Raw genomic sequence first — 55,881 nt, 5'->3', positions numbered from 1 at the left:
GCGATGATCGTGAAATTCACCTTCCAGAACCAAAGTCAATTCCAGACCCCGATGACCATGACGGGGAAGTGCCCGGCCCGGCCGCACCCACAACAGGCTCGCCTCGACCTCCCTGGACCTTTCTATGACATGCCGGCGAAATCCGGGCAGTCTGGTTTTCCATGGAATACCGGAGAGGTCGATCCCGGCATAGGCCAGCAGCGACGCGGGAAATGATGCCCCGTGGGAGGGCTTTGGTTCAAGCTCGGGCGGCAGCGGAGCGGAGGCGAAAATCTCCCGCAGCCGACGGTCGCGCGACGCCACCGCAAGCGGCTCGCTCTCGCGCAGGGTCGTGCCGGCCAGCTCCTCCAGAGTCTGGGCGAACCGCGCGGCCGGCGCCTGCATTTCCAGATATGATCCCACAAGGACATGCACCGGCTCCGGAAAGGAACCGGCAACGTAATGCGCGATCAGAAGATCCAACCTATGAAGGTTCTGCAGCATGTCCGTTGGCCAGTTTCGCGCGCGGTATTTAAACACCGCACGATAAAATCACGAATGGCACGGATCAATATTCGCTTCAACAGCATTCGGGACAGGCGTAACAGGAAGTTGATATTACTATTTCCAAGATAATAACGAGCGAGATCTCAGCGCCTGCGCCTCATTACAAAAGCTAAACCTAAAATACCTTTCCCGTTCCTACATCGTTTCGGCGAACTGCCGGTGGAAAGATGGATTTTGTCGAAGCAGGCTCCTTCCGGGAACAGAATTTCTTGCCCTGCGGTGCTTGTGCGCCGAAAAGACCGGGCTTAAATCTCTAAGGAACGACAAGGTATCGCGATGACCTATCATCCCTCCGTCCTCAGCGTGATCGGCAACACCCCCCTTATCCGGCTCAACGGTGCTTCGGAAGCGACCGACTGTGAAATCCTCGGCAAGGCGGAGTTCCTGAATCCCGGACAGTCGGTCAAGGACAGGGCCGCGCTCTACATCATTCGCGATGCGGAGAAGAAGGGCCAGCTCAGGCCTGGCGGCGTCATCGTCGAGGGCACGGCCGGCAATACCGGCATCGGGCTGACGCTGGTCGCCAAGGCGCTCGGCTACCGCACCGTCATCGTCATTCCCGAGACCCAGAGCCAGGAGAAGAAGGACGCCTTGAAACTGCTCGGCGCCGAACTGGTCGAGGTCCCGGCCGTTCCTTACAGGAACCCGAACAATTACGTCAAAGTCTCCGGCCGGCTTGCGGAAGAACTTGCCAGGACCGAGCCAGCGGGCGCGATCTGGGCGAACCAGTTCGACAATGTCGCCAACCGCGATGCCCATGCCGAGACGACCGCCCCGGAAATCTGGAACCAGACCGAAGGCAAGGTCGACGGCTTCATCTGCGCAGTCGGTTCCGGCGGGACGCTTGCAGGCGTCGCGATGGGACTGAGGGCGAAGAACCCGAACGTCAAGATCGGCCTCGCCGATCCGGACGGTGCCGCCCTCTACGAATACTACGCCCATGGCGAACTGAAATCGGAAGGCTCCTCGATCACCGAAGGCATCGGCCAGGGCCGCATCACCGCCAATCTTGAAGGCTTCACGCCGGACTTTGCCTACCGCATTCCGGATTCGGAAGCACTTCCGATCATCTTCGACCTCGTCGAGAAGGAGGGCCTCTGCCTCGGTGGCTCGACCGGCATCAACATTGCCGGGGCGATCCGGCTCGCCAGGGATCTCGGCCCCGGCCATACGATCGTGACGGTCCTTTGCGACTACGGCAACCGCTACCAGTCCAAGCTCTTCAATCCCGACTTCCTGAAATCCAAGGGCCTGCCGATTCCCGCCTGGCTGACCGGCAAGCGTCACATTCCCGTTCCCTTCGAAACACCCTGACCCCTAAACCAAGAGACTGACATGCCCGTTGATGCTCTCTACCGCGACGACTTTTATCTTTCGACAGCCGAAGCGGAGGTGACCACCATCCACGAAGACGGCGGCATCGAGCTCAATCGCACCTGCTTTTACGCCACATCCGGCGGACAGCCGGGCGACACCGGTTTCCTGGAGCGGGCCGACGGCACGAAGATCGCGCTCACCCAGACGAAGCATGGCGCCACCAAGGACATCATCATCCACGTGCCGCTCGAAGGCGAACCCCAGCCGCTCGTCGGCGAGAAGCTGACGCTGCATGTCGACTGGGCGCGCCGTTACCGGCTCATGCGCATGCATACCGCCTGTCATTTGCTGTCCGTCGTCTGCCCCTATCCGATCACCGGGGCGGCTGTCGGGGAAGAGGAGTCGCGGGTCGATTTCGATATGAGCGAGACGATCGACAGGCATGAGGTCACGGCGAAGCTCATGGAACTCGTCGGGCAGAACCATCCGGTTTACGTGCAGTGGATCACCGACGAGGAGTTGAGCGCCAATCCGGGCATCGTCAAATCCAAGAACGTCCGCCCGCCGATCGGTCTCGGACGCGTCAGCCTTGTCTGCATCGGCGCGGATTCCAGCGTTGACAGCCAGCCCTGCGGGGGCACACATGTCTCCGAAACGCAGGAGGTCGGCGCGATTCACATCGCCAAGATCGAGAAGAAGGGCAAGGAGAACCGGCGTTTCCGCATAAGGTTCGGTGCACCGGGCGCTGAAGCCTGATTCTTTCGATTCAAATGGAGGTATCCCATGAGCGAAACCAGCCGTTTCGTCGTTTCGTCCGAGTGGCTTCAGAATGCGCTCGGCAGTCCGGACCTGAGGGTCGTCGACGCCTCCTTCTATCTGCCCGCTCAGAATCGGGACGCGGATGCCGAATATGCCGCCGGCCATATCCCCGGCGCCGTCCGCTTCGATCATGACAAGGTCGCCGACCACTCGACGGATTTGCCGCATATGGTGCCCTCGCCCGAGGTCTTCGCGGAAGCGGTCGGGAGAATGGGCATTCGGGAGACCGACCGCATCGTCATCTACGATGGCCCCGGCATCTTCTCCGCGCCGCGCGGCTGGTGGCTGTTCCGCATCATGGGCGCAAGGAACGTCTATGTGCTCGACGGCGGCCTGGATGGCTGGAAGGCAGAAGGCCGGCCGCTTGAAACCGCTGTCCCCTCGCCTGCGCCCGTTGCCTTCATGCCGGAGTTCCGGGTCGATAAGGTGATCGATTTCCAGACCATGCTCGAGATAGTCGGCGACAGCTCGCGGCAGATCGCCGATGCGCGTTCTGCCGGCCGCTTTTCCGGCGCCGAACCCGAACCCCGCGCAGGCATGCGCTCCGGCCACATGCCCGGCGCCCGCAGCCTTCCCTCCGGCACGTTCTCGGTGAACGGCAAGCTCAGGTCGCTGCCGGAATTGAGGCAGGCCATCGAAGACGCAGGCATCGATTTCGGGCAGCCGGTGGTGACGAGCTGCGGCTCCGGCATCACCGCCGCAATCATCACGCTGGCGCTCGAATCCCTCGGCCATGAAGACAATGCGCTCTACGACGGTTCCTGGACCGAGTGGGGCAGCCGCCAGGATACGCCGGTCGTCACGGGCCCACCGTCACCCAAAGCTGCCTGATTGCCATGGCGAAGAAGTCAGCATCGCTCAAAGCTCCTCTCAAGGCCCATGTCACGCAACTGGAAATGACCGCACCGCCCAAGACCAGCCTGCCGGTGCCGGTCAACATCCAGACGGCGATCATCCGCGCACCGAATATTCCACTCCACTACTACCGCTATCTCTATCGGCAGGTGGGTAAGCGCTGGCACTGGTACAAGCGGCTCCGGATGACCGACGAGGAGCTTGCCGCAGCGATCCATGATCCGCACGTTTCGGTTACTGTGCTCTACGTCGATGGCGCGCCGGCGGGCTTCTTCGAACTGCGGCAGGAGAACGAGGAGATCGTCGAACTCTCCTATTTCGGGCTGTTCGAGCGGGCGATCGGGCTTGGCATCGGCAAGTGGTTCCTGCTGCAGGCGCTCTACGCCGCCTGGCAGGACAATCCGAGGAAGGTCACTGTCACCACCAACACGCTCGACCATCCGCGCGCCCTGCAACTCTACCAGATGATGGGCTTCTCGCCCGTCTCGACCTACGAGGCGCTGGTCCAGCCGATGACCGACGCGGAATTGCTCAAAGCACTGGACGCCTGATACCCCGGCAAGAAACGGGTGGTTTTGCGCTCCGCTTGGCGGCATCTCTTGGTAACACCGAGAGAGGAGTTTTGCCATGACGATCGCCTTCGTAGCCATGCCGACCAAAGATGCAGCTCATCTGTGGAACGGCGGACCCGACGCCTACGGTCACCGTCCGGAGACAAAGGTTTCGGATGGCCCTGGATATCCCTGCCGCCATTGCCTGAAAAACATCGATGCCGGCGAGGAACTGCTGGTCCTCGCCTATCGTCCGTTTCCCGAACTGCAGCCCTATGCCGAAACAGGACCGATCTTCCTGCACAAGCAGCCATGCGAGCGCTATGCGGCGGAAGAGGTCTTGCCGCCTATGCTGTCGAGTTCGGACTACATCGTGCGCGGATACGGCCATGACGACCGCATCGTCTACGGCAGCGGTGCGGTGACGTCGACGGATAAGATCGCCTCCCGTGCGGAGGAATTGCTCGCCCGCGAGGACATCGCCTATGTGCATGTCCGCTCGGCGCGCAACAATTGCTATCAGTGCCGGATCGATAAGGTCGAAGCGCCGGCATTTGCGGATACAGGAATTGCCATCTGAGCGGGAGCGGAACCATGACCAGTCTCGATGCCCGCGCCATCGTCGACCGGATGTTTGCAGTCGAAATGGCCTTCCTGACATCGAATGAAAAAGACATCCGGCAATTGGCGAAAGCTTTCGCGGATGATGTCGTTGTCCGTGAACCCGCATCGCTGCCCTACGGCGGCGACTGGCGCGGCCTCGATGGAATTGCCAGACTTTTCGACAGGATGAACGATGTCTGGAGCAATATGGACTTGAAGGAGCTTCATGTCACGGGAGCGCCGGACCGCATTCACCTCTCCTGCACGCTGACAATGGTGGCCCGTTCCACAGGCAAGAGTATTACACAGCCATTTTGCGAATTCCTCCGCTTCCAGGACGGCCGTCTTGCCGAGGGAATTCCGTTTTACTACGACACCAAGGAACTGCTCGACATCATCGCATGAAAAGAGCCGCCCGAGCGCGGCTGCTCGGGCGGCCTGTCTTCGTGCTGTATTGCCGGTATGGGAAAGCGCTCCGACGGGAGGATCACGCGTCGTTTTGGTTCCGGTCTTCAGGACCGTGCAGGTCTTCCGCGATATCAAGCAGCAGCTTGACGATCTCTCCGGCCTTCTTCTCGTCCGTTTCGAGCTTGCGGGCGATCACCTCGCGCAGGTTCAGCATGGCGGCGTCGATGCTGCGGGGCAGAACAGGGCCGCCGTCGCCGCCACGGCGCTGCGACCGCTCCTGCTTTTCACGGATACGTTCGGCGAGCTGCGACAAACGATCGAGGATGGTCGAGGCAAAGCTGCGGTTCTCGTCGAGATATTTGCGTCCCTCGTCGGTGATCGCATAACGCTTCTTGTTGCCGTCGGCTTCGGCGGTCACGTAGCCCGCCTCCTCGAGATAGGTGAGCGTCGGATAGATGACGCCCGGGCTCGGCGCGTAGAAACCGTAAGTCAGGTCCTCGATGTGCTTGATGATCTCGTAGCCGTGGCGCGGTTCCTTCTCGATCAGGGCCAGCACAACGAGACGCAGATCCCCCTGCATCAGGAAACGGCCGATGCGGCCGTCGCCCTCGTCACCAAAACCGCGACCGCCGCCCGGCCCTCCACGACCGCCAAATCCGCGACCGAACCCGCCACCGCGCATGGCGAACATTTCCTCGAAGCCTCTTCGGTCGCCGCGTTCACCGCAGCCGTTCCGTCCATCAAATTTGTGTCCAAACATCGTTTTCTCCTTCAGACTATCTTTCGATATATCTAAAGATAGTCTATTGGTCGATTTCGTCAACAACTTCGATATATCGAAATTATATCTTGCTGATTTTAAAAGCAGAAAAAGCGCCAACAGAAGCCTGCCGGCGCTTTTTTTACGGGTCAGCGATCAATCAGCTCGGTGATTTACAATGTCTTAGATATATCGAAATCTACCGCTCACGCCACATTCAGCAGGCTTTCCGGCGCAAAGGCCTCGTAGCCCAGCGCTTCGGCAACCGCCCGGTTGGTTATCCTGCCCTTATGGACGTTGAGGCCGTTGCGCAGGTGCTTGTCCTCGGCAATCGCACGCAGGCCACGGTCGGCAAGTGCCAGGCCATGCTGCAGCGTCGCGTTGTTCAACGCATGGGCAGAGGTGACCGGCACGGCGCCCGGCATGTTCGCCACGCAATAGTGCACGATGCCGTCGACCTCGTAGGTCGGCTCGGAATGGGTCGTCGCATGCGAGGTCTCGAAGCAACCGCCCTGGTCGATCGCGACGTCGACCATGACCGCGCCCTGCTTCATGCCGGAGAGCATCTCGCGGCTGACAAGTTTCGGTGCGGCGGCGCCTGGAATGAGAACTGCGCCGATGACGAGATCGGCCGAGAAGACTTCCTCTTCCACCGCGTCGATGGTCGAATAGCGGGTATGGACGCGGCCGTTGAAGATATCGTCGAGTTGGCGAAGCCGCGGCAGCGAACGATCGATGATGGTGACATCGGCGCCAAGTCCGGCCGCCATCTTGGCCGCATGCAGGCCTACGACGCCGCCGCCGATCACCGCGACCTTCGCCGGCAGAACGCCCGGCACGCCGCCGAGCAGGATGCCGCGGCCGCCATTGGCTTTCTGCAGCGCGGTTGCACCCGCCTGGATCGCCAGGCGCCCGGCGACTTCCGACATCGGCGCAAGCAGCGGCAGGCCGCCGCGCTCGTCGGTCACCGTCTCGTAGGCGACGGCGGTCACGCCGGATGTGATGAGGCCCTTGGTCTGTTCCGGATCGGGAGCGAGATGGAGATAGGTGTAGAGGATCTGGCCTTCACGGAGTTGCACCCATTCCGTCGGCTGGGGCTCCTTGACCTTTACGATCATGTCGGATTTTTCGAAGATTTCTTTCGCCGTGCCGACAATCCTGGCGCCGGCGGCGATATAGGCGGTATCGTCCGCGCCAATTCCGGCGCCCGCCTTGGTTTCGATCAGGACCTCGTGGCCATGGGCCACATATTCACGCACCGCGCCGGGCGTCAGGCCCACACGGTATTCATGGTTTTTGATTTCCTTCGGGCACCCGACACGCATACAGCGTTCCTCTCAGTTTGGTGGCTTTCGCCGGTTTACGTTCCCAAATCCAGAAAACCAGAGAATCGGTGAAATGTCCTTGCGAAGAGGAATTGCGGAAATACCATTTTTCGCGGATTATTGCGTCTTGAAAGAGATTTTCGAAGAATATTCGAATGGGAAACCTGGATACCATCGATCTTGCGATCATGCGAACGCTTCAGGACAATGGCCGCATCTCCAATGCGGACCTGGCCCAGCGTGTCGGCCTGTCGCCTTCCGCCTGCTCGCGACGGCTCGATATCCTTGAAAAGAACGGCACGATCAGCGGCTATCACGCACGCCTTTCCAACAAGGCGCTCGACTACAAGATGATGGTGATCGTGCATATTTCGCTGTCGGGCCAGTTCGCCAAGACGCTCGCCGAATTCGAGGCGGCGGTGAAGCTCTGCCCCAACGTGCTCGTCTGCTACCTGATGTCGGGCGAATACGACTATATCCTGCGCGTCGCGGCCAAGGATCTTGAGGATTACGAGCGTATCCACCGCGACTGGCTATCGGCCCTGCCCCACGTGGTGAAGATCAATTCGAGCTTCGCGCTGCGCGAGGTCATCGACCGTCCCAATGTGGGACTGTGACCGGAATCGCTCGACTTTTACGGATCACTCTAAACGCGCCTCAACCTGTCCCTGATATGGAGTTTGCCTGAGAACGGCAATTGAGGGATGTCATGCTCAGCAAGACCATCGGGATGAAGACCCGCAGCGCAGCCCGCCAGAAGACGCGCATCTATGGCACGGTCAAATATTATCATCAGCAGGCAAAGGGGCGCGTCGTCGATCTTTCCGCCACCGGCATGGCGCTCGACCTCGGCGGACCGTTTCACGCTGCCAACGGTAGCCCGGTCAAGATCGAAAGCGAAGAACTCGGCATTCTGGAAGGCACGGTGAAATGGTGCCACCGCGGCCGTCTCGGCATCCAGTTCCGGCCGAACTCGAATGCAGCGGCCCAGGTCTCCTCCTATTTCCGCTTCTTCCACAAGGAAATCAGACCAGTCATCGCCCGGTGACATCGCATGGTCGGCGCGTTCGCCGACCATCGGCGAACCATGCGATTTCCCCTGTCATTTTACTGATGCAAGCGCGTGCGATTGCGCTAAGCTGATCTCGCAAAAGACCCCAGAGGGAGATATCCATGTCGTTTCTAGCCGGCTTTCAACCCATGACCCGCCGCTCGCTTCTCGGCGGCATCGCTGCGTCTTCGGCGCTCGTGATGCTGCATCCGTTCGCCGCCCGCGCAGCCGCCAACCAGGCGCATCTGCGCATCATGGAAACGACCGATATCCACGTTCACGTCTTCCCCTACGATTATTATGCCGACAAGCCGAACGATACGCTTGGCCTTGCCCGCACCGCCTCGATCATCGACGCGATCCGCGCCGAAGCAGGCAATTCCATGCTGATCGACAATGGCGACTTCCTGCAGGGTAATCCGATGGGCGACTACATCGCCTATGAGCGCGGCATGAAGGATGGCGACGTGCATCCGGTCGTCAAGGCGATGAACGTGCTCGGTTACGATGCCGGCACGCTCGGCAACCACGAATTCAACTATGGCCTCGACTTCATGTTCAAGGTGCTCGCCGGCTCCGGCTTCCCTTGCGTCTGCGCCAACCTGACCAAGGGCCAGCTCGCCTCAGACCCGAAGCAGGACGAGCTCTTCCTGAAGCCCTACGTGATCGTCGAGAAGCAGATCCGTGACGGCTCCGGCGCGACAAGCCCGGTCAAGGTCGGCTTCATCGGCTTCGTACCGCCGCAGATCATGGTCTGGGACGCCAAGAACCTCGAGGGCAAGGCTCAGACCCGCGATATCGTCGACGCCGCCAAGGCCTGGGTGCCGGTCATGAAGGAGGAAGGCGCCGATATCGTCATTGCGCTTTCCCACTCCGGCATCGACGGCAGCGGCTTGAGCGACCGAATGGAAAACGCCTCGCTTTATCTGGCGGGCGTCGATGGCATCGATGCGGTCTTTACCGGCCACCAGCACCTCGTATTCCCCGGCCCGAAGGATTTTGAAGGCATTACCGGCGCAGACATCAAGAAGGGCACGCTGATGGGCAAGCCGGCCGTCATGGGCGGCTTCTGGGGCTCGCATATGGGCCTCATCGACCTGCTGCTGGAAAAGGACGGCAAGAGCTGGAAGATCGTCGACTTCACCACGGAAGCCCGGCCGATCTATCATCGCGACGAGAATCGCAAGATCGTCGCGGACGTGAAGGACAAGGCGGAAGTCACCGCTGCCGTCAAGGACGAGCACGAGGCGACGCTCGCCTATGTCCGCCGCCCGGTCGGCAAGACATCCGCGCCGCTCTATTCCTATTTCGCGCTGGTCGCCGACGATCCGTCGGTGCAGATCGTCTCGAACGCCCAGACCTGGTACATCAAGGACATGCTGAAGGAAGGCCCGTACAAGGACTATCCCGTCCTCTCCGCGGCGGCTCCCTTCAAGGCCGGCGGCCGTGGCGGCGCGGAATATTTCACCGACGTACCGGCAGGCGATATCGCCATCAAGAACGTCGCCGACCTCTATCTTTATCCGAACACAGTGCAGGCCGTGCTGATCACCGGCGAGCAGGTGAAGAACTGGCTGGAAATGTCGGCCGGCATGTTCAACCAGGTCGAGGCCGGCGCCAAGGACGCGGCGCTGCTCAACAGCAACTTCCCGTCCTACAACTATGACGTCATCGACGGCGTCACCTACCAGATCGACCTGTCGCAGCCGGCCCGCTTCGACAAGGACGGCAAGCTGATCAATCCGGATGCCCACCGCATCGTCGATTTGCAGTTCGACGGCAAGCCAATCGATCCGGCTCAGAAGTTCGTGGTCGCCACCAACAACTACCGCGCCGGCGGCGGCGGCAAGTTCCCGGAAATCGCCGGCGACAAGGTGATTTTCGTGGCGCCTGACACCAACCGCGACGTTGTCGTCCGCTATATCGTCGAACAGGGCACGATCAACCCCTCGGCAGACGCCAACTGGTCGTTCAAGCCGCTGCCGGGAACGACGGCGATCTTCGAGACCGGCCCCAAGGCCCGTCAGTTCGCCGGCGAGATCAAGGGCGCCAAGATCGAGGATGCCGGCGACGGCGAGAACGGTTTTGCGAAGTTCCGGCTGGTGCTGTAACGCCGATCGAAGATGTTGGAATGCCACGGCAGCCCTCGAGCTGCCGTCCTCCTTTGAAGGAAATCCGATTCCATAGGTCCAGATGGCGATGCCCACGTTTCCCTTCCTGCAGGTCGACGTATTTTCCAGCGAGCCGATGCGAGGCAATCCGCTCGCAGTGGTCGTCGGCGCGGATGTGCTGACGGACGAGCAGATGCAGGCTTTCGCCAACTGGACCAACCTCAGCGAGACCACCTTCCTGCTGAAACCGACCGATCCCAGGGCGCATTACCGCGCACGGATATTCACTCCGAAGCAGGAGCTGCCTTTTGCCGGTCATCCGACGCTCGGCAGTTGCCATGTTTGGTTGTCTCAGACCGGCCAGCCTCCGGATGGCGACATCATCCAGGAATGCGGCGCCGGACTGGTGCATATCCGTCGCAACGGCAGACAGCTTGCTTTCGCCGCACCTCCCCTGCAGCGCAGCGGCCCGGTCGATCCGGCGCTGGTCGATCGCATCGCTCGCGGCCTCGGCATGCCGATAGCGGGGATAAAGGATGCCAACTGGCTGGATAACGGGCCGGACTGGATCGGCATTCTCCTGTCGTCCCGCGCGGACGTGCTTGCCATCCGGCCAGATTATAGCGCGCTCGCCGGATTTCGCGTCGGCGTGATCGGTCGCTTCGATCCCGGGACGGACGGAGACGATGCGGAATTCGAAGTACGTGCGTTCAGCAATCGGGGCACTGAGGATCCGGTTACCGGCAGCTTGAACGCCGGCTTCGCCCAATGGCTGATCGGCAGCGGCATCGCCCCTGAAAGCTATGTCGCCGCCCAGGGAACGGCTCTCGGCCGGGCGGGTCGGGTCCAAGTACAACGGGATGGTGATGACATCTGGATCGGTGGAGATGTCGTCACCTGCATCCGGGGTACGGTCGACCTCTAAAGGCGCTTATCAGGCCGCTTCCGCCTTTCCGCTGTCGACCCGTTGCAGGAGCAGTTTCAGCTCCGGTACCGGCTTCTTTTCGATGCGGCGATAATCGCTGCCGTCCCGCTTGCGCGTCACGAGGCCGAGGTCGAAAAGGTCGCGGCGCAGAAGTGCCGCGTCACCGAAGAGGTGCAGCGTGTTCAAGAACTCGCTAATCTCGCGCTCCGTAAACGTGCGGCCACGCGGGATTTTCGACCACAGGAACCAGAGGCACAACTCCTGCTGCGAGCGCTTGCCCGGCCAGCGGACGATCCGACCCTGCGCGTCGAAAACGCGGATGGTTTTCAAGACGCGCGCCTCGTCGGGCCCCGGTTCCGGCGCCGCGGCAATATTCCAGCTGTCAAGCACGTCCGAGGTCTTCGAGACGGCGCGGAAATGCTGGTAGTTGCGGAAGCCCGCGCCACGGCTCAGGAGATTGAGCGTTTCCACATGGCTCGGCTTGTGGTCGAGCCTGTCGATCTGTTCACGGACGGACTTGGCGAAGGCCGAAAGGTCGGCGATCTCCATGGGAAAGATGGATCTGGACATAACCTATCCTCAAATGCGCCGTTCCATCTGGATTGTCGTTGGTCGCCGTCTTGTCGACTTCGGCACGGGATAAGTGCTGATCATCTTGACTGTAGCAGGTTTAGCTTCCCTCTCGGGACGGCGACGCCTCGGTGAACTGCAGACCGTGGCGCCGTTATAGCAGAGGCCGGGATACGGTCAACTCGGTCGTGTGCAGTCATTCGGCGGCAGCCGGCATGCCGTGCGGAGCTTCGAGTCCCAACATCTCCTGGAACTCCCCATGGCTCGGACAAGCGGAGAGCCGTCGCTGGAACGCCTCGATCAGCCATTGACCGGCCGGCCCCGGCGGATTGGATGTCCTTCGTATGGCATAAAGCGGATATTCACCCTGCTCGTATGCATCGAGCTTCAGCGCGACCAGCTTGCGCTCCATGACATCGCGGCCGGCGACGGAAGCCGGCAAACCGCCCCAGCCCAGCCCGCCCCTGATAAGCTGGTACTTGGTGGCGATGTCGCTCACCCGCCAGGTCTTGTAGGAGAGCACGTTGAAGTCGCGCCCCTTGGTGATGCCGGATTGATCGGTCACGACCATCTGGACCTCTTCCCGCACATCGGCAAGGGTCAGCGGCCGATCAAGCCTGGCGAGGGGATGATCGGGCGCGGCGACGGGGATCATGAAGGAATAGCCGATCTTTTCGGCAATGAGGGTATCATCCTGCTTCAAGAGCGCGCCCCCCAAGCCGATATCGGCGCGACCGTTGATCACCATATCCATCACCATGCCGAGTTCGCCGACATTCAGGTTCAGCGCCACACTCGGAAAATTTTCGCGAAATTTCCGCAGTTCCGTCACAAGAGCCTCGGTGGGCACCATGACGCTGATTGCCAGTGAAATCTCGGCTTCGAGCCCTTGCTTGATGCTTTTCGCGCGGGCGCGCATCACCTGCAGGTCGGCGACGATCCGGCGCGCATCGGTGAGCATCGCCTTGCCTGCCTCCGTCAGCTTCGGCTGGCGCGCGCCGCTGCGCTCGAACAACGTCATCTCGAGCTGGGCTTCGAGATTGCCGATCGTATAGCTCACCACCGACTGCGCCCGATTCAGAGCCCGCGAGGCGGCCGAGAAACTGCCCGTTTCGGCGACCGCCAAAAACACCTGCAACTGGTCTAGGGTTGGATTTGCATCCATAGGTCGTCATCCATTTTATAGATAGATAGCTTCGATATTATCTCAGTTTAACCGATGGCAGTCCATCCCTATCTTCCAGCACGAAGCAGACGGGACCTCCCACTCGTCGCGAACTAATCTCCAGATAAGGAAGAAACACATGTCCTCCATTCTTCTTGTCACGTCGAGCCCGCGTGGCGATGAATCGCTGTCCAGCAAGGTCGCCCAGGATCTCGCAAACGAGCTGAGCGCACGCGACAACGGGACCTCGATCGTCCATCGCGATCTCGGCGTCAACCCGATCCCGCATCTCGACAGCGTGACGACGTCCGCCATCCGCAAGGCTCCCGCCGACCGCACGCCGGAAGAAGCCGCAGCCGCCGACTATTCCGACAAGCTGGTTGCGGAACTCATGGCCGCGGATACGGTGGTCATCGGAACGGGTCTCATCAACTTCAACATCTACTCCACGCTGAAGAGCTGGATCGACAACGTGGCCCGTGCCGGCCAGACTTTCCGTTACACGGAAAACGGCCCGATCGGCCTTGCCACCGGCAAGAAGGTCTATGTCGTGCTGGCATCCGGCGGCGTCTATTCCGAAGGTCCCGCAAGCGGCATGAACCATGCCGTGCCCTATCTCACCACGGTGCTCGGCTTCATGGGCATGACGGATGTGGAAGTCATCTATGTCGAAGGCCTTGCCTTCGGCCCGGAAGCCGCCGAGAAGGCCATCGCCGCTGCCCAGCAGCGCAACCGGCAGCTTGCTCTCGCGGCCTAAGCCCCCGCCCCTGCCTCTGACGAAGCAAGCCTGCCAAAACGGCCGTGGACATTGTCCCGGCCGTCTTTCTTTGCCCGATAGAGGCGTTCATCCGCGCATCCGAGGAGCGCATCCTGTAGGTGGCCATCTTCCGGCGCGGTGGCGACGCCGATCGAGACAGTCACACACTGGCCGTCGGGCCGCATGACGGAGCGGCAGATCTCGATCCGCAGACGGTCAGCAAATGCCAGTGCGTCTTCGTGATCCATACCAGGCAGGATCAGCACGAATTCCTCGCCGCCGAATCGGGAAAGATGGTCGCTGGGTCTCGAATTTATCCGGAGCCGGGCGACGACGTCTTTCAGGATCTCGTCGCCCTTCAGATGGCCGAAGCGGTCGTTGACTTCCTTGAAGCGATCGACGTCGATCATCACAAGGCTCAGCTCTCCTCCCCGATCAAGACAGCTCCGGATCATTTCCGGCACTTCCGCATCCAAGCGGCTGCGGTTGAAAACTCCGGTCAATCCATCGACGCCGCTTTGGGCAAGAAGGGCCTGATAGCGTTCGCGAAAGGTGAGAGCGTGGAAGATGTCGGTGATCTCGCGGGCCGATCTTGCAAACCGCGGGATCTGTTCGATCTTCAGATAGGCCGCAAAGAGCAGCGAATAGAGCGCGACCGCCAGGAGCTTCGCCCACCAGCCGCCCAGGAATACCGAAAACGGCGCGTCGAAGAGAAAATTGAGCGCCGCATAGAAGCCGACCTGGTCGAAGGTCAACAGAGCGGCGCCGCTTAACGCGAACCGCAGCACCACGTGATTGCGGAAGAATCGCCCGAGCCGCTCGTAAAGCAGAATGATGCCGATCGCGTCGATATAGAGCAGCGCGGTTCCCCAGACCATCAGCCAACCCATCTCGTCCAGGAAGCTCATGTCCGCGCTACGGCCGCCCGGCAGCGCAACGACCTCGTGAAACTGCAGGAGCTGGGCGATGCCGACCGTCAGCAGATTACCGAGGAAAAGCCCGTAGATCGGCTGGCGGACGGTCGCCGCATCCTCCTTCAGGTAAAGCAGCAGGATCATCATCAGCTTGCCGGCGAAGAAGACCGAAGAGCCGGGAGAGACGGTGCCGAGGGGAAGCTCGATGTAGAAGACCGCAGCGAGATAGGTCTCCATGAAATGCATGACGCCCAGTGCTGCCAGAAAGACTCCAAGGCCGAGCTGCCGCCGGAAATGCAGGAAGGCCGTCATGACGGTAAAATAGATGACGGCTTCCAGCAGAAACAGTCCGAGGTTGAACCATTGCATCGATCTGCTTTCAGCTTTGCAGAGGGCCCAAGCCTCTGTAACAGCTTCCTTTTTGGAAGCTCGAATCTATGGAATTATGGCGTTTATACGCCATGTTGCAATAACGGCCGAACCGGTTCAGCCTCGAAAGCGGGATTATCTTTGATCTACGGTCATTTCTTCGGGATGTTGCGGAGCTGGATGGCGATCGCCCGACCGATATCGCGCGCATGGAAAGGGCATATCAACAGATTGTCCAAACTATCGCCGATTTTGAGTGATTGCCGCAATTGCCTGAGATGCCGGGTCAGGCGGAGCGCGACTTTTCTCCGTCGGCAAACAGCGATGAACCGTTCTGATCGATGATCTGCTGCGCCTTCTTGATCGTGTATTCCACGGCATCGTCCATCGAGGTGAAGACGTCGGCACGGACGAACTCCCGCACCAGCACATCGCCGTTCACTTCCTTCTCGATACGGCCTGCCAACCGGAACTGCGAGCCCTCTCGAAGAGGTGCCGGATAGATCAGACAGCCGCCATGCTCGACCGGCTCCACGGAATTGCCGGCCGGATCGGCGGATTTGCTGCCGCCGGAGAAGATCGAAAGGATACTGGACAGAAACGAAGCCATGGCGGCTGCCTAGCATATTCCGCAACCGCCCGGAAGCGGTTATCTCGGAAAAGTCGCAATCGAGCCGGACCAAGATTCCTGTCCCAAATCCGATTCGGAGTGAGCCCCGCATGAGATGGAAAATAGCCGCCACGGTGCCGATCGCGATCGCCGCTGCGCTCTGGCTCGGCAATACGTCGCTGTTTTCGCAATTTCCCGAAGGCAAGCCGCTCCGGATCATCGCCCATCGCGGCCAGCACCAGCTCTTCGATGCGACCAATGTCGGCAACGACACGTGTACGGCAAGCCTCATGCCGCCGCCGACACATGACTTTCTGGAAAATACCGTCGCCGGCATGAAGGCCGCCTTCGACGCCGGTGCCGACGTGGTGGAACTCGACGTGCACCTCACGCCCGACAAGCAGTTCGCGGTCTTCCACGACTGGACGCTCGACTGCCGCACCGACGGCAAGGGCGTCACCGAACAGACACCGATGGCCGTCCTGAAGACGCTCGACATCGGCTACGGATATACCTCCGATGGCGGCAGGACCTTTCCCTTCCGCGGCAAGGGGGTCGGCCTGATGCCCGCATTGCCGGAGGTTTTCGAGGCGCTGCCGGAGGGCCGTTTCCTCATCAACTTCAAGAGCCGCCGCAAGGAGGAAGGTGAAGCACTCGCCGCCCTCCTCGATACGGAGCCCGCCTTCCGGCAGGCGACTTTCGGGGTCTATGGCGGCAACGAGCCGACCGAGACCAGCATGGCGCTCGTGACCGGTCTGCACGGCTATTCCGGCCGCTCGGCAAAATCCTGCCTCCTCAATTACCTGGCACTCGGCTGGAGCGGCCACGTGCCGGAAGCCTGCCGCAATGGCCTGGTGCCGGTGCCGGTCAATCTCGCCTTCCTGATGTGGGGCTGGCCGGAGCGTTTCTACAACCGCATGCAGGCCGCCGGCTCGGATGTCATCCTGATCGGACCGTTCGAGGCCTGCGATTCCGGCAGTTCCGGCATCGACGACCGGGAGGCCTGGAACGGGGTGCCGGACGGCTTTCCCGGCCTCGTCTGGACGAACGTCATCGAGAAGACGCGCCCCGAGGTCGATCGGCGCGGCTTCTGCGCCCTGCCCGCCAAACCGGTCATCTGCGCGAAATAGACTTTTCGCCGTCATGGAGCCTGCCTATCATCCCTCCTGTTCGGAGGGAGTGCCGGATGCGGAAAAGTTTTCTGTCATGGCGGGCGATCATCATGGTCACGATGGTCCTCATCACCGCCTTCGGAGTAATGCTGATGGCCGGACCACGCCTGCCTGCCGGCGGTTTTCCCGCTTTCGACAAAGCCCGCCTCGGCACCGACATGGATGCCTATCTCGCGACAACCGAAGGCCGCTTTTCCGACATTCGGCCGGGTGCTGCCAGACATATAGTCTGGGCTGATCCGGCGACGAAGGCCAGGACGCCCTTCGCGATCATCTATATCCATGGCTTTTCGGCATCGGCCGAAGAGGTGCGGCCCCTGCCCGACCGCGTCGCGTCCGCTCTCGGTGCCAATCTCTATTTCGCAAGGCTTGCCGGTCATGGACGCACCGCCCAGGCCATGGGCGAAGCGACGCTGGAAGACTGGATGGCCGACTTTTCCGAAGCGCTCGCGATCGGCGAGGCGCTGGGCGACAGGGTGATCGTCATGGCCACCTCGACCGGCGCCTCGCTTGCGACGCTCGCGCTTGCCGATCCGCAGATCGCGTCCCGCGTCTCCGCCACCGTGTTTCTTTCGCCCAACTACGGCATCAACAGTTTTGGCGCCTTCCTGCTGACGACGCCGGTCGCGCCGCAGCTCTCCCGGCTGCTGCTCGGCTCCACCCGCAGCTTCACACCCTATAACGAACGCCACGCGGCAAACTGGACCACGGAATATCCGACGGTGGCGCTCCTGCCCATGGCGGCGCTGGTGAAGCTCTCCCTGGAAAGCCCGATCGAGCGGACCGGGACGCCGGCCCTTTTCCTCTATTCGGCGCGCGATCAGATCGTCCGGCCGGACAAGGTGCGCGCGATCGCCGGCCGCTGGGGCGGGCCGCATGAGATCGTCGATGTCGGCACGACCGGCGATCCGATGAATCACGTCATCGCCGGCGACATCATTTCACCGGCAACGACCGGGCCGCTCGCCGACAAAATCACCGCCTGGCTGAAGAAGACGCTCGGCGTCAGATGATCAGGCTCGCGAGGATGTCGTTCTCGGTAATGTCCTGGTAGCCCATGCCGGCGGCCTCGAATCGCTCGATCAGCGCGGCGAAATTCTCCGGCCGCGTCGTCTCGATGCCGATCAGGATGGAGCCGAAATTGCGGGCGGATTTCTTGAGGTATTCGAAGCGGGCGATATCGTCTTCGGGGCCGAGCAGGTTCAGGAAGTCGCGCAGCGCGCCGGGGCGCTGGGCGAGCCGCAGGATGAAGTATTTCTTGACGCCGGAATGGCGCATCGCGCGCTCCTTGACGTCCGGCAGGCGCTCGAAATCGAAATTGCCGCCCGAGACGACGCAGACGACCGTCTTGCCGGCCAGCCTTTCGGGTCCAAGCGCCTGAAGCGCTGTGATAGACAGGGCGCCGGCCGGCTCCAGCACGACGCCCTCGACATTCAGCATATCGATGATCGTCACGCAGATGGCATTCTCGGCCAAAAGCAGGACCTGGTCCGGCGAAAAGCGCTTCAGCGCCTCGAAATTCAGGTCGCCGATACGCGCAACCGCCGCGCCGTCGACGAAATTGTCCAGCTTTGCCAAGGTGATTGGCTCACCGGCTTCCAGACTTTTCTTCAGGCTGGGCGCGCCTGCGGGTTCGGTGAAGACGAAGTTCTCCCGCGCCACCACACCGTCGAGGTAACCGGTCATGCCTGAAGAGAGCCCGCCACCGCCAACGGGCATGATGACGAGATCAGGCCGGACACCCGCGGGCAGTTGCCCGACGATTTCGGCCGCCACCGTCGCCTGGCCCTCGATGATGTCGGGATCGTCGAAGGGCGGCACCATGACGCCGCCGATCTCCTCCACATGAGCGCGGGCGGCCGCATAGCACTGATCGAAGATGTCGCCGATCAGCCTTATGGTGATGAACTCGCCGCCGAACATGCGCGTCTTGTCGATCTTCTGCTGCGGCGTCGTCACCGGCATGAAGACCACGCCCGGCACCTCGAAATGGCGGCAGACGAAAGCAAAACCCTGGGCATGGTTGCCGGCCGAAGCGCAGACGAATGTCTTGCCTTGCGCGCCGGCGGCGATCGCCTTGCGGAAAAAATTGAATGCGCCGCGAATTTTGTAGGAGCGGACGGGAGACAGATCCTCACGTTTCAGCCAGATCTCGGCGCCATAACGCCGGCTCAAATGCTCATTCAACTGCAGCGGCGTTTCGGGAAAAATCGCCCGCATTGCAGTTCTCGCGTCGTCCACACCTGCCTTCGTCACGATAAACCGTCCATTGAAATCTGAAATCGGTCCCGCTATGCCATAAGCACTCGGTCCAGACAAAGCTTCTTTCTGTTGCCGCCAACCTGGGACAACCTATTCTTGAACGCCAGTCTTCTCCGGTCCACTATCTATATCTCGGCGCTCTGCGGCCTCTATCTTTCCGTCGCGATGTTCCTGCCGGCGATTGTCGACCTTTACAACGGCCACGACGACTGGCAGGTCTTTGCCATGTCCGGTGTCATGGTGGGCGGCTTTTGCGCGGCGGCGGCACTGGCGACGCGCGGCCCTCCGCCGGTCTTCAACAAGCGCTTCGGCTTTCTCCTGGTCAACGTCCTGTGGCTGGTCTTCTCGATTGTCGGCGCGATCCCGCTTTTTCTCGCCGAATACAACCTCTCCTTCGCGCAGGCGCTGTTCGAATCGATATCGGGAATCACCACCACGGGCTCGACGGTGATCGTGGGGCTCGACGACCTGCCGCCGGGCATCCTGCTCTGGCGCTCCCTGCTCTGCTGGCTCGGCGGCATCGGCATCGTCGCGCTCGGCCTTTTCGTGCTGCCCTTCCTGAAAGTCGGCGGCATGTCGATCTTCAAGCTCGAATCGTCGGAAACCGACAAGCCTTTCGCGCGCCTGGCGAGTTTCACCCGCGCCTTCCTTGCCGTTTATGTGGCTCTCACCATCGCCTGCGCGATCGCCTACGACCTTGCCGGAATGAGCCATTTCGACGCGGTCAACCACGCGATGACCACGATCGCGACGGCCGGCTTTTCAACGCATGACGCCTCGTTCGCCTTTTTCGACAGCAACGCGATCCTGGTGATCGGCACGATCTTCCTTGCGATTTGCAGCCTGCCTTTTTCGGTGCTCATCCTGCTTGCGGTCAGGAACCGGCTTGATGCCGCGCGCGATCCGCAGATCCTCGTCTTCCTGGGCTATCTTTGCGGCATCTCGATCGCTCTTGCCGTCTATCAGCACCTGAGGAACGGCGTGGAGATGAGCAATGCACTCATTCACGCATTCTTCAACATGACGTCGATCGTTTCGACAGGCGGCTTTGCGAGCGACGATTACACGCAATGGGGACCGTTCGCCGTGCTGCTCGCCTTCTTCGCGACCTTCGCCGGCGGCTGCTCCGGTTCGACGGCCGGCGGCATAAAGGCCTATCGTTTCGTGGTAATATTCAATGTCGTCCGCGCCGGGCTCAGCCGTCTCGTCTATCCGAATGCGATGTACACCGTGCGCTATGGCCGCGTCACGGTGGATGCCGAGACCCAGCGCGGCGTCTTCCTGTTCGTCAGCCTCTACATCTTCCTGTGGGTGGTCGGCAGCATCGGCATGACGCTGTTCGGCTACGATATCCTGACAGCCACCTCGTCGGTCATTACCGCGCTCTCGAATGTCGGCCCCGGCATCGGCCCGATCATCGGCCCGGCCGGCAATTTTTCCACGATCAGCGATCCTGCCCTCTGCCTCCTTTCCCTGATGATGCTGCTCGGGCGTCTCGAAGTCCTGACCGTGCTCGTGCTGCTGACGCCGGTCTTCTGGCGGCATTAGGCCGGAACGCGCAGGAAACGGACCGGGCCGCCGGGCCGGTCGTCATCGAAGACCGCACAGGAAAGCGCGCCGCCGAAGACGCAACCGCTGTCGATATTGGTGCGGTTGCCGACCGTCCTCGGATTGCCGGAAAAGGGCGTATGGCCGTGGCAGACATGCCTTCCCCAGAAATCCGCCGTATAGTCCTCGGGAAACCGTTTCCAGAGCAGATCATGCTCCCGCTGCCGGTCAAGCGGCAGGGTTTCATCGACGCCCGCATGCACGAAAATGCGGTGATCATCGACATGGATCGCCGGCAGGGCCGCGCACCATTTGACCACGCCATCCGGCACGGTGCCGCCAAAGGAGGCCAGCGTTTGATACCCCCCGTTTTCAACCCAGATTGCCATCTGCCGACCGCCATACCGGCAGGCGCGGACCATCATGTCCTCATGATTGCCCTTGAGGGTCGTCCAGCGCCAGCCTTCCTTGCGGGGGCCTGCCATGAGGAGATCGAGCACGCCCCGGCTGTGCGGACCACGGTCGATGTAGTCGCCGACAAACACAACGTGGCCCGAAGCCTCCTGCTCCTCCACGTGGCCGAGCATGTCCACAAGCTCCCGCAGGCAGCCGTGGATATCGCCGATGGCAAAGGTAAAACCCAAGGCATTTTTCCCTGACGAGGTTCATCAAAAGGAATTCTAGCAGAAACCGCGATGGACGTGGTGCGGACGACGGGGATCGAACCCGTATGACCGAAGTCGAGGGATTTTAAGTCCCTTGCGTCTACCAGTTTCGCCACGTCCGCGCCGCCGCTTTTTCAACGTCTTAGGCGAAAAAAGCAAGAGCATGTTTTGCAGTTGATCCCTCGCGTTTTGCAAATGCCTGTTCTCTCGGCGTTCTCGCCCTATCATCTATCGGATGATAGAGATCCCTCCCCCAGCCGTTTCTCCGGGAAACGAAAACCGCCACCTATTCTGCCAGATGGCGGTCGAACTGCCATTGCAGGATCTCATAGAAAGCGCGGTCAAGGTGGGCTGGGATGATAAGGAAGTGCTGGCGTCCGTCATCGAGGTCGCGGACAATCTCATGCTGGCGGCCGGCGCCAATGCGGAGGTGGAAGCGCTGTTGCAAGGACTGAAGCGGAAGCTGGAATAGTGGTGAAAAGGAGAGATCCTTTCGGCCCGTCTATTTACATAACATCCACAGGTCGCCTGCCTATATGGGACACGCCTTGACTATTCCGGCGACGATGGCAGGTTGCACGTATGACCCCTGCCCGCTTTTCAGAGTGCCTGCTGCACATTCGCTGGACGCCGATCAACATAGCGTCGGCGCGGCAATGTGAGCTGTCATGGATCGAGGCAATGGAGGCTGGCAACGAGGAAGTGCCGGCTGGCCTTGCTGCGTGGCTTGAGACACTGGCATAAGCGCACGAGGCTCTGCCACCACCGACGACATACCGTGCCAGACCGGAACATAGCCCCTCTTCTGCAGTTCGACATTCAGGATACGCGCGTGGCGAAGTGATCTCTCCGCAGATCCCCGTTGATGAACCGCAGCGATCCGGAAGCCCGCTTGAGCTCCACTCGGCGGGGCTTCAGCTCCGCCGCAGATCAAGCTCGGTGGTGACAATCGACCTCCCCGATGACAGGTCCTTATCGATCGTCCGGATGCGAAGCCTGTCGGCGCCGACTTTCTCGATCGTCATCCTTGCGGCCCGGTCACCGTAGATCTCGTTCGCCCATGTCACATCAAGATCGATCGTATCGCCGGCCCGGCTCCCCGCCAGGGAAGACGGCTTACCCGAGACGCCGACATACGTTCCTGAATACGATCCACCGCCCGCCTTCACCTTCGCCCTGAACGTGCGTGTCACAACGACCATGGCTCGGCAACTGCCGTCCATGGAAAAGCTCTCCGCTTCCGCTGCGGACTGCATGCGGCAGGAGACGTTGACGTTGTCCCCGCCGAGCTTCGTCAGGACCTTTCCGCCACCGGTCCACTGTCCCTCGATCGACTTGAGAAAATCCTCTTCGGACGCGAACGCTCCGGAGGAAAGCAATGATGCCGCTATCAGAGCAGCAAAAGGCAAAACGCGCATCGGTCTCATCCTTTTTGTTGTTGAAGCAGAACCGATGTCTTCGATGCTTTGTTCCGACTGACATCCCCACCCTTCCAATTACGCGCCCCTCCGGTCGCTTCGGCGAGCTTTTCTTTTCCAGCATTGCGATTGACCCGCGAAAACCATACCTAGAGGTCATGGCGGCGCCCTATGGAAAAACAGCGGAATTGCTATGGCTTGGATAATTGGCGCTGTGGCCGTCATCACGACGTTCTGGTTTTCCCGCAAGGCCGGGGCCGTCGTACTCGGCATACTCGCAGCCATTTATGTCGGGCTGTTTTTCACCGCTGAGCGGGGAGACCATCAGGTACAATCGAACCGACCCGTCTCAATCGTGGCCGGCCCCGACCCACAGCTATGCCCGGACCCAAGCACTCCGGTCGCCGTCACGTTCACAAACAATACAGATAGAGCTTTGCAGGAGATATCCTTCAGCCTCATTGCCAGGCAGAGCGGACATAGCTCGACAATCTACAGGGCTTATCATCGGAGCGATAAGATCGTTGCGCCTGGCGAAAGCTTCTCGACCTGCTACGGGCTAAATCCTCTCTCTTTTTCCAATCGTACGATCCAATACAATGCTCGCGAACTGGATTGGTTCGCGGAAATCTCCCTTACGCGATTTGTGAGCCAGTGATCGCGGAAATCCCGTGTCACTCCCCCTCCAATTACTCCCCTCGGAAGCCAACAGGGTGCATCTCCCGCCTAACTGGTTGATATTCGCTATAGTAGTGGTCGCATGGGCCGCCGCGGCACGCGTCCTATTCAACCCGCTGACCAGCGCTATGAAAGTGGGTATCTGTTCGGCGCCATCTGTCTCGCGCGGGGAACGGGAGCGGCACTGGCGATGCCCTTCGCCGACATCCTCGATGCAAAATCCAAGGACAACAGCCTCGAGAACTGCGCCGCAGTTTGCATCAAGTGCCACAAGATCAAGACTGCCAAGCACGACATCCCGACCGCCGCGAAGACGGTTCGCCAGCAGGACAAGGCGGGTAACATCAAGACTTCTCACGCCAACCCAATCCGCGGCGCCGGCTTCCCCAAATCAGAAAAAGCAGCCTATCGGCGGCCGAAACTGTCCCTTCCATACAGGCCGCTCTATCGCGAGGACCAGCAATGATTCCCTTTTTCCATAGTCTGGACATTTCCTCCGGGCGGGGCCTTACCCAGCCGAGACTTCAATCAGCGTTTCGCTGGTTTCCCCTCTTGGGGCTCAGTCGATGCATCAACGGCCGCGTCGTCACCTGGGTGGTTCTTGTCCTTGCCGGGATTTTGATACGGCTGTTGCTCAGGCTTCGGTTTCGTCTTTTCGTCATCTTTTGCAGTGTTCGGCATTTGCGCGCTCCTTGTCGCGGATCGCGACGATCACTCAATCCCCCAGTCTATAGTTCGTTCCTTATGCTTGCTATCACGGAGGGATCGGCAGAATGAGTGACCTCCTCATGAAACGCCGCGTCGTCTTCTCGGAATGCGGCCTTTACCGATACCTGCTTGAGCACGATTTCGGCGGCACCGGTCCGGTGATCTCACTTGGGATGGTCAATCCGTCCAAGGCTGACGGCGAGAAAAACGATCCGACCATGACCAAGGTCGACGGCTTCACGATGCGCATGGGCGCCAGCAAGGTTCTGGTTTGGAACCTATGCGCTCTCATCAACAAGGACGTGAAGGCGCTAGCTATCGCTGCTGACCCAATCGGGCCGGAGAACGACGCATACATCGCGAAGGCAATCAAGGGCGCCGACATCCACATTGTAGCGTGGGGGCCTTTATCAAAGCTTCCGACGCCATTGCGCACAAGGTGGCATGCGGTGGTGGACGTTTTGAACGAGGCTGGCGCCAAGCCGATGTGCTGGGGAATCGCGCCTGATGGGCAGCCGCGTCATCCGCTAATGCTTGCCTATGCCACTCCTCTCGTACCTTGGGATGCGCCATTTCCCATGCGTCGCCTTGCAGAGCAGGAGGGGACGTGAATGGCTAGATGGACCGGGCCGGAAAGCAAATGGTCTGGCGGTCTCGCTCATTGGGTTGCGGGCGATCGGGCTTTTAAGTCCCTTGCGTCTACCAGTTTCGCCACGTCCGCAGCGGGGAATTTCAATATCTTCGGATGGCGGCAAATGGAAGGGATGCATTATGGGAAAATGTCGTGCAACCGGTTCGCCGGCAGAAGCTTGGTTCTGTCGACTTTGGAGTAGCCCTGCCTACGTCTTTTTGGTTAAGCAGGGTCAATTGCCGCGCAACATCAGAGACCCCTAAAATGCCAGTTCGATGAGTGGGGTTATGTGGGGGTTGATTTTGACTGAGATTATTCCGGTAGCCTTCTCGGCTCGCTGGAGCATGCCTGTGTGCTTCGTTCAAAAGCAGCAAGTGAAGCGGATATCAGGCCCCGCGGATGCCATCCGGCATATGCGGGACTGCTTCATGGACAAATCCGGGCCGTCTTACTCGCGAGCGATTGATATATGTCTGGCCGCCCTTCGCCGGGAAACGGACCCCGATATAGCAAGGGTCTTCTTCCTCGCAGCCTATGAGGACCAACTGGCCAGGGCTCAAAAAGGTCACTAGGACATTCCTCTTGTAGCCGCGTGGACGTCATGGATCGGTAGCAGGCGAACTCGTCCTCGAACGCGCTTCATCACCGGTTCGGCGTTAATGATCGGCGACGTCTATCTCACCTGGCATGAAAAGCGCGACGATCGCTCTTCGCGCTTTTCTTCAAGGTACTATGACGGTTCAGGCCGCAAGCTTGGCGGCCAGCCTGGCGACATGCGCGCCCTGATATTTCGCGCCTTCCAGCTCGATTTCCGAAGGCTGGCGGGAGCCGTCCCCGTTGGTGATGGTCGAGGCACCGTAGGGAGAGCCGCCCTTCACCTCTTCGGTGCCCATCTGGCCGGCAAAGGCGTAAGGCAGGCCGGCGACCACCATGCCCTGATGGAGGAACGTCGGGATGAAGCCGAGGATGGTCGATTCCTGGCCGCCATGCTGGGTGGCGGACGAGGTGAAGACCGAGCCGAGCTTGCCGACCAGCTTGCCCTGCGCCCACAGGCCGCCGGTCTGGTCCCAGAAATTGCGCATCTGCGAGGCGACGGTGCCGAAGCGCGTACCGGCGCCGACGATGATCGCGTCATAGTCTGCAAGCTCATCGACGGTGGCGATCGGGGCTCCCTGATCAAGCTTGTAGTATGAGGCCTTTGCGACCTCTTCCGGAACCAGTTCGGGAACGCGCTTGACCGTCACGTCGGCGCCTGCCGACTTCGCGCCTTCCGCGACTGCATAGGCCATCTTCTCGATATGGCCATAGGCGGAATAATAAAGGACGAGAACCTTCGCCATGATCTTCTCCAATTTGTCTTTCGGTCTGAACAGGGCCGTATCTCGGCCGTAACCGGACCGACATGTAACGCGTTCCCTCGGCCGGGACAGCCCCTGCCCGGTCAACGCACCGTTCAGCATCCGGAGACGACTTTTCGCTTGCCGATCACAAATCCGTAACGAACGTCGTTTCTGCATCCGTCACAACGAAAATCGCTTCTGCCTCGAAAAAATTGGGCTTAGGAGTGTTCGCCCCATGGAGGAATATTCATGCCTGAAGCGTCGCAATCCCCTTCGATCATCACCGCCGCCATGCTTGCCATCGGCGACGAACTCCTGTCCGGCCGCACCAAGGACAAGAATATCGGCCATCTCGCCGATCTGCTGACGCTCTCCGGCATCGATCTCAAGGAAGTGCGCATCGTTGCCGACGAGGAGGATGCCATCGTCGAGGCGTTGAACGCCCTGCGCTTGCGCTACGACTACGTCTTCACCTCCGGCGGCATCGGCCCGACCCATGACGACATCACCGCGGATGCGGTCTCGAAAGCTTTCGGTGTGCCCTGCATCTACGATCCCGATGCGATGAAACTGCTTGCCGACATGTACAAGCGCCGCGAGATGGAATTCACCGATGCCCGGCAGCGCATGGCCCGCATGCCGGAGGGTGCCAGGCACATCCCGAACCCGGTTTCGACGGCGCCCGGTTTCATCATCGGCAATGTCCATGTGATGGCCGGCGTGCCGCAGGTTTTCCAGGCCATGGTCGACAATGTCCTGCCGACCCTCCGCTTAGGCGCGAAGATGCTGTCGCGGGCGCTCCCCTGCCCCTATGGCGAGGGCGATATCGGCACGCTGCTTGCCGAGGTCCAGAAGGCGCATCCGCAGACCAGCATCGGCTCCTATCCGAAATATGACGGGCAGCGGTTTTCGACCGAGATCGTCGTGCGCGCCCGCGACCCGCAGATCCTGGATGCAGCAGCTGAGGCTGTTGCGGAAATGATCGCCGGCATCGACCGGGCGAAGACCCCGACCAATCCCACCGCGGACGCGTGAGCCCGTTTGTCGCGCTATGGTTCTTCTTGACCAGTGTCAAAGTGCGACCCACGTTATTGTCTGAGACTGGCAGTCAGTTTCAGCGCCGTCAGGAGACATCGCCATGGCCTACAAAACCATTCTTGCCGTTCTCGATACCCCGCAAAATGCCACTCAGATCACCGATTTCGGTATCGCGCTTGCCGAACAGTTCTCCGCCCATCTGGTCGGCGTCCATGCCGAAACACTGGCCGCGGTGCCGCTGATCGCGCCGATGGAAATTCCCGATCCCGCCGCCGTGCAGGTGCTGCAGGAAGTGGCGCAGAAGGAAACCGCCGAGGTCGAACGCATCTTCAGGGAGCGGACCGCCAAAGAAGGGCTGTCGACGGAATGCCGCAGCTTCATCTCCTCGGCCGGCTACGGCTCCGTCTCGGTCATGGAAACCGTGCGCAGTTCCGACCTGATCGTCGCCAGCCAGAGCGACCCCGCGCACGCCGACCACCGCGCCGACCTCGAGACCTTTCTCTTCGAAAGCGGACGACCGATGCTGCTCGTCCCCTATACGATGAAGACGCCGCAGCCGATCAGGCGCGTGCTGGTCGCCTGGAACGGATCGCGCGAGGCGACGCGCGCCACCTTCGATTCGCTGCCCTTCCTGAAGGCTGCGGAAGCGGTCGAAATCCTTCTGATCGACCCGCCGGAACGCAATGACCAGACGCCGGAACTGGCCGGAACGGAAATTGCCGCGACGCTTGCCCGGCATGGCGTCAAGGTGACGCTGACGACGCAGGAGACCAGCGGCGGGCTTCCCGCGGCGGCGGCGATCGAAAACCGGCTTGCCGACAACAGCATCGATCTCCTCGTCATGGGCGGCTACGGTCACTCGCGCTGGTGGGAGATGCTGTTCGGCGGCGTCACCCGCAGCCTGCTTGATTCGATGACGGCGCTGACGCTGCTTTCGCGCTGACCCATCGCGCAGCCAGCCGGCCTCTGGACCACGGGGCCGGCGTCCGCATACATACATTGCGAAAATGCACAGCAAATGTCAGCAGGCCTGGCCCGCGATGGCAGGTTTGCGGCCATGCACGAACCCGCTTTACGGGAGTGTCGCCTGGTGCTGAGGTGGCGTCGTATTCATAGCCTTTGAGCAAGCCGAGGCTGCAATCCGACCATGGAGTTCCCTTCAACGAGAGGAACTTGTCATCGCTCCCCCCTCGATTGAGGTCGCTCGACCGGACCATCCGCTTGAGTTCCTAAAAGCCATCAGTCTGCTATGCCAGAGGCCACATCCGGAATGCGCCAAACAGCAGCCGTTGGGCGCACGGCGCACTTTCACGTGGGGGCCGCTAATGGCCCCGAAAGTCATGATTGCTCTCGGGATTTCAGAATAAGCTAGCTCCGCCAATGGGAAAGAGGGCGTGCAAAATTCAGCAGTTGCACGAAATAAAACTGCGAGGCCTTTTGGGGAAAACTGGTACAGGTCGAGGCTATTCCTTTCAGTGTACACGGCCTATGACATTCTCTATCAGTTTTCGCGAACGCATCGCCCTCTATGCCCTTCTGACCGCCCTGACCTCCGTCAGCATCGACGCGCTCTTGCCCGGGTTACGCCAGATCGGCGAAGAGCTTGGTGTCGCACCTCCGCTATCCACGCAGCACGTCATATCGCTCTTCATATTCGGTATGGCGTTCGGTGAACTGCTGTTGGGGCCATTGTCCGATGCGATGGGGCGCAAGAAAGCGCTCGTGCTCGGCCTCGGAGTTTATGCGGTCGGAACTATGACTGCCATGCTGGCGGGATCGCTCGAAATGGTGATCTTGGGCCGGTTCCTTCAAGGTGTGGGCGTGTCCGGCCCGAAGATCGCAACGCGCGCCATGATCCGCGATCAGTTCGAGGGCGATGCGATGGCTCGCGTCATGTCCTTGATGTTCACGCTCTTCATTCTCGTGCCGATGCTGGCCCCCGCCTTGGCACAGGGTGTAATCTCTCTCGCTGGGTGGCGCAGCGTCTTCGGCATCTATCTCGTGATAGCGGGGCTGCTCGGCCTCTGGCTGGTGATGCGACAACCGGAAACATTGCCCGCCGAAAAACGGATAGCTTTCCGTCCGAAATTGCTGCTCCGGAACGGCCGACGCATCCTATCGAAGCGCCGTGTGGCCTTGCTGATCATTGCGACCGGCATCGTGTTCGGGGCGCAACTCCTCTATCTCAGCACGGCGGCCGATTTGTTTTTTGACGCCTATGGAATCAAGGAAACCTTCCCCTTCTATTTTGCAGTATTGGCCACAGGAATAGGACTTGCTTCATTTCTCAATGCAAGGCTCGTGCAGCGTTTCGGGATGGATGCCATGGCGCGTGCCGCCTTCATGGGACTGGCATCGGTCGGTTTTCTGATGCTGCTGGCATCTATGCTTTGGGACGGTCGCCTGCCTCTTGTCGCTCTGATGGGGTTCGCGTTCTCGGCCTTCTTTGCCATCGGGATCCTGTTCGGCAATCTCAATGCCATGGCAATGCGCTCCCTCGGCCAGGTTGCGGGCTTGGGCGCATCGCTGATCGCGTCGGGATCGAGCTTAATCGCCACCGTTTATGCCGTCGGCATAGGAAACTTCTACGACGGCACGACCGTAAATTTGGCGGCAGGCTTCTTTATCTCGGGCGTCAGTTCGCTCATTCTGGCGGAACTGGCGATACGGAGTGACACCTCGCCAGTCGAAGCGGTTCGATAAGCAGAAGCAAAACACGACGGAGCGCACCACGCCGAATGACGATCTAGTCGGGGCTGTCGTTCGATCTCGTTTGATGCTCGCGGCGTCTGTCCAGTTCGCTCGCCTGTTCGCGGGTTATCCCGAGGTCGTCAAGCAGACGGTCGTCGAGTCTCGATAGCGGCCGATTTCCTTGCGCGCTGCGCCGCCCGCAAAGCTTGCGCCTGAGCGCCGCCAAAGCGGTTCTGAACAGGCCACCGTTCACGGAAGCAGCGCCCAAATTCCGTCGAAAGCATATCCGATCGCCAGCGAGCCGATCGCAGCAAGCGTCACGAACCGGCAGAGCGACATCCTGCCGATGGCGCGTTTGCGGCTTCGGGGACCGTGTGGTGCGTGAGACGAATTCCTCCTTGCAGCAACCGCACAATATCTCAGGAGGCTGGCCAAAGTCAGGCCACCACATGGGGTCATTGCCCCATGAGAGCAGAACAAATCGATACCTCGCGCTGGGGCGCCGGGCGGAGTGGCGTACCTACTCGGCCCAATTGATAGAAACGAGCGGACGTACAGCCAATTCTAGGATTTTTTTCAACGGTATCCGCCAATAGCGGTTAATCGCAAACACTTCGATCATGACCGAAGCTTGACCCCCTGGAAGCTGCAATAAGGGCCAATCACCATTGGAGCCCACGTCATGACATCTCTACCTACATCCAACACCGCACCATTTTTCGGCTGGTACGTGGTCGCTGCGACCTTCGTTCTGGCAATATTCGGCTGGGGCGTCGGTTTTTATGGACCACCTATTTATCTGCAGATGGTGGTCCAGCGAACGGGATGGTCCGTCGCACTCGTCTCCACCGCCGTAACGCTGCATTTTCTTGTCGGCGCGGCAGTCGTTGCAAACCTTCCTCGACTTTATCGGTTTACGGGCGTTCCGGTTCTAACCGTCACTGGAGCGGTCCTTCTCGCCCTCGGTGTCGTCGGTTGGTCTGTCGCCGATCAGCCGTGGCACCTATTTGCAGCCGCTCTCCTGAGCGGAACGGGCTGGGTTGCGATGGGCGCTGCGGCGGTGAATGCCATTATCGCTCCCTGGTTTATCCGGAGCCGTCCGGCAGCACTATCCATGGCATATAATGGAGCGAGTGTGGGTGGCATAATTTTCTCACCCTTGTGGGTCATGCTCATTGCTTCGAGCGGGTTTGCACAGGCAGCCATCATCGTTGGTATCTCTATGGTCACCGTCGTGGCCGCCTTGTCTATTCTGGCGTTTTCCAAATCTCCTGATGTCCTGGGTCAATCTCCGGACGGAGCACAGTCAGATCAAGTGGTGCCAAGGACGGCTCCGTCGCTCGCTACGCCCGTGCCAGGCGGTTCGCTGTGGCGCGACCGCCGCTTCATAACGCTGGCAGCGGGTATGGCTGCCGGGCTGTTTGCGCAGATCGGCCTGCTGGCTCATCTGTTTTCGATCATGGTTCCGGTCTTCGGATCACAGGCAGCGGGCCTGCTGATGGGAGGTGCTACCGTTTCGGCAATCGTCGGGCGCACCGGCATCGGTTGGCTGATGCCGCCTTCGGCGGACCGCCGTCTGATCGCGTCCGCAAGCTATGGCGTTCAGATCATCGGCTCCCTAATGCTTTTGGCGACGGATGCAGAGAACGCCGCTACGATGGTTGTCGGTGTCCTGCTTTTCGGCCTCGGCATTGGCAACGCGACGTCGCTCCCGCCTCTGATCGCACAGATGGAATTCGACAAAGCCGACGTCTTCCGCGTGGTGCCGCTGATCGTGGCTCTGAGCCAAGCGACGTATGCCCTCGCACCCGCGCTGTTCGGCATCGCCAGGACCGTCTCTGACCCCGCCGTGTTTATACTGGCGGTGGCGATCCAGTTTCTTGCGGTGATAGCGTTCCTGTGCGGACGGCATAAATGACTGGTTTGGGCCGACTGCCGTCCTGGCAGGATCGCGCCAGGAGCCGTCATTGCGGCAGTGACAGAACGCTGTGTTTTGCGAACTCACGAAATTGGCTGCAATCCGAGGACGGCCCTTGAGACTACGACGGGACAAGATCATGCTCGACTTCGATCCGCTGTATTCCACGTCGAAGATCGCGTCGATCGACGCGTTTATCAACGAGCATTATTCCCTCGGAGGACCGGTTTCTGCAGATTACTTCAACACGGGTTGAACGATGTTTATCTCTCTACCGTAAGCGGTCGCGAGCGTTATGTTTTCCGACTTTCACACCACCGCGCGCGGGCCAGCGGACGTCAAAAGTGAGACGGCATTCCTCAACCATCTTTCGGAGACCGGGGTTCCGGTCGCTGCGCCTCTGCCCACCCGCGACGGCACTTTCTTCCTGCAGGGGTGCGTGCCGGAGCTCGATTGCGAGCTTTCTGTACTGACGGCGACGCGGCGAAGGTCGTCGCGGGCATCGAAGCGGGCTTCGCAATCGGCATTGTCGCCTCGCTGCTCGGCGTGGCGGGAGGCGAGTTGCTCATCCCGACCCTCATGCTGCTGTTCAGCGCTGATATCAAACTGGCGAGTCTTTCACTGGCGGTGAGCCTGCCCACCATGCTGATAGGGCTCGCGCGATATAGCCAGCACCAGAGTTTTTTTCGACCATCCGCCGCAATGGCAGGTTTGTACTGTTCATGACGGAAGGCTCGACTGTCGGCGCGTTCCTCGGTGGCCAGCTCCTCAGGATGGTTCCGAGCTTTGTGCCCCTGCTGCTCTCGGCGGTCAATGTCTGGCGGCGTCAAGAAACGAGACGCTACGCTCTCTGTGTGGAGCTTATGTGCCGGACTTGCGGCCGGTGGCCGCTGACCATCAAGCCCGAGCCAATTAGTGGGTACCGGCTGGTTTCGTTGAAGATCAAGAGGGCGGTCGCGTGGTATGATAAATTCTAGCCGACAATAGGTTCTAAGCCCCCCCGTCGGTCCCGCTGCCCGCGTCGATTGCCGCTAGGATTGCTGTCTGCACGGCCTTGTCCTGCGCCGCCACGGCGGCCGTCAATTTCAACAGGCGATGTCGGGTCTGGTAGAGCTGATCGACCAGAGACAGCAAAACCGGCAGTGCCTCCGCGCCGATCTCCAGTTCATAATGCAAAGTACAGATCAGGCGGATACGTGCGCATTCCATCTCCGAAAAGACCGGAGTACCATCCTCATCCTGTGGCGAGATCAGCGCGTCGCGGATCCAGGCGTCGAGATCGCTTCGCTGAAGCGCATCTATCTGCTCGACAATTTCGTCTACGCGGATCATTTCAGCATCTCCTTGCGCGGCTCGTCCGCGGTCTTCGGCTGCCAGGTCTCTAGGAACGCAGCCAATTCTGGCTCTTCGTCGGCGGGCAGAACGACTTTCAAGGTGATCAACTGGTGCCCGCGCTTGCCGGTCTTGCGGTCGAAGATTCCCTTGTCGCGCAGTCGCAGCGTCTGGCCGGTGTTTGCGCCTTTCGGAATCGTCATTGCGACCGGGCCACTGATCGTCGGCACGTTGATGCGCGCGCCCAGTACGGCTTCCTTCAGCGTGATTGGTACCTCCACATGGATATTGTCGTCCTTGCGGTGGAAAAATGCATGCGGCTCGACATGCAGCTCGACAAAAGCGTCACCTGCCGGCCCGCCGCCGAAGCCGGGCATGCCCTGGCCTTTCAACCGCAACATCTGCCGGTCGTCCGCCCCCTCCGGAATCGACACATTCAGCGTCTTGCCCTCGGGCAATGTAATGGTGCGAATGGCCCCATTGGCGGCATCCATGAAGCTGACAGGCAGTACATAGCTCACATCCTGCCCCCGCGCCCGGAACGGGCCTTGCGACCGTCGCGTCCCGGCCCCGGCACCAAACGCGCGAGCCAGGAAATCCTCCAGATCCTCGTTGCTGGCGAAGCCATCCTGTGCAGCGTGCGAGGCGTAAGCAGGTCCATCGGCAAAATCTCGGTAGTACCGCTGCTGGGGCTTCTCCGCGCCGCTGGCGTCGATCTCGCCCGCATCGAACCGCCGACGCTTTTCCTTGTCTTTCAACAGGTCGTTTGCCGCCGAGATGGCCTTGAACCGCGCCTCGGCCGTCCTGTCATCCGGATTCAGGTCAGGGTGATATTTGCGCGCCAGCTTCTTGAACGCGTCCTTTATCTCCTTGTCGGTCGCGGTGCGGGCCACGCCGAGGATCTCATAAGGGTCGGTCATGCTTTGATCCCATCTCATGCGCATCTTGATCGGCGAAAGGACCTATCAGGGGCCGAATTGCCCGATTGGCTCGCCTGAATCCTGTCTTTCGAAACCTATTCAGAGCGGCGGCGAGACGCAATGGACACGGCAATTATCTGCGCTTCACCTCGCCAGGCGAGGCCGGCTGCGCCCTATCGCTCGATCATCGTTTTGCCGCCCTGGAAATGCAAATAGAAGAGCGCCTTCACAAAGCCGGCTGGTCTGAGGAAGGGAAAATCCCATCTTCTGCGGCAACAGGAATGATTTCATCGGTGGCGCGGTGGCCGACGCTCAAGGCCCGCTCTGGCCGATCTGCCCGTGAGCTTGAGCCCATTGCGCAGGCCGCAACCATTGCCGCGGCGGTTCTCAACTCCGTATCAAGAGGGTTTTCCACACACCGCATTGCAGCTTGAGAATATCCGAAGCACATCCAGTAGGGACGTATCGATCTGCGTCTGCGCGAGGATGGTCCCAGTTCCGAAACGTCTTGCCGCTGCGGATTTCCACGGGGAAGCGGCAAAAAGCGGCGAATCCGCCGGGTCACGGCAGCGACAAAACGAACATCAGTGGTCAGCTCCCACTGGAGCGCGCGAAAGCTCGTCGGTTTCCAGGCGACCGTCGCGCAGCCGGTAAATATGGTCGAAGCGGTCGAGGATCATCTCGTCGTGCGTGACGACGATAATAGCCGCGCTCTGGTCGATCGCGATCCGCCGTAACAAATCCATCACGATGCGGGCGCGGGCGGAATCAAGCGGCGCGGTCGGTTCGTCGGCGAGGATGATGCGCGGCCGATTGGCGAGCGCGCGAGCAATGGCCACCCGTTGGGCTTCACCGCCGGACAGTTGCGCGGGCATTGCGTGCTTGCGATGGCCGACCTCAAGATAATCAAGCAATTCAACAGCATGCTTATGGGCTGCCGCGGCGCCTAGTCCCGCAAGGTGAAGCACCACGGCGACATTGTCGGTGGCGTCGAGGAACGGCAGCAGATTGGGATACTGGAAAATGAAGCCGATCTTGTCGAGCCGCAGCCGGCGCAGGTCTGCCTTGAGCCAATGGTCATCATAGACGGCTTCGCCGTCGAGCGTGAGCTGGCCGCCGCTTGGCTCCAGAATGCAGGCCATGCAGTTGAGCAGCGTGGTCTTGCCCGAACCGCTCGGCCCCATGAGACCGACAACCTGGCCGGAAGGGACCTCGATGTTGATATCGATCAGCGCGTCGACCCGCGCACTCCCTGCGCCGAAATGCTTGGAGAGATGTTCGACCCTTACGACCGCTTGTCTGCCTGGTTCGGTCATGATCTTACCCTGCCGCCGAGAGTGCTTCCGCCGGGTCCACCTTGAGCGCGAGCCGGATGCCCAGGGTGCTCGCGGCAAGGCAGACCACGATCGTGATCGCGAACACGGCCATAACGCTCTCTGGATCGAATACCAGCCGCCGCGGAAAAAAGGGCCTGAAAATAAAGACAAGCGCGAGCCCGGCGACGTAGCCGGTGATTCCCAACGAAAGGGATTGCTGAACGATAAGGCCGACGATGGTGCGATCAGGCGCTCCGACAAATTTGAGTGTGGCGATCGAGCGCACCTTGTCCATAGTCATCGTATAAATGATCAGCGCGATGATGACGGCCGACACGATGATCAGCAGAACCATGATCAGAAGCTGCTGCTTACGCGCCTTTTCGATCACGAACTTGCTCAGCAAAGTCTCCTGCTGGACCTGCGTGAGAGCCGTCAGGTGCTTCCACCGCGAGAGCGCCGCCGCTGTCTCGGCGACCGGAACATAGGGTGACACCTTGGCTATGACAGCGTTGATCTGGTCGTTGGTCTCCATGGATCCCCCGCGCGCCTGCTCGCGCCGCGAAGCCGGAGGTGCCAATTCGAACTGGAGCGCTTGTGCGTCACGCAGAGTAACGTAGGCGACGGGATCGCCGGAAGAAGTGACTTCGTTGCGCATCAGTCCGACAACGGAGAATTTGTGATCACGGGTCCCCAGCATGACTTCTTGGCCCAGCTCAAGACCGGCGGAACGGTCGACGATCATTTCATAGTGGCCGCGCAAGATGTCGCGGCCAGCCGAGAGCTGGCGCGGTCCGCCGGGCCTGCCTGGCTCGAAGCCGATGAGAAACAGGCGGTGCGGTGCACCGTTCAGCTCAGTCTGGACCGATTGATATGTGACAGACCCGGCGCGCTGCACACCGTAGACCCGGCTCACCAGTTCCCTGGTGTCGCCCGGAATGCGCGACGATTCAGCGAACGGCCCATTGGTCCCGGCCTCGACCACCCAGAGATCCGCATTGGCCGCGCGGGCCTGACGCAATGCGTCATCGATCAGGCCGCCATAAACGCCGGTCATCATGATGACGATACCCAATAGCAGGCTCAATCCGAAGTTGGTCAGGACGAAACGCAGGAGATTGTGTTTAATGTCCCGGTAGGCCAAGTTCATCGACTTGCCCCTTCGGCGACCTTTGCTGCACGGCCGACGCGCAGCCCGCTGCGCAACATCTTGAGAACGAGGGCGTGCTCCGGGACACCACCGGTGACCTCAAAACGCCCGTCGAGCAGCCGGTGCCCGAGTGTCACGTTGCGCTGCTCCAGGTATCCGTCCTCGATGGTCCATACGGTCCCGTGATTGCCGCCGAGCCCGGCGATGGCCGTTTCCGGGACCAATAGCGCCTGCGGAAGGCGGACGGTCGTGATGTGAGCCTCAGCCTGTTCACCGAGATACAACTCGTCGGGCTGCGTATCGAACGTGATCTCGACCCGCCGCTCCTCGTTGACCCGGTCGCTTTCCGGCTGGATACGCGCGACGTGGCCGGCGATACGCCTGCCAGGCTGAGATCGCAGCACGATCTCAGCGGGCTCGCCGACGGTGATCTCGCCGGCCTTGCTCTCGTCGACGTAAGCGAGCGCCCACACGGTCTCTGGGTCGATCAGCGTGAACACCGACTCACCCGCGCCGAGCGCGGAGCCGAGTTCCTTGAGGCGCGTGGTCACCATGGCATCGTAGGGCGCCGTGAGGGCGTAAAAGTCCAGTATGGTTGATTGCAGTTGCTGTTGCGCCTTGGCGTCGCCAATATTGGCCTTGGCCACCAGGAGATCGCTTTGCGCCAGATTCACATCGGCCAAGGCTGCGTCCTGTGCCGCTTGTGCTGTCTGCGCCGCTTCAAGCGAGGTGGTATTGCCCTTTAGCAGCGATTGCCGGCGCTCGTTGATGCTCTTGGCATTCGCGTGGTTCACACGAGCCTTTTCGAGACTTGCCGTTGCCCTTTGAAGGTTGGCATCAGCCTGTGCGACGAGCGCGGCCGCGCGGGCAACCTGTGCATTCTGCTCGCGGTCGTCAAGGCGGGCGAGAACCGCGCCCTTGGCAACGCGATCTCCGACATCGGCGCGCAAGTCGATCACTACGCCAGACACCTTGAAGCCAATCCTTGAAGTCACCCGCGCCTCGACCGTCCCGAGACCGAAGACCTGCACGGGCACGTCTTGCTCGGTGCTCGCAACCTGAACCTCGATCGGGCGCAGGAGCATCGCCCATGCGCCGAAACCTGCGCCAATGGCTACGGCCAGCACGACAACGAACGCGTAAACACGAGCCGATCGTCGCCGTGTCCTTCCGATGGCTTGGTCCTGTGCCTTTTCGATGACTGAAGGGTTCTCCTTCATGATCGGCTTTGGAACTTCAAGCATATACGTTCCCTGCGGTGGGGGTGGAGACAGCTCATGCTATCTTTGCTGCGCCCTGGCCGCGGCATTCGCAATGATCTCGATCAAACTGCGGCTTCTGTTTGATTGGCAAGTGTGCGGAGGGGCGCATATGCCGTCGGCCTCCTGTTCAACATGCCGTTTCACTGCGACACACAAGCAACCCGTATGATGAAGGACGTGAAGGTGCTCGGGTCCGGTTGCTAGTGCTGCGAGGCCACGGAGGCGATGATGAAGGACACCGCAGTCAAATTCGGCGTCAACGTTAAGGTCGAGAAGGCGATTGACCATGCCGAGATCGCGAAGTTCGGCATCGCCTCGGAGCCTGGCATCGTCACAGACGGCAAGATTGTCCATACGGACCGCAGAAGGAAGACGCCCTCAAGACGTGGCTGAGGGCATGATGCTGGAATGTTCTATAGAAGCACGCCGCATCGACGCAAACCGAAGCCTCACCACCACGAAACAAGCGGAAATTACGCTCGACACCGACGTGAGCGGCCGCTTGGACGCCTTCAACCCGGCCGAACTCTTCCTCGCAGCCTGCATGATCAAGGGCGTTGAACGGGTGACGCCGATGCTGAAGTTCGATTTGCGTGGCGTCGAAGTCAAGCTCCACGGCGTCCGACAGGACGGCCCGCCGAAGATGATCTCCATCGACTATGAAATCATCGTCGATACCGACGAGGAGGATCGTCGCCTCGATCTGCTGTACACCAATGTTCGCAAGTTCGGTAAGCGATCTCTTGAAACTTACGTGAGAATCCAGGTTCCCCAAGCAAGCCATTTTGGACCTGTTTCCTCTGTTTGATAGCTACCATTCCCCACCAGAAAAGTGACGTCTTCGCAGATGCTTGGCGCGATTTCGCGTTTAAAAATCATGTGACGTCCTCCAAAGCCCGGCGATGCCTGGAGCTCTATAAAAAGACGGCTGGGGACCCACTCCCAAAAGAAAATTCTTGTTGTCAATGACTCGAACGAGCTGAAAGCGGAGCCGCTTCCGGGGTGCCAAAGCACCAATCAGCACGCAGCTCCCATCATGCCAAGGTGGCAATGTCATGCAGCCGAACGGATGTCCGTCTCGGTGAAGTCGTTGCCCTTAAATAGCAACGGCTCATCGAAATCCCTGGCGAGAGCATAGGCAAAGCAGTCGCCCAAATTCAATCCAGATTTATGTCTGCCCTTCCGGCGGCGCGCAGACCTTTTCAGCTCGCCACAAGATTGGCTGGGGCCACAGAGGCGTCAGCAACTTCTTCGGTTTGCGCCGCCTTCGAACACGATACTGCAACCTCGTTCTGCCGAAATTTTTCAGTCTGGGTAGCGACCTCCCGCCGCCTGCCAAGACGTTGTTCCGCTTCGATCAATCCGTCGTGTCCGCCGACCTCACATGGGCAAGAAGCCCGTGTCCTCCACGGACGATGTCCTCTTTAATCGCGTCCTGTGCCGCTGCTGCATCCCCTGCCCTCAAAGCTGCTATGATTTTCTTGTGCGGATGTGGTTCCCAATCAGGCAATCCGCCGTCATAAAGGTGTGACAAGATCGGGCCGCAGCGCATCCACAAACCTTCCACAATATCGTAGGTAATCGGCATTCTTCCTGAGCGGCAGAGGCCGAGATGGAACTCGGTATTAAGAACGATCGCCCGCTCGAACTGCTGGAGGCGATGACACTCCGATATTTCGGCGTGGATTGCCTCCAAAGCATCGATCTCTTCTTTCGTCGCGGATTCCGCTGCCGCGGCGGCCGCCCTTCCCTCCAGATCGACACGGATACTGCGGATTTCCACAAGTTCATCAAGGCTCAGGGTCGGAACGACGACGGTGCCTCGTGCGTCCAAGGTTAGCGTCTTTTCGCTCACAAGGCGCAGCAGGGCTTCGCGCATCGGTGTGGCGCTTATCCCGAAGCGGGCAGACATCGGCCGCAATCTCAAACGTTCCCCTGGCTTCAGCTTGCCGTGCATGAGCGCATTCTTAAGGTCGGAGTAGGCCCGCTCGCTGAGGTTTTCTTTAACGATCGGACGCGCCCAATCCTCACCATCGCCGCCCTGCTCATAATTTTGCACCAGCCTTCTTGACACCCGAGATCCTTTGCGAAAAAGTGTTATAACAAATTACATATAGCACCCACTGACGGTTAGGCGAAGCCAAATTTGCTGATGAACCTGGACGAGGAGGTCCAAAGCGGGTGCAATGGGAGGAGTGACATTTGCTTGCCTTTCGTAAGACGGCGCCGGCTTTCGGTGCCGATATCGTTACAGTTCCTGAGCCGACTTTGCCAGCAGCCGGCATGGCGACCATCGAAGTCGCGGCAGCCGGCATCTGTGGCAGCGACATTCATGCCTATGAGTGGACATCCGGCTACGAGTTCATGCAGAGATTTTTGCCCCTAACACTGGGCCACGAGTTCTCTGGTATCGTGGAGGCTGTCGGAGAGGGCGTGCAAGACATCCAGGTAGGCGACCGAGTTGTCTGCTGGCCAACGATCGCCTGTGAAAAGTGCCATGCCTGCTCAGCCGGGCGCCCTCAGGATTGCAGCGATCGCCGTATCATCGGCTTTCATGTCAACGGCGGCTTTGCTGGTCGCGTGACAGTTCCCGCAATCAACTGTCGGGTGGTGCCGACCGATCTTCCATTGGACGTAGCTGCATTGGCCGAACCGCTCGCCGTTGCCGTACATGCGGTCAACACCGCCGACATCTCGGCCGGTGACCAGGTTGTCGTCCTGGGCCCGGGCCCCATCGGGCTGGGTATGGCTTTCGTTGCATCGAAACGAGGCGCCGAAGTCCTAGTCGCTGGTTTCAACGACGATGTGCGCTTGAAACATGCGCGGGACCTTGGTGTCGCGGCAACGGTAGACCTTGCACGGGAAACGCTGCGTGAAGCTGTCGAGCAACATTTCGGTCGGCCTGTGGATCGAGTTCTGGAGGCAACCGGCATCTCCACCTCTGTCGCAGAGGGGCTCGCCGTCCTTCGCTCGAGCGGCATCTTCGTCGTAGCGGGCATCCATTCTCGGCCGCTGGAACTCGATCTGACACGCTTCGTACGCGAGAAGAAGCAGCTCCGCGCGGCCCATGACACGACAAATGAGGCATTGTCGGAGGCAATCTCCCTCCTGGCTGATCATGCACAGGTTCTATCGGCCATGGCGACGCATCGGTGCCCGCTTTCAAAGGCGGCCGAAGGGTTCGAGCTCGCTCGCAGCCGGGAGGCCGTCAAGGTCCTCCTAATCCCTGACGGAGAACAGGAATGACCTCCACTATGCAAGCTGTGATTGCCAAACAGCCGGGCGGACCGGAAGTGCTGGAACTGATCAATCGCCCCTGCCCCGTTCCGGGCGACGGAGAAATGCTGGTGCGGGTTCGTGCGGCCGGCATCAATAGGCCCGACGTCATGCAGCGGCAGGGCAACTATCCTCCGCCTCCGGGAGCATCCGACGTTCTGGGACTCGAGCTTGCCGGAACGGTGGAAGCCGTCGGCCCGAATGTCCAGCGGTTCAAGCAAGGAGACCGGGTGATGGCGCTCGTTCACAGCGGCGCCTATGCCGACTGGGCCATCGTTCAGGAGGGCGCCACACTCCCGATCCCCGACTGCCTCGAGTTTATAGAGGCCGCCGCCTTTCCCGAAACGTTCTTTACGGTTTGGAGCAATGTCTTCGAACGGGCCCGGCTGGCTCCGGGTGAGACCATCCTGATCCATGGCGGCACCTCGGGGATCGGGACAACGGCGATTTCACTCGCCAAGGCTCTCGGGTCACGCGTGATCGCTACGGCGGGTTCGCACGAGAAATGCAAGGCGTGCCTCGATCTCGGCGCTGACGCCGCCATCAACTATCGCGGCGAGGACTTCGTGACGGAATGCAAAGCGCTCACCGATGGGCGTGGCCCCGACGTGATCCTCGACATGGTCGGCGGCGACTACATCGCCCGAAATCTGGAAGCAATCGCCGTCGACGGCCGGATCGCGCAAATCGCTTTCCTGGGTGGAGCAAAGGCTGAGGTCGACTTCACGCCCCTGCTGATGAAGCGCGTCACCCTCACCGGATCCACCCTTCGCGCTCGGCCGATCGAGATGAAAGCAAAGCTCGCGGACACACTGCGCGAAAGGGTCCTGCCGCTCATCGAGGCAGGCAAGGTGAAGCCGCTGATCGATTCCGTCTTCCCCCTCGAAGACGTGCAGGAAGCACATGGCCGCATGGATGCGGGCACTCACATCGGGAAGATCGTTCTTTCCATGCAGAACGGCGAAGGCAAGGCACACAAGGGAGCAAGGGCATGAACATGGTCGCCAATCATCCGGTCCAGTCTACGGGCAGCAACATGACAGGGGCCCATCTTCTGGCGGCTGCCCTGAAACGTCATGGCGTAAAGGAGATCTTCGGGCAGAGCATTCCCTCCGCATTGTTTCTTGCGGCTCCGGACTATGGCATCCGCCAGATTGGCTATCGTACCGAGAACGCCGGCGCCGCCATGGCAGACGCTTATGCGCGGACATCCGGGAAAGTTGCAGTTGTCACCGCCCAGAACGGCCCTGCGGCCACGCTACTCGTTCCTGGCCTCGCTGAAGCCTTGAAGGCATCGATTCCCATGGTGGCGATCGTCCAGGATGTTTCGCGGCGCTTCACCGACAAGAACGCGTTTCAGGAGCTCGACCATTTTGCCTTGTTCAGCGGCGTCGCCAAATGGGTTCGTCGCGTCGCCGATCCACAGCGGATCGACGATTATGTTGACATGGCGTTCACAGCGGCCGCAAGCGGTCGCGCCGGTCCTGCGGTCCTGCTGGTGCCGCTCGATGTGCTGGACGAGCGGCCTGATCTCGTCCCTGCGACGCCGCAACGTTCCGCCTCGCTTGGCACATTCCCACTCGACCGAACGGTTGCTGATCCGGAGAGGGTCTCGGCTGCAGCCGACATGATCGCCGCCGCCAAAACGCCGATCGTCATTGCTGGTGGCGGAGTTCATTCCTCCCAGGCGTGGGCGCAATTGGAAGCCGTGCAAGCGCTCGGTCTTCCAGTTGCTACCACGGTCATGGGGAAAGGCTCGGTGGCGGAATCTCATCCGCTTTCCGTCGGTGTCGTGGGCTATTTCATGGCCCCTCGGAGCCGTTCGTCACACCTGCGCTCGCTGGTCACAGAAGCCGATCTAGTGATCCTTGTCGGCAACCGGACGAACCAGAATGGGACCGACAGCTGGTCCCTTTATCCAAAGAACGCCACCTACATCCATATCGACATCGAAAGCAGCGAGGTTGGCCGAAATTACGAGGCCTTCAGGCTGGTCGGTGACGCCAAGCTCACTCTTTCAGCCCTGGAAGCCGAATTGAAGAAGCGGGATCTCTCGGCGATCACATCTAGACGCCCGACACTCGAAGCGACAATCGCCAGTGGTCGGGCAGCCCACAAGGATGACATGAAACGCCTGGTCAACATGGACGCCTCCCCGCTGAGGCCGGAACGCATCCTTGCAGACATCGACACCGTCCTAACACCCGAGACTATCACCGTAGCCGACGCGAGCTATTCGTCCATCTGGATCGCGAACTTCCTGACTGCACAAAAATCAGGTCAACGCTTCCTCACGCCGCGCGGCATCGCCGGCCTTGGTTGGGGATTGCCCTACGCTATCGGCGCGAAGACGGCGCGTCCGGATGCGCACGTCATCTGCCTCACGGGCGATGGAGGCTTCGGGCATGTCTGGTCAGAGCTGGAAACCGCGCGACGCATGAAGCTGCCCATCGTTGTGGTCGTGCTCAACAACCAGATTCTCGGCTACCAAAAACACGCAGAGCTCAGCCTCTTCGGCGGCTTCACCGATGTGTGTGACTTCGAAGCCGTCGATCACGCTGCGATCGCACGCGCAGTCGGCTGCGACGGCGTCCGTATCGAAAGCCCAGCAGACTTCCTGCCTGCGCTGAAGGACGCACTGGCGAGCGGCCGGACGACGGTGCTGGACGTCATCACCGATCAGCGGGCCTATCCGCCTATCACCAGCTTCGAAGGCAAGGACGCCCTGAATTACTGACACATCAGCCCCATCAGCAACGACGTTTTCACGGGAGGAAACAATGAAACTGTCGTACCTACTGAAGACCACAGCTATCTCTCTGGCTTTTACTGCCTCCGCGGCAAATGCCGAGGTCAAGTTTGGCGCGCTTTATCCTTTCAGCGGGCAGCTTGCCCTGCTGGGTGAAGAGAGCGCTCGCGGCCTTGAGCTGGCTGTAGAGGAGATCAACGCCGCGGGAGGCATCCAGGGCGAGCAGATCACGTTGGTGCGGGGCGATGCGGTAGATAACAATCAGGCCATTGGTGAAGCACGACGCCTTACTTCACTGGAGGGCGTAAAGGCAATCTTCGGCACCTATTCCTCGGCTCGCTCGATCGCTGCCAGCCAGGTGACGGAACTGGCAGGCATTCCATATTTTGAGCTCGGCGCCGTGGCCGAAGAAGTCACCGGCCGCGGTCTCAAGTACCTCTATCGCACCAACCCGACCGCCGACGACATGGCCAAGATGATCATCCAGATGGTCGTTGAAAAAGTCGGCCCCGGTATCGGCAAAGGGCCGGCTGACCTGAAGATCGGAATTATCCACGAGGATTCCAGCTACGGAACATCCGTTGCTGAACGGCAGAACGCTTATGCCAAGGAAGCCGGCCTCAACATCGTCAACACGCAGGCATACCCAGCCGCCACGGTTGACATGTCGTCGCTTGTTCTCGATCTGAAGAACCGTGAGGTCGATATCGTCCTACAGACCTCGTATCAGAATGACTCGGTGCTTTTCCTGCAGCAGGCAAACGAGGCGGGTTATAAGCCATCCGCCATCATCGGCGGCGGCGGCGGTTATTCCATGCAGCCCACTGCGGACGCGGTCGGGCATGAGGTAATCGAAGGCGTATTGGACGTCGACTTCACCCAATACAGCGTCAACACTAGTTATACTCCGGGCCTAGAAGAGTTTGTCGAAGCTTATCAGAAGAAATATGGCTCGGCGCCTCGTTCCGGGCACTCGCTGAACAACTATGTCGGTGCCAAGGTCGTCCTGGAAGCTCTCGGCAAAGCGTCCGACTTCGAGCCGGACACGATCGTAGAGGCCGTCAAGTCCATCGACATCAAAGCCGGCGTCACAGCAACCGGTTATGGCTTCAAGTTCGGTGAAGACAACCAAAACGAACGCGCCGAGATGATGGGAATGCAGTGGCAGGATGGCAAACTTGTCACCGTCTTCCCGGACTCAGCCGCCATCACGCCTATGAAACTAGGCGAGTGAGCCTTCTGACCGTGCCGGGCGGCCACCGCCCGGCACCCTTCTGTCCTGGGGAGGCCCGATGAACACGTTTTTGCAAGTTCTCACCAACGGGATCATGCTCGGTAGCCTGTTTGCGATCGTCGCTGTGGGGCTGACCTTGATCTTCGGCATCGTCAAAGTCGTCAATTTCGCTCATGGGGAATTTCTCATGGTGGGCATGTATCTGACATACGTGCTGACGACCTGGATGGGGATTCATCCCTTTGCTACCGTCATCCTCGTCGCGCCAGCCCTCTTCGTCCTGGGTGCCCTGACGCAGCGGTTTTTGATTCAGCCGCTCATGTCTGCGGATGACGATCACATTCAGATCTTCGCGACCGTCGGCCTTTCCACAGCGCTAATCAACATGGCCCTACTGATCTTCGGTGCCGACATTGCCAGCACGCCCGCAAGTGGGCTCCGCACGCCCTTGCAGCTTGGACCCGTACGCCTGCTGTCAGGGCAACTCGCAATCCTGATTGCTTCCGTTGCAATCGTCTTGGCTCTCCAGCTCTTCCTTTCCCGCACACAAACGGGCCGCGCCATCCGCGCCGTGGCTCAGAACCGCGCTGCCGCCCAATTGATGGGCATCAACGTCAACTGGATCTATATCCTGACGTTCGGCGTCGGCGCCGCCTGTGTCGGGGTCGCCTCGGTCCTCATCGCTCCTCTTTATCCCACGTCGTCGGGCATCGGCACATACTTCGTCTTGACCGCGTTTGTCGTCGTGGTGCTTGGGGGGCTTGGCTCGATCGGCGGGGCCTTCGCAGGTTCGATGATCATCGGCCTGATCGACAGCTTCGCCGGCTTTTATATCGGCTCCGACCTTCGTGAGGTCGCCGTCTTCAGCGTATTCCTCCTGATCCTCATCCTGAAGCCGTCGGGCCTGTTCAGCTCGCGTCTCAACCTTTCGCACGTGTCGCCATGACAGATATCTCCGCCACTTCCGCTCAGTCTCAGGCACTCTCGAATGGCCGGATGCTGAAAGCGCTTCCTCTCGCGGCGATCCTGGCGTCGCTGATCGTAATCCCCTTCATGGTTGGCGATCAGTTCGTCTACCATATCTTCATCACGATCTGCATCTTTGCAGCCTTGTCGACGGCGTGGAACATAGTGGGCGGCTTTGCCGGCCAGCTTTCGCTCGGCCATGCCATTTTCTACGGGATCGGCGCCTACACTGGCGTCATCCTCATGAACATGGGGATCAGTCCCTGGATTGGCATGTTTGCGGGAGCCTCGATTGCTGTGGTGGCCGCGGTGGTCATCAGCTACCCCTGCTTCCGCCTACATGGTCCGTTCTTCGCTCTTGCTACTATTGCGTTCTTGGAAGTGTTCCGAGTTCTCGCCCTTCATTGGCGTGACTTGACCGGCGGCGCCACCGGGCTGATGATCCCGCTGCAGATCGGCTGGGAATGGATGGTCTTCCGTGACCGCCTCCCGCAGTTGCTGATCGCATTCGGTATGCTCCTCCTGACACTGGCGGTCGCCTGGTGGATTCGCTCAAACCGCATGGGCTTCTACCTTGTCGCAACACGCGAAAGGGAATCGGCGGCGCTTGCCGCTGGTGTCGGTACAATAAGGGTCCGGCTCGCAGCCGTGGCGGTATCCGCCGCCCTCACCGCCTTTCTCGGCACATTCCATGCGATGTATCTGACCTTCATCGAGCCGGCTGCGATGTTCTCTCTGCAAACGTCGATCCAGATTGCCATGTTTGCTCTGATCGGCGGTTTGGGTACAGTATTTGGCCCCCTCCTCGGCGCCGTCCTTCTCGTACCGATCAGCGAGCTTGCGCGCGGCTGGCTTGGGGCGCATGCACTCGGTCTTCACGGCTTCGTCTATGGCGTCGTTCTGATGCTGGTCGTTCTGTTCATGCCGAACGGCCTGATGGGCCCAGTCTCCCGCTTCATGAAGCAGAAGCGGGAGCGCGGAGTGTCTGCCGGCACCGTTGCTGCCAGCCCGGCCGCGGCAACCCCAGCAGAACGGGCACCGATCGGTTCCGACATCATGCGTGTAGAACATCTGCAGAAGCGGTTCGGCGGCCTTCATGTCACCAATGATGTGAGCTTCACCCTCCGAGAGGGCGAAATCCTCGGGCTCATCGGTCCCAATGGCGCCGGCAAGACCACGGTCTTCAACATGATCTCCGGCTTCTTGAAGGCGGACAGTGGCTCGGTCACCGTTCGGTCGCCCGACGGCGGTTGGCAAAGTCCGATCACGCCTGGCGATTTCGCTGCGATCGGCGTGGGGCGCACGTTCCAAATCGTTCAGCCCTTCGCCGCGATGACCGTTGAAGAAAACATCATGGTCGGCGCATTCCATCGCTATTCGGACGTTGAGGAGGCCCGTGAGGTTGCGCGCGAAACGGCAGAGCGGATGGGGCTGGCACCATGGCTTAATGCGGAGGCACGCGGCCTGACCATTGGTGGCCTGAAGCGGCTGGAAGTGGCGCGCGTCATGGCCATGAAGCCACGGATCCTCCTACTCGACGAGGTCATGGCCGGAATCAATCAGACGGACGTACGCCGGGCAATCGATCTGATGAAATCTATCCGCGACAGCGGCGTCAGCATCGTCGCGATCGAACACGTCATGCAGGCCGTCATGTCTCTCTCCGATCGTGTCATCGTTCTCAACTCCGGCAAGATCATTGCCCACGGAGAACCCCGCGAGGTGGTCAAGGATCCCCTGGTCGTCGAAGCTTATCTCGGAAAGGAATTCATCGATGCTCAGGCTTGAGAACGTCCACGCCGGCTACGGCCCGACAACGATCCTGCACGATATTTCACTGACGGTTGAGGCCGGAGAAGTCGTAACAATCGTCGGCGCCAATGGCGCCGGCAAGACGACTACTTTGCGCACCATCGCTGGGCTTATCCGTCCGGCGGCGGGAAAGATCACGTTCGAAGGTGAGGACGTCACGCGGCTCTCCTCGCATGACACGGTGGATCGCGGTATCACCCTGATCCCGGAGGGGCGGCAGCTCTTCCCGGACATGACGGTCCAGGAGAACCTGCTGATGGGCGCCTATCGAAAGGCCGCCCGACAGCATAAGGACACGGCCTTGGAGGAGGTCCTGTCGCTCTTTCCGCGAGTGCGCGAGCGTCTTGCCCAAAAGGCTGGTTCACTGTCGGGCGGCGAACAGCAGATGGTCGCGATCGCTCGGGGCATGATGGCGCGGCCGAAACTTCTGATGTTCGATGAACCATCGCTCGGCCTGGCGCCTATCATCGTCGCACAGGTTTTCGAAGTCATTGAGACGATCGTGAAGACGGGAGCAACCGTCTTGATCGTCGAGCAGAACGTCTTCCATACGCTGAAAGCAGCCGACCGTGGCTACGTCCTCGAGAACGGCGAAATCGTTCTGGCCGACACGTCCGACGCACTCCTCCACAACGATCACGTCCGTCAAGCATATCTGGGAATCTGAAATGTCGAATCGGGAAATCAATCCGGAAGAAATCGCCACCAGACCAAGCCACGCAGGACGTCGGGTCTTGGTAACGGGGGCCGGACGCGGTATCGGGCGCGCTATTGCCCAACGCTTTGCGGCCCGTGGCGCAACCGTCGGCGTCGCCGACATGAACGAAGCCGACATCAACGAGACGGTGCGATCGATCCGTGGCAATCGCAAGGGGGCAGCGGTTCCACTGGTGCTTGATGTCTCCGATTACCCCTCGGTCGAGAAGACGCTTGCCCAAGCAGCAAGCCAGATTGGCGGCCCCTTCGACACAGTGGTGAACAATGCCGGAATTTCTCCGAAACATGACGGAGTTGCGCACAAGATCTGGGAGATGGAGCCCGACGAATGGAACCGGGTTGTTGCGGTCAACCTCTCCGGCTGCTTCAACACCATCCGCGCGCTCTCCCCCAGCATGCGGGACATGAAAGCCGGCTGGATCGTCAACATGTCGTCGGTCGCGGGCAAAACATACTCGCCCATCGTCGCCTGCCACTATGCTGCGACCAAATCGGCACTGATCGGCTTTACGAAGCATCTGGCCGCAGAACTCGGGCCATTCGGAGTGCGGGTCAATGCCATCGCGCCTGGGAGGATCGAGACGCCTATGGTTCGCGCGGTTGCGGGCGAGGTCAACGACGAACAGGTTCGGATGACGCCAATGGGACGATTGGGCGCTCCCGAGGAAGTGGCCGATCTCGCCCTCTACCTCACCTCGCCGGAAGCAAGCTTCGTCACCGGGCAGACTATCGACGTAGCCGGTGGCCTCTACATGACCTGAATGCGCAGGCCAATGGACACGTGTCGCTCAAGACAACGGACAGGACCTTCTCATGAACTCTCCGATCGTTGGCGAAGGCCAAGCGCTCCACCGGGGCTTCCTGCCACCCGTCACCGGACGCACCCGCATCTACGGCATCCTCGCCGACCCGATCTACCATGTGAAAACGCCAGAGGTGATGAACGCCCTGTTGACATCACGCGGCGTCGATGGGGTGCTCGTCCCTTTCCACGTCAAGCCCGATGGTTTGAAGACGCTCGTTGATGGCCTTCGGCGCATGGAGAACTTCGGCGGCTTCATCGCCACCGTGCCGCACAAGACGGACATGCTGGCGCTGTGCGACGAGGTCACGGGTGCCGCGCGCAATATTGGGGCGGTGAACTGCGTTCGCCGTGAGGCGGACGGCCGCATGGTCGGCGCCATGCTCGACGGCATTGGCTTTGTCGAGGCCTTGCGCGTTGCAAATGCGGATCCTGCGGGGATGAGCGTCTACCTGGCGGGCGCGGGTGGTGCCTCCAGCGCAATCGCCTTCGCGCTTGCCGAGGCGGGGGTGGTTCACATCACAGTGGCCAACCGAACGATAGAACGTGCCAAGGGCCTCACCGAGCGTCTCAGAGCGGCCTATCCGGCACTCACGGTCGACACGGATGCTGATCGCATCGCGAACCACGATCTCGTCGTCAACGGCACCTCCCTCGGTATGCGTTTGAACGACGAGCCGCCACTCGATTTGTCAAGGCTGCGCCGGGACCAGCTTGTCGCGGATGCCATCATGGAACCCGCCATGACCCCGCTGCTCAAGGCGGCAGAGGCCAAGGGGTGCCGGATATTCCCTGGCAAGCCGATGCTGGAATCGCAGATCGTGCTGATGGCGCAGCATATGGGCGCGCTGGCATGACGGACCGAAGCCAACTTCTCTCGGCGCTTGCTGACGTCGTGGGCGGGCGCTACGTCCTGACTTCAAACGAAGATGTCGCGCCTTACGCAACGGATTGGAAGCGAAGCTCCACGGGTGTGCCGGCTTGTGTGGTACGGCCCGCCTCAACATCAGAAGTCGCCGGAGTTGTCCGGCATTGCCGTGAGCTCGGCTTCACCATCGTGCCTCAGGGCGGCAACTCCGGCCTTGCCGCAGGGGCCATTCCTGACAGTAGCGCAGGCCAGGTTGTCTTGTCTCTGAATCGCATGCGAGCAATCCGCTCTCTCGATCCGGTCGGCATGACGATAGAAGTAGAAGCGGGTGCGATCCTCCAGACCGTGCGCGAAAACGCTTCGGAAGTAGGTCGCATGCTGCCAATTGCCATAGCGGCTGAGGGCTCGGCCACCATCGGCGGGGTGATCGCCACGAATGCCGGTGGGCTCAACGTCCTGCGCTATGGGATGACACGCGACCTTACTCTTGGACTTGAAGTCGTTCTCGCCGATGGTAGCGTGGCAAGCGGCTTGCGTCATCTGCGCAAGGATAATGCCGGCTATGACTGGAAACAATGGTTCATCGGCTCGGAGGGAACTCTCGGCATCGTCACCGCCGCAGTCATGCGGCTCGTCACTGTGCCCCGCCACTCGGTCACGACACTCCTCAGCGTCACCAACCTTGACGCGGCGATTTCGCTTTTTGAACTCACTCAACAGGACATCGGCGAGGCGCTCTCGGCATTCGAGCTGATCTCGGCGCAATCGATCGATCTCATCGAGCGCTACGCCCAGTTAAAGAGCCCGATAGCGGCAGGTGAGTGGTTCATCCTGCTCGAAGCGACGTCCAGTTTATCCGGTCTACGGGATGCAGCCGAGGCGGTGCTTGCCGCTGGCTTCGAAATCGGATGGGTAGTTGATGGGGTTGTCGCGGAATCGGACATGCAGGCGCGCCAGATCTGGGCTTTGCGGGAGCACGTCACGGAGGCGGAAGCACGGCGGGGTTCGAGCCTGAAGCACGACATTTCCGTACCGCTCACGCGCATGGGAGCCTTTCTGGCTGATGCCGAGGCTGCATTGGAAACCGTGGCTCCCGGCGCCGGCCTAAACCTCTTCGGCCACCTGGGCGATGGCAATCTCCATTACAATGTCCTCTTGGAACCCGATCACGACCAACAGGCGATCAATCGGGTGGTGCACGATGTCGTGGTCAAGCACGGCGGCTCGATCTCCGCAGAACATGGATTAGGACAGTACCGCGTCGATGAATGGCTGCGTGTCGCCCCGGACGCCGACCTGCGTCTCGCTTCCACGTTGAAGACGGCGCTTGACCCAGACGGTCTGTTGAATCCCGGCAAGATCCTTCCTTCCAAACTCTCCCACTCCAAAGCGATCGGAGAAACGATTTGATGCAGCATGCCCCCGACTCGTTCGACTACATCATCGTGGGTGGTGGCACGGCTGGTTGCGTGCTCGCAAATCGTTTGACAGAGTCAGGAAAGCACACGGTCCTGATGCTGGAGGCCGGCAAGGCCGCCCGAAGCTTTTGGGTGGAGATCCCTGCCGGCTTCAGCAAGCTCCTCACCAACCCGGCCTTCAACTGGCGCTTTCAGACCGAACCTGAGGAAGCGACCGGCAACCGCATCATCTCCGTTCCGCGTGGCAAAGGGCTTGGCGGCTCCACATTGATCAACGGCATGATCTATGTGCGGGGCCAGCCGCAGGACTATGACGGTTGGGCGCAACAGGGCTGCCGGGGCTGGAGCTTTCAGGAGGTGCTCCCCTATTTCCGGAAACTTGAAGACTATGACGGTCCTGCCTCTTCGCTGCGTGCCCGAGGCGGTCCATTGCCGGTCACGCAGGTCAAGGAACGCCCTCTCATTGCCGAAGCCTTCATTGCCGGAGCGAGGAGTGCGGGCTTTGAGCGTAACGTCGACTACAATGGACAGAGTCAGGATGGCTTCGGCTACTACCAGGTGAACCAGCGGCGTGGCCGTCGGGTCAGTGCGGCCGCCGCTTATCTTCAGCCAGCGCTGGCCAGGCACAATCTGGACGTCCGAACCGACGCCCACGTGACCCGCATCCTTCTCGAGAACAGTCGCGCGACAGGAGTCGTAATACAATCGGGCAGCCGCTCCATTGAAATCCACGCACGCCGGGAAGTCATCCTTACCGCCGGCGCTGCTCAGACGCCGCAATTGATGGAGTTGTCTGGTATTGGCGATCCACGGGTCTTGCAGCCGCTGGGGATCGAAGTCCAACACGCCCTACCAGGAGTCGGCGCCAACTACATCGACCACTTTTGTACCCGCATGAATTGGCGCGTTAAGCGGCCGGTCACGCTCAATGAGCAGACACGTGGCATTAGGCTCGGGCTGGCGGTGACGCGCTACTTCGCGATGCGCAGTGGAATCCTGACACTCGGAACCGGTCTCGTTCACGGTTTCGTCCGCACCCGCCCCGGCCTTGAGGGGCCAGATGTCCAGTATTTCTTCATGCATGCGAGTTACGCCAATGCAGCCGAGCGTAAGCTTGACCGGCTGCCTGGCATGACCATCGGCGTCACCCAGCTTCGGCCGGAGTCCCGCGGAACCATTCATTCCAAATCTCCAGACCCCTTTGCGGCACCAGCCATCCGCCCTAACTTCCTGGCAACGGATGAGGATCGCCGGACGATCGTCGATGGAATGAAGATCGCGCGAAAGATTGTCGAAGAGGCTCCCATGGACGGTTTCCGCGACAAAGAAATGAGCCCCGGTTTGGATTGCAGAACGGACGAAGACTGGCTGAACTTCGCAAGACGTGACGGCCAAACTATCTACCATATCTGCGGCACCTGTCGGATGGGAACGGATGAAAACGCAGTCACCGACCCTAGTCTCAAGGTTCGCGGTGTCGACGGCCTTCGCATCGCCGATGCCTCGATAATGCCGACCATGGTCTCAGGGAATACGCAGGCCGCCGTTTTCATGATCGCAGAAAAGGCTGCAGACTTGATCCTTCAGGATGCAAGTTAAGGACCAGGTTGCGGCAAGCGCCCGCTTTGGACAACAGGAATCAAACCATGAAACTCAAGGATCAATCTCTCTTCCGTGAAGCCGCTCTCGTGGGCGGAGACTGGGTCGAGGCGGATGCGAACAGGCGCATTGCCGTCGACAATCCGGCAACCGGAGAGATCATAGGTCATGTGCCGAAGCTTGGGGCGTCGGACACCCGAGCAGCGATTGAAGCCGCCCGCACCGCTCAAAAGGACTGGGCCGCCCGCACCGCCAAGGAGCGCGCCGGCACCCTGCGCAGATGGTACGAACTGATGATGGAGAACAAGGAGGATCTCGGAAAGATCCTGACGCTCGAGCAAGGCAAGCCGCTCGCCGAGGCCATGGGAGAGATCGCATACGGCGCAAGCTTCATAGAGTGGTTTGGGGAAGAAGCTCGGCGTGTCTATGGCGACCTCATTCCAGGACACCAGCCCGACAAGCGGATCATGGTGATGAAGCAGCCTATCGGTGTCGTCGCGGCAATCACACCGTGGAACTTCCCGAACGCCATGATCACGCGCAAGGCCGGTCCCGCGTTCGCGGCTGGCTGCGCCATGGTGCTGAAGCCGGCGTCGCAGACACCGTTTTCAGCCATTGCTATCGCCATTCTCGGCGAACGGGCCGGGCTGCCCAAGGGGCTGTTCAGCGTCGTGACGGGCTCTGCACGCGAGATCGGTGGCGAGATGACCCAAAATCCGGTCGTGCGAAAGCTGACCTTCACCGGCTCGACCGAAGTGGGCGCAGAACTCTACAAGCAGTCGGCGCCGACCATCAAGAAGCTCGGCCTCGAACTCGGCGGGAACGCACCCTTTATCGTCTTTGACGACGCTGATCTCGATGCGGCGGTCGAAGGCGCAATCATCGCAAAGTTCCGTAACAACGGACAGACCTGTGTCTGCGCGAACCGCCTATACGTACAGGACGGCGTCTATGACGCGTTCGCGGACAAGCTGGCTGGCGCGGTCGGTAAGCTCGTCACGGGTAACGGCTTTGACGAAGGTGTCATCCTCGGGCCGCTGATCGACCAGGCGGCACTGGAGAAGGTCGAAGAACATGTGGCGGATGCCCTGAACAAGGGGGCCCGCACCATCACTGGAGGCAAGCGGCTTCCACTCGGGAAGGCTTTCTACGAGCCCACAGTGCTTGCAGATGTCACGGCGGATATGGCGGTCGCGCGGGAGGAAACTTTCGGACCGGTCGCCCCGCTGTTCCGCTTCCGGGACGAGGCAGACGTCATTCGACAGGCCAATGATACTGAATTTGGTCTAGCATCGTATTTCTTCGCAAAGGACATGGCACGGGTATTCCGGGTCGCAGAAGCTCTCGAGTATGGCATGGTCGGTGTGAACACAGGCCTGATCTCAACCGCCGAAGCCCCGTTCGGAGGCGTCAAGCTCTCCGGCCTCGGACGCGAAGGGTCGCGCTACGGAATCGAGGAATTCCTGGAGCTAAAATACGTCTGCCTCGGCGGTATAGCATGAGGTTGGCTGCTCCCCGTGATAGCGGCCCCTTTACTGCCTGAAGACGACCCGGTCAGCTTTGCACGCCTCCGGTAATATACGAGGGGTGGAAATGACAGCTTATGGCGGCTCTTTGATCTGAAGGCGCCAAGAAAGGGCCGAGCGCCTGGAGGCAGCAAGCCCAAGTCTTTCCTATTAGAAAACCGTTGCAAGAGCGGAGATAATTGCCGTCGGAACCGCATGGGCCGGATCGCGTCCTGCCTTGAGGCAGCACATCCCCTTTTGCTGCAAGACGACGAGGCTGTCGAAATCAAAACGCGGTCGAATTCAGCCGACCGAAGAGCACGCGGCGCTATCAGGCCTGGTGGGCGAACAATGACGACTTCCAATCCATGATCCAAAGCCTCACCGGTGCCGTTAGCAAGGCACAAGCCTCAAAACCCGCACCCCTTTCGCGCGAGCGGGCTCGTTCCAAGGCCGGAAGCCGTCGCGTGTGCGGCACTCGTCACCTGCACCGTTCCCATCGGCCATTTTGCAATCCACAGCCGCGAATCGCCGGCTTGCCAGGAAGCCGGGATTGCCGCTATTAGCGAGAGCCAACGAAAGCTCTCGCTGATTGGCTGAACCATGTCTCTTCCTGAAAAAGCATTCCCCGTCTCCTGGGATCAATTCCACCGCGACGCCCGGGCGCTTGCCTGGCGGCTCGCCGGTCTTAACCAGGAGTTCCGCGCCATCGTCTGCATCACCCGCGGCGGCCTCGTGCCGGCGGCGATCATCTCGCGCGAACTCAACATCCGCCTGATCGAGACCGTCTGCGTCGCCTCCTACCACGACTACGTCAACCAGGGCGAAATGGCCCTGCTCAAGGGAATCACTCCCGAGCTCACAAAAAACGAAGGCGTCGGCGTGCTCGTCGTCGACGACCTGACCGATACGGGCAAGACGGCTTCCGAAGTGCGCGCCATGTTGCCCAAGGCGCACTTCGCCTGCGTCTACGCCAAGCCCAAGGGCGTTCCGACTGTCGATACGTTCGTGACCGAGGTCAGCCAGGACACCTGGATCTATTTTCCCTGGGACATGGGCTTCACCTATCAGGAGCCGATCGCCAAAGGCGCCAAAGGCTGATTCTCCCCGCCTGCCCGAGTTCTAACGCCCTGTCGAGAACCCGCCCTGCCGCAGGCCGCGCGGGCTCTTCTATTCCTAGAGCGTCGGGCGGCTTTTGTGAATCTGTGGATTCCACTGGCTCCGATTTTA

The 55,881-nt window shown here is 60.4% G+C and carries 55 protein-coding genes, 1 tRNA gene and 4 pseudogenes (1 of these 60 only partly in view); 40 read left to right on the top strand and 20 right to left on the bottom strand.

Going from position 1 to position 55,881, the window contains the following annotated elements:
* Window positions 1–483: the 5' portion of a cupin domain-containing protein gene (locus JL39_RS32745; RefSeq protein ID WP_037146269.1), read on the bottom strand. The gene continues 162 nt to the left of window position 1, outside the view; 483 of the gene's 645 nt are visible here — the first part of the coding sequence; it begins with the start codon at window positions 481–483; its stop codon lies beyond the left edge, outside the window.
* A gap of 339 nt (window positions 484–822) precedes the next feature.
* On the opposite strand from JL39_RS32745, the gene JL39_RS03335 reads away from it, so the two are divergent.
* From JL39_RS03335 to JL39_RS03310, 6 genes are all read left to right on the top strand, one after another.
* The gene (locus JL39_RS03335; RefSeq protein ID WP_037146267.1) at window positions 823–1,860 is read left to right on the top strand and encodes a cysteine synthase A; all 1,038 of its coding nucleotides are present in this window, start codon (window positions 823–825) and stop codon (window positions 1,858–1,860) included.
* Window positions 1,861–1,881: 21 nt separating this feature from the next.
* Entirely contained in the window at window positions 1,882–2,619 is a 738-nt protein-coding gene (locus tag JL39_RS03330; RefSeq protein WP_037146265.1) for an alanyl-tRNA editing protein, read from the top strand.
* A 27-nt stretch (window positions 2,620–2,646) separates the two neighbouring features.
* Window positions 2,647–3,513 carry a 3-mercaptopyruvate sulfurtransferase gene (sseA, locus tag JL39_RS03325; protein ID WP_037146263.1) on the top strand — a complete coding sequence of 289 codons (867 nt, stop codon included), beginning with the start codon at window positions 2,647–2,649 and terminating at the stop codon, window positions 3,511–3,513.
* Between the two features lie 5 nt (window positions 3,514–3,518).
* A complete protein-coding gene (locus JL39_RS03320) occupies window positions 3,519–4,088 on the top strand; it encodes a GNAT family N-acetyltransferase (protein ID WP_037146261.1) in 570 nt (189 codons plus the stop codon).
* Window positions 4,089–4,164: 76 nt separating this feature from the next.
* Window positions 4,165–4,668: a DUF1203 domain-containing protein gene (locus JL39_RS03315; protein ID WP_037146259.1), complete on the top strand. Its 504-nt coding sequence runs from the start codon at window positions 4,165–4,167 to the stop codon at window positions 4,666–4,668.
* 14 nt (window positions 4,669–4,682) lie between these two features.
* Window positions 4,683–5,096, top strand: a complete 414-nt coding sequence (locus JL39_RS03310; protein WP_037146257.1) for a nuclear transport factor 2 family protein — start codon at window positions 4,683–4,685, stop codon at window positions 5,094–5,096.
* A gap of 82 nt (window positions 5,097–5,178) precedes the next feature.
* Here JL39_RS03310 and JL39_RS03305 read toward each other — a convergent pair whose 3' ends face one another.
* Together JL39_RS03305 and ald are read right to left on the bottom strand one after the other, a co-directional pair.
* The gene (locus JL39_RS03305; protein WP_052182634.1) at window positions 5,179–5,859 is read right to left on the bottom strand and encodes a PadR family transcriptional regulator; all 681 of its coding nucleotides are present in this window, start codon (window positions 5,857–5,859) and stop codon (window positions 5,179–5,181) included.
* Between the two features lie 206 nt (window positions 5,860–6,065).
* On the bottom strand, window positions 6,066–7,184 hold the full coding sequence (ald, locus tag JL39_RS03300; RefSeq protein ID WP_037146255.1) for an alanine dehydrogenase: 1,119 nt from the start codon (window positions 7,182–7,184) through the stop codon (window positions 6,066–6,068).
* 155 nt (window positions 7,185–7,339) lie between these two features.
* On the opposite strand from ald, the gene JL39_RS03295 reads away from it, so the two are divergent.
* The 4 genes from JL39_RS03295 (at window position 7,340) to JL39_RS03280 (ending at window position 11,271) form a co-directional block, all read left to right on the top strand.
* Window positions 7,340–7,801: an Lrp/AsnC family transcriptional regulator gene (locus JL39_RS03295; protein ID WP_037146253.1), complete on the top strand. Its 462-nt coding sequence runs from the start codon at window positions 7,340–7,342 to the stop codon at window positions 7,799–7,801.
* Window positions 7,802–7,893: 92 nt separating this feature from the next.
* On the top strand, window positions 7,894–8,232 hold the full coding sequence (locus tag JL39_RS03290) for a PilZ domain-containing protein (RefSeq protein WP_037146252.1): 339 nt from the start codon (window positions 7,894–7,896) through the stop codon (window positions 8,230–8,232).
* A 125-nt stretch (window positions 8,233–8,357) separates the two neighbouring features.
* A complete protein-coding gene (locus JL39_RS03285) occupies window positions 8,358–10,346 on the top strand; it encodes a bifunctional 2',3'-cyclic-nucleotide 2'-phosphodiesterase/3'-nucleotidase (RefSeq protein WP_037146250.1) in 1,989 nt (662 codons plus the stop codon).
* An 88-nt stretch (window positions 10,347–10,434) separates the two neighbouring features.
* Window positions 10,435–11,271: a PhzF family phenazine biosynthesis protein gene (locus JL39_RS03280; protein ID WP_037146303.1), complete on the top strand. Its 837-nt coding sequence runs from the start codon at window positions 10,435–10,437 to the stop codon at window positions 11,269–11,271.
* Between the two features lie 9 nt (window positions 11,272–11,280).
* Here JL39_RS03280 and JL39_RS03275 read toward each other — a convergent pair whose 3' ends face one another.
* Both JL39_RS03275 and JL39_RS03270 read right to left on the bottom strand, forming a co-directional pair.
* Window positions 11,281–11,841, bottom strand: coding sequence for a DUF2087 domain-containing protein (locus JL39_RS03275; RefSeq protein WP_037146247.1), 561 nt, complete (start codon window positions 11,839–11,841; stop codon window positions 11,281–11,283).
* 196 nt (window positions 11,842–12,037) lie between these two features.
* Window positions 12,038–13,006, bottom strand: a complete 969-nt coding sequence (locus tag JL39_RS03270) for a LysR family transcriptional regulator (RefSeq protein ID WP_037146245.1) — start codon at window positions 13,004–13,006, stop codon at window positions 12,038–12,040.
* A 139-nt stretch (window positions 13,007–13,145) separates the two neighbouring features.
* Here JL39_RS03270 and JL39_RS03265 point away from each other — a divergent pair, with 139 nt between their 5' ends.
* Window positions 13,146–13,763 (top strand): FMN-dependent NADH-azoreductase, encoded by a 618-nt coding sequence (locus tag JL39_RS03265; protein WP_037146243.1) that lies wholly within the window; start codon window positions 13,146–13,148, stop codon window positions 13,761–13,763.
* Here JL39_RS03265 and JL39_RS03260 read toward each other — a convergent pair.
* The gene (locus JL39_RS03260; protein WP_037146242.1) at window positions 13,760–15,046 is read right to left on the bottom strand and encodes a GGDEF domain-containing protein; all 1,287 of its coding nucleotides are present in this window, start codon (window positions 15,044–15,046) and stop codon (window positions 13,760–13,762) included. The genes JL39_RS03265 and JL39_RS03260 overlap by 4 nt on opposite strands.
* 286 nt (window positions 15,047–15,332) lie before the next feature.
* The gene (locus tag JL39_RS03255) at window positions 15,333–15,656 is read right to left on the bottom strand and encodes an HlyU family transcriptional regulator (RefSeq protein ID WP_037146240.1); all 324 of its coding nucleotides are present in this window, start codon (window positions 15,654–15,656) and stop codon (window positions 15,333–15,335) included.
* A 110-nt stretch (window positions 15,657–15,766) separates the two neighbouring features.
* Between JL39_RS03255 and JL39_RS03250 the strand changes: the two genes are divergently transcribed.
* Window positions 15,767–16,786 carry a glycerophosphodiester phosphodiesterase family protein gene (locus JL39_RS03250; protein ID WP_037146238.1) on the top strand — a complete coding sequence of 340 codons (1,020 nt, stop codon included), beginning with the start codon at window positions 15,767–15,769 and terminating at the stop codon, window positions 16,784–16,786.
* A 56-nt stretch (window positions 16,787–16,842) separates the two neighbouring features.
* Window positions 16,843–17,841 carry an alpha/beta fold hydrolase gene (locus JL39_RS03245; RefSeq protein ID WP_037146236.1) on the top strand — a complete coding sequence of 333 codons (999 nt, stop codon included), beginning with the start codon at window positions 16,843–16,845 and terminating at the stop codon, window positions 17,839–17,841.
* On the opposite strand, the gene ilvA is transcribed toward JL39_RS03245, so the two are convergent.
* Window positions 17,834–19,084, bottom strand: coding sequence for a threonine ammonia-lyase (gene ilvA / locus JL39_RS03240; RefSeq protein ID WP_037146235.1), 1,251 nt, complete (start codon window positions 19,082–19,084; stop codon window positions 17,834–17,836). The two genes, JL39_RS03245 and ilvA, sit on opposite strands and share 8 nt — an antisense overlap.
* Before the next feature lie 102 nt (window positions 19,085–19,186).
* On the opposite strand from ilvA, the gene JL39_RS03235 reads away from it, so the two are divergent.
* On the top strand, window positions 19,187–20,638 hold the full coding sequence (locus tag JL39_RS03235; RefSeq protein WP_037146233.1) for a TrkH family potassium uptake protein: 1,452 nt from the start codon (window positions 19,187–19,189) through the stop codon (window positions 20,636–20,638).
* On the opposite strand, the gene JL39_RS03230 is transcribed toward JL39_RS03235, so the two are convergent.
* Window positions 20,635–21,282: a metallophosphoesterase family protein gene (locus JL39_RS03230; protein WP_037146231.1), complete on the bottom strand. Its 648-nt coding sequence runs from the start codon at window positions 21,280–21,282 to the stop codon at window positions 20,635–20,637. The genes JL39_RS03235 and JL39_RS03230 overlap by 4 nt on opposite strands.
* A 58-nt stretch (window positions 21,283–21,340) precedes the next feature.
* Window positions 21,341–21,425 (bottom strand) — tRNA-Leu (locus tag JL39_RS03225).
* A gap of 194 nt (window positions 21,426–21,619) precedes the next feature.
* Here JL39_RS03225 and JL39_RS31890 point away from each other — a divergent pair.
* Window positions 21,620–21,775: a hypothetical protein gene (locus JL39_RS31890; protein WP_161784732.1), complete on the top strand. Its 156-nt coding sequence runs from the start codon at window positions 21,620–21,622 to the stop codon at window positions 21,773–21,775.
* Window positions 21,776–22,217: 442 nt separating this feature from the next.
* Here the strand turns inward: JL39_RS31890 and JL39_RS03215 are convergent, their stop codons facing one another.
* Entirely contained in the window at window positions 22,218–22,721 is a 504-nt protein-coding gene (locus tag JL39_RS03215; protein WP_037146226.1) for a hypothetical protein, read from the bottom strand.
* Window positions 22,722–22,935: 214 nt separating this feature from the next.
* Here JL39_RS03215 and JL39_RS03210 point away from each other — a divergent pair, with 214 nt between their 5' ends.
* Both JL39_RS03210 and JL39_RS31445 read left to right on the top strand, forming a co-directional pair.
* The gene (locus JL39_RS03210; protein ID WP_152601026.1) at window positions 22,936–23,379 is read left to right on the top strand and encodes a hypothetical protein; all 444 of its coding nucleotides are present in this window, start codon (window positions 22,936–22,938) and stop codon (window positions 23,377–23,379) included.
* A 108-nt stretch (window positions 23,380–23,487) separates the two neighbouring features.
* Window positions 23,488–23,598, top strand: a pseudogene (locus JL39_RS31445) (IS630 family transposase); the annotation flags it as partial.
* 329 nt (window positions 23,599–23,927) lie between these two features.
* On the opposite strand, the gene JL39_RS31885 reads toward JL39_RS31445, so the two are convergent.
* Entirely contained in the window at window positions 23,928–24,080 is a 153-nt protein-coding gene (locus tag JL39_RS31885) for a hypothetical protein (RefSeq protein WP_161784731.1), read from the bottom strand.
* 107 nt (window positions 24,081–24,187) lie between these two features.
* Between JL39_RS31885 and JL39_RS03200 the strand changes: the two genes are divergently transcribed.
* Window positions 24,188–24,718, top strand: a complete 531-nt coding sequence (locus JL39_RS03200; protein ID WP_244446831.1) for a DUF1643 domain-containing protein — start codon at window positions 24,188–24,190, stop codon at window positions 24,716–24,718.
* A 760-nt stretch (window positions 24,719–25,478) separates the two neighbouring features.
* Here JL39_RS03200 and wrbA read toward each other — a convergent pair.
* Window positions 25,479–26,078: an NAD(P)H:quinone oxidoreductase type IV gene (gene wrbA, locus JL39_RS03185; RefSeq protein ID WP_037146218.1), complete on the bottom strand. Its 600-nt coding sequence runs from the start codon at window positions 26,076–26,078 to the stop codon at window positions 25,479–25,481.
* Between the two features lie 249 nt (window positions 26,079–26,327).
* Between wrbA and JL39_RS03180 the strand changes: the two genes are divergently transcribed.
* From JL39_RS03180 to JL39_RS32380, 6 genes and pseudogenes are all read left to right on the top strand, one after another.
* Window positions 26,328–27,113 (top strand): competence/damage-inducible protein A, encoded by a 786-nt coding sequence (locus tag JL39_RS03180; RefSeq protein WP_037146216.1) that lies wholly within the window; start codon window positions 26,328–26,330, stop codon window positions 27,111–27,113.
* 103 nt (window positions 27,114–27,216) lie between these two features.
* Complete coding sequence (locus JL39_RS03175) at window positions 27,217–28,059, top strand: universal stress protein (RefSeq protein ID WP_037146214.1); 843 nt, start codon at window positions 27,217–27,219, stop codon at window positions 28,057–28,059.
* 437 nt (window positions 28,060–28,496) lie between these two features.
* Window positions 28,497–29,819 carry a multidrug effflux MFS transporter gene (locus JL39_RS03170; protein WP_227702623.1) on the top strand — a complete coding sequence of 441 codons (1,323 nt, stop codon included), beginning with the start codon at window positions 28,497–28,499 and terminating at the stop codon, window positions 29,817–29,819.
* Window positions 29,820–30,537: 718 nt separating this feature from the next.
* Window positions 30,538–31,725: an MFS transporter gene (locus JL39_RS03165; protein ID WP_244446830.1), complete on the top strand. Its 1,188-nt coding sequence runs from the start codon at window positions 30,538–30,540 to the stop codon at window positions 31,723–31,725.
* Window positions 31,726–31,864: 139 nt separating this feature from the next.
* Window positions 31,865–32,161 (top strand): annotated as a pseudogene (locus JL39_RS30770) (phosphotransferase); the annotation flags it as partial.
* 47 nt (window positions 32,162–32,208) lie between these two features.
* A pseudogene (locus JL39_RS32380) lies at window positions 32,209–32,549 on the top strand (TSUP family transporter); the annotation flags it as partial.
* A 166-nt stretch (window positions 32,550–32,715) separates the two neighbouring features.
* Here the strand turns inward: JL39_RS32380 and JL39_RS03150 are convergent.
* Window positions 32,716–33,057 (bottom strand): chaperone modulator CbpM, encoded by a 342-nt coding sequence (locus JL39_RS03150; RefSeq protein ID WP_037146208.1) that lies wholly within the window; start codon window positions 33,055–33,057, stop codon window positions 32,716–32,718.
* Window positions 33,054–33,977, bottom strand: a complete 924-nt coding sequence (locus JL39_RS03145; RefSeq protein ID WP_037146206.1) for a DnaJ C-terminal domain-containing protein — start codon at window positions 33,975–33,977, stop codon at window positions 33,054–33,056. Before JL39_RS03145 ends, JL39_RS03150 begins: the two co-directional genes overlap by 4 nt.
* Window positions 33,978–34,042: 65 nt before the next feature.
* Here JL39_RS03145 and JL39_RS31435 point away from each other — a divergent pair, with 65 nt between their 5' ends.
* A complete protein-coding gene (locus JL39_RS31435) occupies window positions 34,043–34,411 on the top strand; it encodes a hypothetical protein (protein ID WP_152601025.1) in 369 nt (122 codons plus the stop codon).
* A 150-nt stretch (window positions 34,412–34,561) separates the two neighbouring features.
* Here JL39_RS31435 and JL39_RS03140 read toward each other — a convergent pair whose 3' ends face one another.
* From JL39_RS03140 to JL39_RS03130, 3 genes are read right to left on the bottom strand one after another with little or no spacing between them, the layout of a single operon-like run.
* The gene (locus JL39_RS03140; RefSeq protein WP_037146203.1) at window positions 34,562–35,293 is read right to left on the bottom strand and encodes an ABC transporter ATP-binding protein; all 732 of its coding nucleotides are present in this window, start codon (window positions 35,291–35,293) and stop codon (window positions 34,562–34,564) included.
* A 4-nt stretch (window positions 35,294–35,297) separates the two neighbouring features.
* The gene (locus JL39_RS03135; protein ID WP_037146201.1) at window positions 35,298–36,443 is read right to left on the bottom strand and encodes an ABC transporter permease; all 1,146 of its coding nucleotides are present in this window, start codon (window positions 36,441–36,443) and stop codon (window positions 35,298–35,300) included.
* A complete protein-coding gene (locus JL39_RS03130) occupies window positions 36,440–37,687 on the bottom strand; it encodes an efflux RND transporter periplasmic adaptor subunit (RefSeq protein WP_052182629.1) in 1,248 nt (415 codons plus the stop codon). Before JL39_RS03130 ends, JL39_RS03135 begins: the two co-directional genes overlap by 4 nt.
* A 246-nt stretch (window positions 37,688–37,933) precedes the next feature.
* Between JL39_RS03130 and JL39_RS03125 the strand changes: the two genes are divergently transcribed.
* Window positions 37,934–38,098 carry a thioredoxin family protein gene (locus JL39_RS03125; RefSeq protein WP_244446829.1) on the top strand — a complete coding sequence of 55 codons (165 nt, stop codon included), beginning with the start codon at window positions 37,934–37,936 and terminating at the stop codon, window positions 38,096–38,098.
* A 7-nt stretch (window positions 38,099–38,105) separates the two neighbouring features.
* Entirely contained in the window at window positions 38,106–38,513 is a 408-nt protein-coding gene (locus JL39_RS03120) for an OsmC family protein (protein ID WP_037146295.1), read from the top strand.
* Between the two features lie 245 nt (window positions 38,514–38,758).
* On the opposite strand, the pseudogene JL39_RS32375 reads toward JL39_RS03120, so the two are convergent.
* Window positions 38,759–38,887, bottom strand: a pseudogene (locus tag JL39_RS32375) (type II toxin-antitoxin system VapC family toxin); the annotation flags it as partial.
* A 175-nt stretch (window positions 38,888–39,062) separates the two neighbouring features.
* Entirely contained in the window at window positions 39,063–39,764 is a 702-nt protein-coding gene (locus tag JL39_RS03115; RefSeq protein WP_227702616.1) for a GntR family transcriptional regulator, read from the bottom strand.
* Window positions 39,765–39,907: 143 nt separating this feature from the next.
* On the opposite strand from JL39_RS03115, the gene JL39_RS03110 reads away from it, so the two are divergent.
* From JL39_RS03110 to gpt, 13 genes are all read left to right on the top strand, one after another.
* Complete coding sequence (locus JL39_RS03110) at window positions 39,908–40,951, top strand: alcohol dehydrogenase catalytic domain-containing protein (RefSeq protein WP_037146198.1); 1,044 nt, start codon at window positions 39,908–39,910, stop codon at window positions 40,949–40,951.
* Window positions 40,948–41,976 carry an NAD(P)H-quinone oxidoreductase gene (locus JL39_RS03105; RefSeq protein WP_037146197.1) on the top strand — a complete coding sequence of 343 codons (1,029 nt, stop codon included), beginning with the start codon at window positions 40,948–40,950 and terminating at the stop codon, window positions 41,974–41,976. The genes JL39_RS03110 and JL39_RS03105 overlap by 4 nt, the downstream gene beginning before the upstream one ends.
* A gap of 2 nt (window positions 41,977–41,978) precedes the next feature.
* Window positions 41,979–43,718 carry an acetolactate synthase catalytic subunit gene (locus JL39_RS03100; protein WP_037146293.1) on the top strand — a complete coding sequence of 580 codons (1,740 nt, stop codon included), beginning with the start codon at window positions 41,979–41,981 and terminating at the stop codon, window positions 43,716–43,718.
* Between the two features lie 43 nt (window positions 43,719–43,761).
* A complete protein-coding gene (locus JL39_RS03095) occupies window positions 43,762–44,964 on the top strand; it encodes an ABC transporter substrate-binding protein (protein ID WP_037146195.1) in 1,203 nt (400 codons plus the stop codon).
* A 58-nt stretch (window positions 44,965–45,022) separates the two neighbouring features.
* A complete protein-coding gene (locus JL39_RS03090) occupies window positions 45,023–45,910 on the top strand; it encodes a branched-chain amino acid ABC transporter permease (protein WP_037146193.1) in 888 nt (295 codons plus the stop codon).
* A gap of 50 nt (window positions 45,911–45,960) precedes the next feature.
* Window positions 45,961–47,718 carry a branched-chain amino acid ABC transporter ATP-binding protein/permease gene (locus JL39_RS03085; RefSeq protein WP_200883910.1) on the top strand — a complete coding sequence of 586 codons (1,758 nt, stop codon included), beginning with the start codon at window positions 45,961–45,963 and terminating at the stop codon, window positions 47,716–47,718.
* Window positions 47,705–48,409: an ABC transporter ATP-binding protein gene (locus JL39_RS03080; RefSeq protein ID WP_037146189.1), complete on the top strand. Its 705-nt coding sequence runs from the start codon at window positions 47,705–47,707 to the stop codon at window positions 48,407–48,409. Before JL39_RS03085 ends, JL39_RS03080 begins: the two co-directional genes overlap by 14 nt.
* Before the next feature lies 1 nt (window position 48,410).
* Window positions 48,411–49,220, top strand: coding sequence for a 3-oxoacyl-ACP reductase FabG (gene fabG / locus JL39_RS03075; RefSeq protein WP_037146187.1), 810 nt, complete (start codon window positions 48,411–48,413; stop codon window positions 49,218–49,220).
* A gap of 52 nt (window positions 49,221–49,272) precedes the next feature.
* Complete coding sequence (locus JL39_RS03070; protein WP_052182627.1) at window positions 49,273–50,118, top strand: shikimate dehydrogenase; 846 nt, start codon at window positions 49,273–49,275, stop codon at window positions 50,116–50,118.
* Window positions 50,115–51,539, top strand: a complete 1,425-nt coding sequence (locus JL39_RS03065) for an FAD-binding oxidoreductase (RefSeq protein WP_052182626.1) — start codon at window positions 50,115–50,117, stop codon at window positions 51,537–51,539. The genes JL39_RS03070 and JL39_RS03065 overlap by 4 nt, the downstream gene beginning before the upstream one ends.
* Window positions 51,539–53,146, top strand: a complete 1,608-nt coding sequence (locus JL39_RS03060; RefSeq protein WP_037146184.1) for a GMC family oxidoreductase N-terminal domain-containing protein — start codon at window positions 51,539–51,541, stop codon at window positions 53,144–53,146. The genes JL39_RS03065 and JL39_RS03060 overlap by 1 nt, the downstream gene beginning before the upstream one ends.
* 47 nt (window positions 53,147–53,193) lie before the next feature.
* Window positions 53,194–54,648, top strand: a complete 1,455-nt coding sequence (gene gabD, locus JL39_RS03055; RefSeq protein ID WP_037146183.1) for an NADP-dependent succinate-semialdehyde dehydrogenase — start codon at window positions 53,194–53,196, stop codon at window positions 54,646–54,648.
* Between the two features lie 606 nt (window positions 54,649–55,254).
* A complete protein-coding gene (gene gpt / locus JL39_RS03045) occupies window positions 55,255–55,752 on the top strand; it encodes a xanthine phosphoribosyltransferase (protein WP_037146180.1) in 498 nt (165 codons plus the stop codon).
* The last annotated feature ends 129 nt before the right edge of the window (window positions 55,753–55,881 follow it).

It is taken from the genome of Rhizobium sp. YS-1r, from assembly GCF_000757525.1.
GTDB lineage: Bacteria > Pseudomonadota > Alphaproteobacteria > Rhizobiales > Rhizobiaceae > Neorhizobium > Neorhizobium petrolearium.
This window is presented reverse-complemented; position numbering and strand designations above follow the sequence as displayed.

Excerpts from the sequence above, each read along its gene's own strand:
- JL39_RS03335 (WP_037146267.1), top strand. The coding sequence starts at position 823 with ATGACCTATCATCCCTCCGTCCTCAGCGTGATCGGCAACACCCCCCTT.
- JL39_RS03330 (WP_037146265.1), top strand. The coding sequence starts at position 1,882 with ATGCCCGTTGATGCTCTCTACCGCGACGACTTTTATCTTTCGACAGCC.
- sseA (WP_037146263.1), top strand. The coding sequence starts at position 2,647 with ATGAGCGAAACCAGCCGTTTCGTCGTTTCGTCCGAGTGGCTTCAGAAT.
- JL39_RS03320 (WP_037146261.1), top strand. The coding sequence starts at position 3,519 with ATGGCGAAGAAGTCAGCATCGCTCAAAGCTCCTCTCAAGGCCCATGTC.
- JL39_RS03315 (WP_037146259.1), top strand. The coding sequence starts at position 4,165 with ATGACGATCGCCTTCGTAGCCATGCCGACCAAAGATGCAGCTCATCTG.
- JL39_RS03310 (WP_037146257.1), top strand. The coding sequence starts at position 4,683 with ATGACCAGTCTCGATGCCCGCGCCATCGTCGACCGGATGTTTGCAGTC.
- JL39_RS03305 (WP_052182634.1), bottom strand. The coding sequence starts at position 5,859 with ATGTTTGGACACAAATTTGATGGACGGAACGGCTGCGGTGAACGCGGC.
- ald (WP_037146255.1), bottom strand. The coding sequence starts at position 7,184 with ATGCGTGTCGGGTGCCCGAAGGAAATCAAAAACCATGAATACCGTGTG.
- JL39_RS03295 (WP_037146253.1), top strand. The coding sequence starts at position 7,340 with ATGGGAAACCTGGATACCATCGATCTTGCGATCATGCGAACGCTTCAG.
- JL39_RS03290 (WP_037146252.1), top strand. The coding sequence starts at position 7,894 with ATGCTCAGCAAGACCATCGGGATGAAGACCCGCAGCGCAGCCCGCCAG.
- JL39_RS03285 (WP_037146250.1), top strand. The coding sequence starts at position 8,358 with ATGTCGTTTCTAGCCGGCTTTCAACCCATGACCCGCCGCTCGCTTCTC.
- JL39_RS03280 (WP_037146303.1), top strand. The coding sequence starts at position 10,435 with ATGCCCACGTTTCCCTTCCTGCAGGTCGACGTATTTTCCAGCGAGCCG.
- JL39_RS03275 (WP_037146247.1), bottom strand. The coding sequence starts at position 11,841 with ATGTCCAGATCCATCTTTCCCATGGAGATCGCCGACCTTTCGGCCTTC.
- JL39_RS03270 (WP_037146245.1), bottom strand. The coding sequence starts at position 13,006 with ATGGATGCAAATCCAACCCTAGACCAGTTGCAGGTGTTTTTGGCGGTC.
- JL39_RS03265 (WP_037146243.1), top strand. The coding sequence starts at position 13,146 with ATGTCCTCCATTCTTCTTGTCACGTCGAGCCCGCGTGGCGATGAATCG.
- JL39_RS03260 (WP_037146242.1), bottom strand. The coding sequence starts at position 15,046 with ATGCAATGGTTCAACCTCGGACTGTTTCTGCTGGAAGCCGTCATCTAT.
- JL39_RS03255 (WP_037146240.1), bottom strand. The coding sequence starts at position 15,656 with ATGGCTTCGTTTCTGTCCAGTATCCTTTCGATCTTCTCCGGCGGCAGC.
- JL39_RS03250 (WP_037146238.1), top strand. The coding sequence starts at position 15,767 with ATGAGATGGAAAATAGCCGCCACGGTGCCGATCGCGATCGCCGCTGCG.
- JL39_RS03245 (WP_037146236.1), top strand. The coding sequence starts at position 16,843 with ATGCGGAAAAGTTTTCTGTCATGGCGGGCGATCATCATGGTCACGATG.
- JL39_RS03215 (WP_037146226.1), bottom strand. The coding sequence starts at position 22,721 with ATGCGCGTTTTGCCTTTTGCTGCTCTGATAGCGGCATCATTGCTTTCC.
- JL39_RS31885 (WP_161784731.1), bottom strand. The coding sequence starts at position 24,080 with ATGCCGAACACTGCAAAAGATGACGAAAAGACGAAACCGAAGCCTGAG.
- JL39_RS03200 (WP_244446831.1), top strand. The coding sequence starts at position 24,188 with ATGAAACGCCGCGTCGTCTTCTCGGAATGCGGCCTTTACCGATACCTG.
- wrbA (WP_037146218.1), bottom strand. The coding sequence starts at position 26,078 with ATGGCGAAGGTTCTCGTCCTTTATTATTCCGCCTATGGCCATATCGAG.
- JL39_RS03180 (WP_037146216.1), top strand. The coding sequence starts at position 26,328 with ATGCCTGAAGCGTCGCAATCCCCTTCGATCATCACCGCCGCCATGCTT.
- JL39_RS03175 (WP_037146214.1), top strand. The coding sequence starts at position 27,217 with ATGGCCTACAAAACCATTCTTGCCGTTCTCGATACCCCGCAAAATGCC.
- JL39_RS03170 (WP_227702623.1), top strand. The coding sequence starts at position 28,497 with ATGGGAAAGAGGGCGTGCAAAATTCAGCAGTTGCACGAAATAAAACTG.
- JL39_RS03150 (WP_037146208.1), bottom strand. The coding sequence starts at position 33,057 with ATGATCCGCGTAGACGAAATTGTCGAGCAGATAGATGCGCTTCAGCGA.
- JL39_RS03145 (WP_037146206.1), bottom strand. The coding sequence starts at position 33,977 with ATGACCGACCCTTATGAGATCCTCGGCGTGGCCCGCACCGCGACCGAC.
- JL39_RS03140 (WP_037146203.1), bottom strand. The coding sequence starts at position 35,293 with ATGACCGAACCAGGCAGACAAGCGGTCGTAAGGGTCGAACATCTCTCC.
- JL39_RS03135 (WP_037146201.1), bottom strand. The coding sequence starts at position 36,443 with ATGAACTTGGCCTACCGGGACATTAAACACAATCTCCTGCGTTTCGTC.
- JL39_RS03130 (WP_052182629.1), bottom strand. The coding sequence starts at position 37,687 with ATGCTTGAAGTTCCAAAGCCGATCATGAAGGAGAACCCTTCAGTCATC.
- JL39_RS03125 (WP_244446829.1), top strand. The coding sequence starts at position 37,934 with ATGAAGGACACCGCAGTCAAATTCGGCGTCAACGTTAAGGTCGAGAAG.
- JL39_RS03120 (WP_037146295.1), top strand. The coding sequence starts at position 38,106 with ATGCTGGAATGTTCTATAGAAGCACGCCGCATCGACGCAAACCGAAGC.
- JL39_RS03105 (WP_037146197.1), top strand. The coding sequence starts at position 40,948 with ATGACCTCCACTATGCAAGCTGTGATTGCCAAACAGCCGGGCGGACCG.
- JL39_RS03100 (WP_037146293.1), top strand. The coding sequence starts at position 41,979 with ATGGTCGCCAATCATCCGGTCCAGTCTACGGGCAGCAACATGACAGGG.
- JL39_RS03095 (WP_037146195.1), top strand. The coding sequence starts at position 43,762 with ATGAAACTGTCGTACCTACTGAAGACCACAGCTATCTCTCTGGCTTTT.
- JL39_RS03090 (WP_037146193.1), top strand. The coding sequence starts at position 45,023 with ATGAACACGTTTTTGCAAGTTCTCACCAACGGGATCATGCTCGGTAGC.
- JL39_RS03085 (WP_200883910.1), top strand. The coding sequence starts at position 45,961 with ATGCTGAAAGCGCTTCCTCTCGCGGCGATCCTGGCGTCGCTGATCGTA.
- JL39_RS03080 (WP_037146189.1), top strand. The coding sequence starts at position 47,705 with ATGCTCAGGCTTGAGAACGTCCACGCCGGCTACGGCCCGACAACGATC.
- fabG (WP_037146187.1), top strand. The coding sequence starts at position 48,411 with ATGTCGAATCGGGAAATCAATCCGGAAGAAATCGCCACCAGACCAAGC.
- JL39_RS03070 (WP_052182627.1), top strand. The coding sequence starts at position 49,273 with ATGAACTCTCCGATCGTTGGCGAAGGCCAAGCGCTCCACCGGGGCTTC.
- JL39_RS03065 (WP_052182626.1), top strand. The coding sequence starts at position 50,115 with ATGACGGACCGAAGCCAACTTCTCTCGGCGCTTGCTGACGTCGTGGGC.
- JL39_RS03060 (WP_037146184.1), top strand. The coding sequence starts at position 51,539 with ATGCAGCATGCCCCCGACTCGTTCGACTACATCATCGTGGGTGGTGGC.
- gabD (WP_037146183.1), top strand. The coding sequence starts at position 53,194 with ATGAAACTCAAGGATCAATCTCTCTTCCGTGAAGCCGCTCTCGTGGGC.
- gpt (WP_037146180.1), top strand. The coding sequence starts at position 55,255 with ATGTCTCTTCCTGAAAAAGCATTCCCCGTCTCCTGGGATCAATTCCAC.